A 57,150-nucleotide genomic window follows, 5' to 3' on the forward strand; every position below is an offset into this window, starting at 1 on the left:
AAGGGTGACTGTGCGCCACCCTAGCCAATGAATACCTACTCAATATAAATGCCCATGCTAACAATCCAACTCCAGCCTCAAAGACCTGAGCCCCAAGTCCCAGGTTCAAAGTCCAAATTTCAAATTTCAAATTTCAAAAACCGCAGGATCCAATTCAAGATCAAGCTAATTACAAAGCGCCCGCCCCCAAATCCCACTCCCGCCTCCCATACAGCCCCCACCCATAATACCCATTGACTCCACCACCCACCCCCTCCGCATAATCCCCAACCCACCCGGAGGCATCATGCACAAGACAATCCTGGTCCTGGTCGAAACCGTAGACACCTACCTACCCCTGCTGACAAACGCCGGCTACCACCTCATCCTCGCCCAGACCCCCGACCTGCGCACCCAGGCCATCGAGCAAAACGGCCCCCGCATCGACGCCGTCCTCACCCGCGGCCCCCTCGGCCTGACAGCCAAGGAAATCGACGCACTGCCCAACCTGCAGATCATCTGCGTCATCGGCGCCGGCTATGAGCAGGTCGACCTGCAAGCCGCCCGTGCCCGCCACATCACCGTCACCAACGGCGCCGGCGCCAACGCCGACGCCGTGGCCGATCACGCCATGGCCATGCTCCTGGCACTGCTGCGCAACATCCCGCAAGCCGACGCCAGTACCCGCGCTGGCCAATGGCAGCGCGTGATCAGCCCATCGGTCACAGGTAAACGCCTGGGCATTCTGGGCATGGGCGCCGTTGGCCAGGCCATTGCCAAGCGCGCACACCAGGGGTTCGACATGCCCGTGAGCTACTACAACCGAACACCACGACCGGCGTTGCCCTACACCGGCCATGACAGCGTCCCGGCCCTGGCCGAGGCAGTCGATATTCTCCTGGTCGCCACACCCGGCGGCGCCGACACTCGCCACCTGGTGAATGCACAGGTGCTGAAGGCGCTCGGCACCCAGGGCTACCTGGTCAACATCGCTCGGGCCAGCGTCGTCGATACCCAGGCCCTGACCCAGGCACTGCAGAGCGGTCAATTGGCCGGTGCGGCCCTGGACGTGTTCGACGAGGAACCTGATGTTCCCGACACCCTCAAGTCGCTTCCGAACACGGTATTGACGCCCCATGTCGCCGGGCAATCGCCAGAGGCGGCAGAAGCCACGGTGACGTTGGTCCTGCGTAACCTCGATGCCTTTTTCGCCGGCAAGCCAGTGCTGACACCGGTGCTTCATTAGGCCCCACACCGCCAATAGCCTGCACAAGGGCAGGCAACAAGGAGCGTATTGATGCAACTCGAAATCTTCCAGGTCGACGCCTTCAGTGCCGAACCCTTCGGCGGTAATCCGGCCGCGGTCATCCCGCTCGATCAGTGGCTGCCCGATGCCGTGCTGCAGCGCATCGCCGAGGAAAACAACCTTTCGGAAACGGCGTATTTCGTGCGCAACGGCGATGTGTTCGACCTGCGCTGGTTCACGCCCACCGTGGAAGTGGACTTGTGCGGTCACGCCACCCTGGCCTCGGCCTACGTGCTGTTCGAACACCTCAAAGAACCGGCGCAGGTGCTGCGCTTCAATACCCGCAGCGGTGAACTGCGGGTAACACGGCAAACGGACGGCCTGTTGGCCATGGATTTCCCTGCCCGCCAACCTGAGGCCCAGCCAGTGCCAGCCGGTCTGCTGCAAGCATTGGGCCTGCGCCAGGCGCAGGCGGTGTATCGCAGCGATGACTACGTGGTGGTGGTCGATGACCCTGAGTTGCTCGATACCCTCACGCCAGATTTCGTCGAGCTGGCTGGCTTTGACGTGCGCGGCATCGCCGTAACGGCGCCGGGGCGTGGGTTCGACTTCGTGACGCGCTGGTTCGGGCCACGCGTGGGGGTCAATGAAGACCCGGTGACCGGTTCGGCCCATACCTCGCTCGCACCGATCTGGGCACAACGGCTAGGCAAGCAGTCGCTTGAATGCGAGCAAGGCGGTGCGCGCAAGGGCCAGCTGCGCTGCGTGCTCCCGGGCAATGGCCGGGTGATCATCAGTGGGCGGGCGGCGTTGTTCATGCGCGGTACCGTCTACCTGTAAGACGACCCTGTCGTCACCGACGATGCGCAGGCCGACACCAAGGCTTGCCAAATCCGGGCAATGCTGCGAAAAGAACGGCATTTTCGTAGCGGCTGGAGCCTGCGCATGAACCAAGAACTGCAAATCATCGACCTGGTCGAGGGTGACGGCAAGGCGGCCGTCAAAGGTGCGCTGATCACGACCCAATACACCGGGTGGCTGGCCGATGGCACCGAGTTCGACTCCTCCTGGTCACGCGGCAAGCCGTTTCAATGCGTGATCGGTACCGGGCGAGTAATCAAGGGGTGGGACCAGGGCATCATGGGCATGCGCGTTGGCGGCAAGCGCAAACTATTGGTGCCGGCGCACCTGGGTTATGGCGCGCGTAGCGTTGGTTCTATCCCACCTGATTCGGACCTTGCGTTCGAAATCGAGCTGCTCGAAGTGCTGACGCGCGATGACTGACACGATAGCCCCGTAATGCCTGTGCCAGACGCCTGGCACCCTGGCAGCGGGGAACAAAACGGGCTATTGGCACTCTGAACCGAACCCGTCGTCAAGGAAGGCACTCACTGCAAAAGGCGCCCTGTGCCCGTCCAGGCGATGCGCGGGTGACCCGTTTGTCACACGAGCCTGCATTGATGAAGTTGATTCCACACCTGCATCGTCGCCGTCATTGGTTGCTGGGCCTGGCCCTGACCGCCGTAGGCGTACCGCTGGCGCTGGACGCCGTCGAGAGCCGCGCGCAACCGGTGGATGGCACCCAGACCCTGGTGTTTCTGCGCCATGCCGAAAAACCCGGTGAAGGCCTGGGCCAGCTGAACTGCCAGGGCCTGAACCGCGCGCTGGACCTGGCCACGGTTTTACCCGAACGTTTCGGCAAGGCCGATTACGTGTTTGCTGCCAACCCGTCCCGGCACGTGGAGGAGGGCGCTGATGACCAAAGCTACAGCTACCTGCGTCCGCTCATGACCATAAGCCCCAGTGCCATTCGCCTCGGCCTGCCGGTCAACATCGACTACAGCGCCAACGACACCGATGACCTGGCCGACGAACTGCTCAGCGACAAGTACCGTAACGCGACCATCTATACGGCATGGTCTCACGGCTACCTGCCGGACCTGATCAATACCGTCGCCCAGAAGGCTGTCGGTAAGGAGCATGTCATCACCGAAGATTGGCAGGATGGGGACTTCGACACTCTCTATGTCCTGACCCTGGACTGGCACGATGGCAAGGCCAGCCTGCGCAGCCGCAACGTGCGTCAGGGGCTCGATGACGGTGAGCATAGCTGCCCGACCTGATCCGCTGGTACTGTTGAGCCAGGATGCTGAACAGGGATGAACGATGAAGCGGCAGGTGACGGTGATCGGGGGCGGCGTGATCGGGCTGGCGACGGCCTATGCGCTGGTGCAGGAAGGCCATTGCGTTGAATTGATCGAGGCCCACGACACCTTGGGGGCGGCCACCAGCTTTGCCAACGGTGGTCAATTGTCCTACCGCTACGTCGCGCCACTGGCGGATGCGGGCGTGCCGTGGCAGGCGCTGGGGTGGTTGTTGCAGGGCGACTCCCCGCTGCGCCTGCGCTTGCGTCTAGACCCGGCGCAGTGGCGCTGGTTACTGGCCTTCACACTGGCGTGCCGACGCAGCGTCAATCAGCGCAACGCCGCCGTATTGCTTGACCTTGCCCTGCAAAGCCAGGCCGTGTTGGCCCAGTGGCGCCAAGCCCAGGCAATCGGTGATTTTGCCTGGCGCCGCAACGGCAAGCTCGTAGCGTTTCGCAGCGAAGCCCAGTTCAGGCGCAGCCGTCTGCAACTGACGGACCCTGATCGCCAGCAGGTACTCGGCGCCGCTGAGCTGCGGGCGCTGGAACCGGCGCTGCAGGCGTCGCCATTCGTGGGCGGCGTCTTCACCCCGGACGAAGAAGTGGGCGACTGCCACGCCTTCTGCCTGCGCTTGGCCGCCGCTCTGCAAGCCTGCGGCCAATGCCAGTTCCGGCTCGGTCAGCCGGTGACGCAACTGCTTCACCGTGAGCATCAGGTGGTGGCGCTGCGCCTTGGCCATGAAGAACTGCCAATCGACCAGTTGGTGCTGTGCGCAGGTTACCGCAGCGCGGCGCTGAAGGTGCCAGGGGTGAACATTCCGATCTATCCACTCAAAGGGTACAGCCTGACTGCGCCCCTGGTGCCGGGGCAGGGGGCGCTTGAGATCAGCCTGACGGACTACGAGCGCAAGATCGTCTATGCCCGGCTGGATCGACAGTTGCGCGTCGCGGCCATGGTGGACATCGTGGGACAGGACGAGGCGCTGGACAAACGCCGCTTGCAGAGCATGCGCCGCCTGGCACTGGAGACGCTGCCCCACGCCGCCGATTATGCCCACGCGGTGGAATGGGCCGGTATGCGACCGGCGACGCCCACCGGTGTACCCATCATAGGCGCAACGCCTTACCGTAACCTTTGGCTCAACCTTGGCCATGGCGCGCTGGGCTTCACGCTGGCCTGCGGCAGTGGCCAGCGGCTGGCCAGAATGATCGGTTGAGCAGTGCCTGCGCAGGATCGATTGCCGATCCCGCGCAGGTTGCGCCCTGGTGCCCTAGCGGCCGACGCGCATTGGCCAGCCTATGACCTTCTTCGCCCGAGGGGTGGCATAGGTGCGCACCTTGGACGTACTCAGGCCCAGGCGCACCAACGACTCGGCGATGGTCACCGCCGCGCTGACCCCATCGACCACCGGTACCCCGGTGCGTTGGCGGATCTGCTCGTCCAGCCCGGCCATGCCTCCGCATCCCAGGCAGATGACCTCGGCCTTGTCATCACGTACGGCCCGTTCGGCTTGTTCGACGATGGCCTCGACAGCGCGCTGCGGATCGGCTTCGAGCTCCAGCACCGCCAGGCCGCTGGCGCGTACCGATGCGCAGCGGTCGTACAGGCCGGAAAGCCTGAGGCGGTCCTCGATCAAGGGGACGGTACGGTCCAGCGTGGTGACCACCGAGTAAGCGTGACCCAGGTACATGGCGGTGCTGGCGGCGGCATCGGTGATGTCCACCACCGGCACGTTCAGCAGCTCCTGCAGGCCTTCACGGCCGTGCTCGCCATAACCGGCCTGGATCACTGCATCATAGGGGCCCTCATAGGCCAGTACCCGATCCATCACGGCAATGGCGGCCAGGTAACTCTCGAAATTGCCCTCCACCGATTCTGCGCCGAACCACGGCGTAAGGCCGATGACTTCTGTGCCCGGCGCCGCCACGGCGCGGGCCTGCTCGGCGATGGCCTCGGTGATGGCTTCGGTGGTGTTGACGTTGGCAATCAGGATTCGCATGGGCAGTCCTCCTTGTTCAGTGGCTGCTGTGGTCGACGGCGATGCATTCGCCGCTGACGTCGTGGTAATGACGGTTGCGCGGCGCGATCAACAGGTACAGGGCGGCGGCGATGCCAGCCCCGATCAGCCACGAGAAGGGCGCGACGCTGTGGAAGTTGGGTACCAGGGCCAGCACGATGGCCAACAGGGCCGCCGGCACGAACGCCGCGACCGCTCGCAGGTTGATGCCCTTGGTGTAGTGATACGCGCCGGCGGGGTCTTCGCTGTAGAGCTGCGGGACGTTGATGCAGCCTTTGCGCAGCAGCCAGTAGTCGGACATGATCACCCCGTACAGCGGGCCCAGCAATGCACCCAGGCCGGACAGGAAGTAGACGATCACCAAGGGGCTGTTGTACAGGTTCCACGGCAGGATGAGCACCGCCAGCGTGGCGCTGATCAGCCCCGCGCGACGGAAATTGAGGTGACGCGGTGCCAGGTTGCTGAGCACGAAGGCCGGTGCCACGAAGTTGGCCATGATATTGACCGCCACCGTGACGATGAGGAACGACAGGCAGCCCAGCACCAGGAAGGTGGTGTTTGGAATGGCTGCGACGATCTGCGTTGGGCTGTCGATGATCTGGCCGTTGATCTTGAACTGAGCGCCGCACAGCACGACGGTGATCACGGCAAACACCAGGATGTTCACCGGCAGGCCCCAGAAATTGCCAACGCGAATGGTCTTGCGGCACGGCGAGGAACGGGCGAAATCACAGAAATTGAGCACCAGCGTGCCATAGATGGCCAGCCACAAGGCACCGCCGGCAAAGATGTTGCGCCACATCTCGTAACCGCTCAGGGGTTCTGCCACCGACCAGGCGATGCGTGTGTCGGCCTTGAAGTACATGAACACCGCCAGCGCTGCAACCGTTACCAGAATGACAGGGCCTGCGAAAGCTTCGTAGCGACGGACCATCTCCATGCCGTAGGCGAGAATCACCAACTGCACCAGCCAGATGGCCACGAAACAGGCCCAGCCCAGGCTGGACAGGCCAAGGATGCTGTCGTGGTCGTAGGCTGCCATCTGCGGCCAGACGGCGCTGAGCAGCACGCGCAGGACCACCGAGGCCAGGTAGGTCTGGATACCGAACCAGGCGATGGCGATGACTGCGCGGATCAGCGCCGGGATCTGCGCGCCGTGGATGCCGAAGGCGATGCGGCTGATGACCGGGAAGGGGACGCCGGTCTTCTGCCCCATGTAGCCCGACAGGTTCATGAAGAAGTACACCAGGGCGGCGCCAATGGCCAGCGACAGCAATATCTGCCAGCCGCCCAGGCCCAGGGCGAACAGGCCCATGGCGAATGAATAGTTGGCGATGTTGTGCACATCGTTGGTCCACAGGGCGAAGATGCTGTAACGGCCCCAGCGGCGCCCGGCGATGCGGGTGGGGGCCAGGTCCCGGTTGTGCAGGCGGGGGCTCAGTGCCATGTCCGGCACCGTGTCGGCCGGGGTTGGTTGGGTCTGGGTGCTGGCGACGGATAGTTCAGGGGCAAGGTTGAGGCTGCTACTCATTCCGGCGGGCTCCTGATGCACGTTGACTGCGATGAGCGGGCAGCGCACGGGCTCGCCATCTCGTCGGTGCAGCGTTGGCATCTCGGGGTTCTGGGCGCGGCGGCCGACGGTCAATCGGCGTCGCGGGTTCTTGTGTATTTATGTTCGGTGAAACTTGTATACAAAACACAAGCACAGGGAAGCCAGTTCCATGCCAGCTTCAGCAGGCGATCGCCACAGTGACCACTCAGGAAGCGTGCAGATTTCAGTAACAAGCTGAAAAATCAACGTTTTAAGCTGACCATTGAGTCAATAATTGTTTGAATTCATGGGCTTAGTTGATCAGTTAGTCAGCATTAAGTGAGCGCTTCATGTAACACATCGGGGCATGGGCGGTGAAAGTGCACACAAAAATGGCACTTAAGGTGACATTAGTGTGTACAAAAAATAGGCAATTCAAGGTGGCGCACTTGGGCGGTCTTGCCATGTAAAATACGCCTCCGCTTACCGATGTGACCTGACATGACCTCTCCGATTGCCGCCCTCGAGCAGCATCTGCTTGCCGCCCTGAACCCCGCCCCTGCAGAAACCCGTCGCCTTTTCCACGGCCGAGGACGTTGCTGGCCCGGCCTTGAGCAGATCACGGTGGACTGGCTTCAAGGCGTGTTGTCGGTCGCCTTGTTCCGTGAGCCCCCCGAGGGGCAATTGGCAGAGCTCGAGGCGATGCTGTTGCGGCTGTCGCACCTTGAGCAGTGGACGGGCCAGGCGATCCTGCTGCAACACCGTTACCTGCCCGACAGCCCCGGTCAGTGGCTGGTGGGCGAGCCGTGTCAGCAACGTGAGGTGATCGAGGACGGGCTGACCTACCTGCTGGACCTGGGGGTACGTCAGAACAATGGCCTGTTCCTGGACATGCGTCATGGTCGCCAGTGGGTGCGCGCCCAGGCCAAGGGGCAGCGCGTGCTGAACCTGTTTGCCTACACCTGCGGTTTTTCGGTGGCGGCGATTGCAGGTGGGGCCGAGCAGGTGGTGAACCTGGACATGGCGAAATCGGCACTGTCCCGAGGGCGCGACAACCATCGCCTCAACCAGCATGACCCGTCCCGTGTGGCCTACCTGGGTCATGAGCTGTTCAAGTCATGGGGCAAGGTGCGCAAATACGGGCCTTACGATCTGATCATCATCGATCCGCCCACCTTCCAGCGCGGCAGCTTCGTGTTGACCCAGGACTACGCGAAGATCCTGCGCCGCTTGCCTGAGCTGTTGAATGAAGGTGGGACGGTTCTGGCCTGCGTGAACGACCCCGGCATAGGGCCTGAGTTCTTGATCGAGGGCATGGCCGAGCACGCGCCCGGCCTCGCCTTCGTGGAACGGCTGCAGAACCCGCCGGAGTTCCCGGATGTGGATCCGGCTGGGGGGTTGAAGGCGTTGGTGTTTCGGTTAGGTTGATCGGGGCAGGCCGTCATTCAGGGGACCACAGCCGCGTCCGGCTTTCATGGGTGTTGCGAAGCTCAAGCCCCGGACCGCTGTACTGCCGGCCTAGCCCCATCAGCTTCACTGACCGGTATAGATCTGGTCGAACACGCCCCCATCGTTGAAATGCGTTTTCTGCACAGTGCGCCAGTCACCAAAGGTCTTCTCGACCGAGAGGAATTCGACCTTGGGGAAACGATCGGTGTACTTGGCCAACACGGTCGCATCGCGTGGACGCAAGTAGTTCTGGGCGGCGAGTTCCTGGGCGGCCGGTGACCACAGGTACTTCAAGTATTCCTCGGCCACGGCTTGGGTGCCTTTACGGGCCACCACTTTATCGACCACGCTCACCGGCGGCTCGGCTTCGGCTGAAACGCTTGGATAGACCACCTCGAACTGATCGCGACCGAATTCGCGCGCAATCATTTCCGCTTCGTTCTCGAACGTCACCAGCACATCGCCAATCTGGTTGGTCATGAACGTGGTAGTGGCGGCGCGACCACCGGTGTCCAGCACTGGCGCCTGCTTGAACAGCTTGCCGACGAACGCACGCGCCTTGGTCTCGTCACCGCCTTGCTTGAGCACATAGCCCCACGCCGACAGGTAGGTGTAGCGGCCGTTACCCGAGGTCTTGGGGTTGGGTACGATGACCTGTACGCCGTCCTTGAGCAGATCCGGCCAGTCCTTCAATGCCTTGGGGTTGCCCTTGCGCACGATGAACACCGTGGCAGAGGTGAACGGCGCACTGTTGTTCGGCAGGCGCGTGACCCAGTTGTCAGGGATCAATTTGCCGTTGTCGACCAAGGCATTGATGTCGGTGGCCATGTTCATGGTGATCACGTCGGCCGGCAGGCCATCGATCACCGCGCGCGCCTGTTTGCTGGAGCCACCGAAGGACATCTGCACAGTGACCTTCTCGTTATGCTCGGCCTCCCAGTGCTTCTGGAAGGCCGGGTTGTAGTCCTTGTAGAAATCACGCATCACGTCGTAGGAAACGTTCAGCAGGGTCGGGGCAGCGTGGGCCAGGGTGCCGAAGGCCAGGCTGGCAGCGGCCAGCGAGACGGTGAAAAACTTTTTCACGACGCATTCCTTATAGGTATGAATGTTGGGGCAATGTGCCAGCGACTATAGCGTCTTGTTCTTCAGGTATTAAAGAATCAATGCGTCTTTGCTTATGCGTGCTGGCCGATGGGCGGTGTTGGCAGTTGTCCACGGGCTTTGCCCACTCAATGACTCCCTCACCCTCCAAGGTGCGGGAGCCCTCCGGATCTCGTCATGAGCGCCTCGCTCAACCGGATTTGGGGAACAACGCATTTCCACACCGGGCACAAAACGCCGCTCCACTTTCATGGGATTTCTTGCTGCAGGTCGGGCAGGGGTGTTGCAGTTGCTCGCCACGCATGGCATTGGCGAGCTCGGCGGTAAAGATCCCGGTTGGCACCGCGATGATCGAGTAGCCGATGATCATCACCAGCGAAGACAGCACCTGGCCCAAAGGTGTTCTGGGCACGATGTCGCCGAACCCGACCGTGGTCAGCGTGACGATGGCCCAGTAGATCCCCTTGGGAATGCTCGTGAAGCCATGCTCCGGGCCCTCGATCACGTACATGAGGGTGCCGAATACGGTGACCAGCGTCGATACGCTGACCAGGAATACGATGATCTTCTGCTTGCTGCCGCGCAGGGCATCGAGCAGGTAATTGGCCTGCTTGAGGTACGGGCTGAGCTTGAGTACACGGAAGATCCGCAACATGCGGATGACCCTCACGATCAGCAGGTACTGCGCGTCACTGTAGTACAGCGCGATGATGCCCGGCACGATCGCCAGCAGGTCGACCAGGCCGTAGAAGCTGAAGGCGTAGCGCAGGGGCCGGGGCGAGCAGTACAGCCGCGTCAGGTATTCGCACAGGAAGATGGCGGTGAAGCCCCACTCGATCGCGGCCAGCAGGCCTCCGTAGCCGCGATGCACCTCATCGATGCTGTCCAGGATGACCGTGACCAGGCTCGCCAGGATGATCAGCAACAGGGTTTTGTCGAAGCGTCTTCCGGCCACGGTGTCGCTCTGGAAGACGATCACGTAAAGCCGCTCGCGCAGGCTTGCAGGTTTGTTCATTGGCTCTGTCCATCGTGAAGTCGGCTGAGCCTATGGGGTGCCTTTCAGCTATGCAAGCGCCCCGGTGTCTGGCGTTTGCCAAGCTTCAGGTGACTGCCCAAGTGGATGAGCCAGCAGGCGGCGACGAAAGGCGCCGTGAGCGCCGGGAACGGCAGCCTGCTCAACAGCGGGTGTAACGCCAGTGCCAGGCCGATGGCCAACAACGTGACCCAGGGTTTTTCCCCCTGACGGCTGAAGGCTAGGGCTGCCAGGGCCGCGTTGAAACCATAAAGCCCCATCCATGCCGACGGCGTATCACCCACGAGCAGTGCCAGGCCTGCACCTGCGGCAGAGCCTATGACCGCCCAGAAGCAGGCATACGGGTTGGCGATCAATAGGCCGACGATGATCAGCAGCCCAGCCAGGGGTTGATCGAGCAGGAAGATCTGCCCGACCCCTCTTGCCAGGGCACTCGCCAGGTCGGCCTCGACCACCGCGGGTACGGTGACCGTCTGTACGAACAGCAACGTGCCCCAGCCCAGGAGCACGAACGGCGCCGTGTAGGCAGTCAGCAGCTTGCCGCCGCGTTTGCGCCACTGGTGGGTGATGATGCTGGACAGCCCGCCGGCAGCGAGGATCAGCGGCGGCAGAATGGCGGACCAGGGCAGCACGGCGCTGATCAGCAGGCCTATGAGTACGCTGTTGTAGCAGTACAGCCCGGCCTGGCGGTCAGCACGGTCGTAGCCGCGACGCTGCGCGGTGAGCAGGCCGGCCAAGGCGCCGAGCAGGGCGCCACCGACCAGGTTGGGCGCGGTCAGCAGGATGGCCAGCAGGCAGCACAGGCCGCACAGGGGGTTGCGCAGCAGTAGCACCTGGCTGAAACCGTTGAGTATCGCCGTCGCCCAGTCGGGGCAAGGGTTTACGAAATTTTTGGTGTACATGGGGCAGTCAGTGAGGTGGATGGGAGGGCGGTGGGCCTCTTTGGGCCTCGATTTACCGCAGGTCCGGTACATCGGTGTTCGGGGAGGGCTGCGCCCTCCATTCGCGGGTCAAGCCCGCTCCTACAAGCTCTGCGCTGTGCCATGGAGCGGCGCGCCTCCTCTGGGAGCGGGCTTGTTCCGCGACGGGGGCGCATAGCGCCCCTGGAAATCTCAGTTCAACGTCTCGATCCGCAGCGTGTTGGTCGACCCTGGCTTGCCGAAAGGCACACCGGCAGTGATCAGAAGCGTGTCGCCACGGCTGGCCATGCCTTGGGCCTGGGCAATTTCCAGCGCAGTGGAAACCACTTCGTCTACCTGGCGTAGGCGGTCATTCACTACCGAATGCACGCCCCAGGTCACGCTCAGGCGGCGAGCGGTGTTCGGGTTCGGCGTCAGGTTGAGGATCGGTGCCCGTGGCCGCTCGCGCGAAGCACGCAGGGTCGAGGCGCCTGACTCGCTGTAGTTGACCAGCACCGCCACCGGCAAGATGCCGCTGATGCGGCGGATGGCGCAGCTGATGGCGTCCGATACGGTGGCCTCTGCCTTCGGCCGGCCGACGTCGAGCTGGGCCTGGTAGTCCGGGCCGTTCTCCACCTGGCGGATGATCTTGCTCATCATCTGCACGGCTTCGAGCGGGTAATCGCCCGAGGCCGTCTCCGCCGACAACATCACAGCGTCCGCACCTTCCGCCACGGCATTGGCCACGTCGGTGACTTCGGCACGAGTCGGAGCAGGGGAGAAGCGCATGGATTCGAGCATCTGCGTGGCCACTACCACGGGCTTGCCCAGCTGGCGGCAGGTGCCGATGATGCGCTTCTGGATCTGCGGCACGCTCTCGGCAGGCACTTCCACACCCAGATCGCCCCGGGCCACCATGATCGCGTCGGCCTGCTCGGCGATCGCTTGCAGCTGCTCCACCGCCGACGGTTTCTCGATCTTGGCCATCAAGTAGGCGCGGTCGCCGATCAGCTGGCGTGCCTCGGCAATGTCCTCGGGGCGTTGCACGAACGACAGCGCCACCCAGTCCACGCCAAGCTCCAGGCCGAAGGCCAGGTCGCGGCGGTCCTTCTCGGTCAGGGGCGACAAGTCCAGAACCGCCTGAGGCACATTCACCCCCTTGCGGTCGGACAGCTCCCCACCTGCCAGCACCTCGGTGACGATGGCGTCACGGTGTTTGGCCGTCACGCGCAGCCGCAACTTGCCGTCGTCCAGCAGCAGGTCCATGCCAGGTTCCAGCGCAGCGATGATCTCCGGGTGAGGCAGGTTGACCCTGCTGCTGTTGCCTGGCGTCTTGTCCAGGTCCAGGCGCAAGGCTTGACCACGTTGCAGGTGCACCTTGCCTTCGGCAAAACGACCCACCCGCAGTTTTGGCCCTTGAAGGTCCATGAGGATGCCCAATGGGTAGTTGAGCTGCTGCTCCACCTCGCGGATCCATTGATAGCGCAGCGCATGGTCGGCGTGCTCGCCATGGCTGAAGTTCAGGCGAAAGATATTCACGCCTGCTTCCACCAGTTGCCGTACATCGTCGATGCCACCGGTAGCCGGGCCCAGGGTGGCGAGGATTTTCACTTTCTTGTCAGGCGTCATGAGGGGTCGGTCTCGAGAATCAGGATGGCGCGAAAGTCGTTGACGTTGGTGCGCGTGGGTTCGGTGACGATCAGCGCATCGAGCGCGGCGAAGTAGCCGTAGCCGTTGTTGTCGTCCAGCTCGTCGCTGGCAGAAAGGCCCAGGGCTTGGGCGCGTGCGTAGCTGCTGGGCGTCATCACAGCGCCGGCGTTTTCTTCCGAGCCGTCGATGCCGTCGGTATCGCCTGCCAGTGCGTAGACGCCCGGCAGGCCCTTGAGGCTTTCGGTGAGGCTGAGCAGAAATTCCGCGTTGCGCCCGCCGCGCCCATTACCGCGCACGGTGACCGTGGTCTCACCGCCGGACAGAATCACGCAGGGGGCCTTGAGCGGCTGGCCATGCTGGACGATTTGCCGGGCAATGCCTGCGTGCACCTTGGCCACTTCCCGTGACTCACCCTCCAGGTCGCCCAATATCAACGGACTGAAGCCTGCCTGGCGCGCCTTGACTGCCGCAGCTTCCAGCGATTGCTGAGGCTTGGCGATCAGCTGGAAATGGCTGCGGGCCAGGGCTGGGTCGCCCGCCTTGAGGGTTTCGGAGGCCGGGTCGTTGAGCCAGACGATGACGGCCTGTGGGGCGTCGATGGCGTAGCGTTTGAGGATCGCCAGTGCCTGGGCCGAGGTGCTCGGATCGGCCACGGTGGGGCCAGATGCGATGACCGTGGCCAGGTCGCCCGGCACGTCCGAGATCGCATAGGTGTAGACCGTGGCCGGCCAGCAGGCCTTGGCCAGGCGCCCACCCTTGATCGCCGAGAGGTGCTTGCGCACGCAGTTCATCTCGCCGATGGTGGCGCCGGATTTGAGCAGGGCCTTATTGATGTGCTGCTTGTCCGCCAGGGTCAGGTCGGCGGCGGGCAGCGCCAGCAAGGCAGAGCCGCCACCGGACAGCAGGAATATCACCCGATCCTGTTCGCTGAGGTTGCCGACCAGCTCCAGCACGCGCCTGGCAACCGCCAGGCCGGCTGCATCCGGCACCGGGTGGGCGGCTTCGACCACTTCGATGTGTTGGCAGTTGGCACCGTGGCCGTAGCGGGTCACGACCAGGCCGCTGACCTCGCCTTGCCAGTGCTTTTCGACCACCTCGGCCATGGCGGCGGCGGCCTTGCCTGCGCCGATGACGATCACCCGGCCACTGCGGTCGGCGGGCAGGTAGGGTTCGAGCACGTGGCTGGGGTGGGCAGCGGCAATGGCTGTGTCGAATAGCTCACGCAGCAGTTTCTGTGGATCGACCGACATGGCAGGCTCCCTTTATTGTTGTTCTGCACAATCGAGAACGCCCCTGGAACAGCCTCCGTGCAGGCCGAACCAGGGGCGGTGTTGCTCGGGGTCACCCCTGGCTGTGTTCAGCCAAGAGGCGTAACAGGCGTGCCGGTTTACCGGCAGCAGGGCTGCAAGGCAGGACCGGCGCTCGGATCAGCGGTCGTCGCGGATCGAGAAGTTGGCCATGTGCTCCAGGCCCTTGATCAGCGCCGAGTGGTCCCAGTTGCTGCCGCCCAGGGCCGCGCAGGTGTTGAACACCTGCTGCGCGTTGGACGTGTTGGGCAAGTTGATGCCCAGCTCACGGGCACCCTGCAGGGCCAGGTTGAGGTCCTTCTGGTGCAGGCTGATGCGAAAACCTGGGTCGAAGGTGCCTTTGATCATGCGCTCGGCGTGCACTTCCAGAATTTTCGACGAGGCGAAACCGCCCATCAGTGCTTCGCGCACCTTGGCCGGGTCTGCGCCGTTCTTGGCGGCAAACAGCAGCGCCTCGCTGACGGCCTGGATGTTCAGGGCGACGATGATCTGGTTGGCCACTTTCGCCGTCTGACCGTCACCATTACCGCCTACCAGGGTGATGTTCTTGCCCATGCTCTGGAACAGTGGCAGGGCGCGCTCGAAGGCGTTCGGGCAGCCGCCGACCATGATGCTCAGGGTCGCAGCCTTGGCACCCACTTCACCCCCGGATACCGGAGCGTCCAGGTAGGTAGCGCCGGTGGCGTTGATCTTCTGCGCAAAGGCTTTGGTGGCGGTCGGGGAAATCGAACTCATGTCGATCACCACCTTGTTCGGTCCCACGCCCTGGGCGACGCCGTTTTCCCCGAACAGCACACTGTCGACTTGTGGGGTGTCCGGGACCATGACGATGATGAACTCGGCTTCCTGGGCTACTTCCTTGGGGTTGGCCAGGGCCACGGCGCCGTCGGCGATCAGGTCGGCTGGAGCCGCATCGTGGTGGGTGGAGACGAACAGGCTGTGCCCTGCTTTTTGCAGGTTCTGGGCCATGGGCTTGCCCATGATGCCGGTGCCGATGAAACCGATTTTAGCCATGAGAAATTACCTCTTTTTATCGTTGTTCGCGTTCCCGGTGGGGCTCAGATCGCGTTGTGTGATTTCAGCCAGCCGAGGCCTGCTTCGGTGGTGGTCAGTGGCTTGTACTCAGCCCCCACCCAGCCCTGGTAGCCGATGCGGTCCAGGTGCTCGAACAGGAAGCGGTAGTTGATCTCGCCCGTGCCCGGTTCATGGCGGCCAGGGTTGTCGGCCAGCTGCACGTGGTTGATCAGCGTGAGGTTGGCTTCCAGCGTGCGCGCCAGGTCACCTTCCATGATCTGCATGTGGTAGATGTCGTACTGCAGGAACAGGTTGTCGCTGCCCACCTCGGCCTGGATGGCCAGCGCCTGCTCGGTGGTGTTGAGGTAGAAGCCTGGGATGTCGCGGGTATTGATCATTTCGATGACCAGACGAATACCGGCGGCCTGCAGCTTGTCGGCGGCATAGCGCAGGTTTTCCACGAAGGTCTTGCGCACGGTGGCGCAGTCCAGGCCGTCTGGACGAATCCCAGCCAGGGCGTTGACCTGGGTGTTGCCCAGTACCTTGGCGTACTCGATGGCCTTGTCGACACCTGCACGGAATTCTTCGACGCGGTCTGGGTGGCAGGTGATGCCACGCTCACCTTTGGACCAGTCACCTGCGGGAAGATTGAACAGCACCTGGGTCAGGCCATGGGCCTTGAGCTGCGCCTGGATTTCGTCAGCGCTGAAATCGTAGGGGAACAGGTATTCGACACCACTGAAACCGGCGTCGGCGGCGGCCTTGAAGCGGGCCAGGAAGTCCTGCTCGGTGAACAGCATGGACAGGTTGGCAGCGAAGCGAGGCATGGTTGTCTCCTTGCGTTGAGAGCCCCGGACCAGCCGGGGCGTCAGGCGATCAGTCCAGCAGCGAGATGGCGGTCGGCGCGTCGTTGCCGACCAGGGCGAGGTCTTCGAATTCGTTGACCGCGTTGATCTCGGTGCCCATGGAAATGTTGGTGACGCGTTCAAGAATGATCTCGACCACGACCGGCACGCGGAACTGCTCGGCCATTTGCCGTGCCTTGAGCAGGGCAGGGGCGATGTCGGCCGGCTCGAATACCCGCAGGGCCTTGCAGCCCAAGCCTTCGACCACGGCTACGTGATCGACGCCATAGCTGGCAGCGTCGGTGGCGTTGATGTTCTCGAATGCCAGTTGTACACAGTAGTCCATGTCGAAACCACGCTGAGCCTGGCGAATCAGCCCCAGATAGGCGTTGTTCACCAGCACGTGGACGTAGGGCAGGTTGAACTGCGCCCCGACGGCCAGCTCCTCGATCATGAACTGGAAGTCGTAGTCGCCAGACAAGGCCACGACCTGGCGTTTGGGGTCGGCCTTGACCACGCCCAGTGCTGCAGGAATGGTCCAGCCGAGCGGGCCGGCCTGGCCGCAGTTGATCCAGTGCCGTGGCTTGTACACGTGCAGGAACTGCGCACCGGCGATCTGCGACAGCCCGATGGTGCTGACATAGCAGGTGTCCTTGCCGAACACCTGGTTCATCTCCTGGTACACACGCTGAGGCTTGACCGGTACGTTGTCGAAATGGGTCTTGCGCTGCAGGCTGGCCTTGCGCTGCTGGCAGTCTTCAAGCCAGGCCTGCCGGCACTTGAGTTTCCCGGCGGCTTGCCATTCCCTGGCGACTTCCAGGAACACATCCAGGGCTTTGCCGGCATCGGACACGATGCCCAGGTCCGGGGTGAACACGCGGCCAATCTGTGTCGGCTCGATGTCCACATGCACGAATTTCCGGCCTTCGGTGTACACGTCCACGGAACCGGTGTGGCGGTTGGCCCAGCGGTTGCCGATGCCCAGCACCAGGTCGGACTTGAGCAGGGTGGCGTTGCCATAGCGATGAGAGGTTTGCAGGCCGACCATCCCGACCATCAGCGGGTGGTCATCGGGGATGGTGCCCCAACCCATTAGGGTCGGGATCACCGGCACACCGGTCAGTTCGGCGAATTCGACCAGTTTGTCGCTGGCGTCGGCGTTGATGATGCCGCCGCCTGCAACGAGCAAGGGCCGCTCGGCTTCGTTGAGCATGGCCAGGGCTTTTTCGGCCTGGACGCGCGTGGCCGACGGCTTGTGCACGGGCAATGGCTCGTAGGCATCAATGTCGAATTCGATTTCAGCCATCTGCACGTCGAATGGCAGGTCGATCAGTACCGGGCCGGGGCGGCCGCTGCGCATCTCGAAGAACGCTTTCTGGAACGCGTACGGCACCTGGCCAGGCTCCAGCACGGTGGTTGCCCACTTGGTGACGGGCTTGACGATGCTGGTGATGTCCACGGCCTGGAAGTCTTCCTTGTGCAGGCGGGCGCGCGGCGCCTGGCCAGTGATGCACAGGATCGGGATGGAGTCGGCGCTGGCGCTGTAAAGGCCGGTGACCATGTCCGTGCCAGCTGGGCCGGAGGTGCCAATGCAAACGCCGATGTTGCCCGGGTTGGCACGGGTATAGCCCTCTGCCATGTGCGAGGCGCCTTCGACGTGGCGAGCGAGGACGTGATCGATGCCACCCACTTTCTTCAGGGCCGAGTACAACGGGTTGATGGCAGCCCCTGGGATGCCGAACGCAGTCACGACGCCTTCACGGCGCATGACCAGTACGGCTGCATCGATTGCTCTCATTTTGCTCATGATTTGTGCCTCATCGATTTTGTAATTGTATACAACCTGTGTTGCGATTCAGTGTATTCACGGTCAGGTGATCAGGTCAATGGGTTTTGATCGGGTAAGTCGATGCGGCCGTGAAATGGGGTGATTGCGCTATCGAATACGATTGGATCTAAATATTGTATACAAAAATATTTTCGGTTGTGTTCTATTGCTGTATCGGTTTTCAACTGCCCTCAGGGCTTCTCACAATAAAAAGAGGACCTTCCCATGAATGCTTTGAACCTGAACCTGGCGCTGAGCCTGGTAAACGCCGCATTGGCTGCTGGGCGGACCATCCAGGCGGCGCCGCTGACGGTGGCGGTGCTCGATGCCGGTGGGCACTTGCTTGCCTTGCAGCGTGAAGACGGGGCGAGCCTTATCCGACCCGAGGTCGCAACGGGCAAGGCCTGGGGGGCGATAGCGCTGGGCAAGGGCTCGCGTCTGCTGGCGCTGGATGCGCAGCAACGGCCGGCTTTCTTCGCCGCGCTCAACGGATTGGGCGAACGTCCGGTCGTGCCGGCGCCAGGCGGCGTGCTGGTGCGTGATCAGGATGGGCGGGTGCTAGGTGCGGTGGGGATCAGCGGGGATACATCGGATATCGACGAGCAGTGCGCGATCAGTGCCATCGAGGCGCTGGGGCTGCGCGCCGATGCGGGCGCGGTGGCCTGACCCGCATCAACTGTCTTTGCTCAATGCCCCAACCTGCGGCGCAGGTGGGCACATTCAGGGCGAACGGCAAGGTGGTGCTGCTCAGGCCGGCTCGGGTTCGCAGCCTTTGAGCACCATGCGGATGATGGTTTCGGCCGCAGCGTCGTAGTCGCTGTCGGCCAGCTTGGCCTTGCCGGTCACCGCCGAGATCTGCCAGTCGAAATCGGCGTATGTCTGGGTCGCCGCCCAGATGCTGAACATCAGGTGATGCGCATCGACGTGGGCAATCTGGCCGCGGTCTATCCACTGCTGGATGCACTCGATGTTGTGCCGCGCCTGTTCGTTGAGCTGTTCCACCTGGCTGGGCGACAAGTGCGGTGCGCCGTGCATGATTTCGCTGGCAAATACTTTCGAAGCATGGGGCAGATCGCGGGAGATCCGGATCTTGGAGCGAATGTACGCGCTCAGTACTTCGCGAGGATCGCCATCGGCGTTGAATGGGGTGGAGGCCTGCATGATCGGCGCGATGATGCTTTCCAGCACCTCGCGGTACAGGTTGTCCTTGGATTTGAAGTAGTAGTAGACGTTGGGCTTGGGCAGGCCGGCCTTGGCGGCGATATCGCTGGTTTTGGTGGCTGCGAAGCCCTTGTCGGCGAATTCCTCGCTGGCCGCGCGCAGGATCAATTCCTTGTTGCGCTCGCGAATGGTGCTCATGGTCAGGGATCTTCCTCGTGTCAGGCCACCTCTAGGAGGCAGCCGGCATGGTAGCACCGTGCCCAATGGCGGCTCAAGGCAGCGGCTTTGGGCAGGGCCTTTGCATCCAGTCGCGCGCATAGGCGCTAGCGCAGCAGGTTGGTCTTCGCCAGGTCCAGCACCTCGTCGCCGCGCCCGCTCATCACGGCCTTGAGCATGTACAGGCTAAAGCCCTTGGCCTGCTCCAGCTTGATCGCTGGCGGCATGACCAGTTCTTGGGTGGCGGTGACCACGTCGACCAGTACGGGGCCGTCGTGGGCCAGCGCACGGCGCAGGGCCTGCTCCAGGTCTTCGGAGCGCTCGACGCGAATCCCCAGGATGCCCATGGCATTGGACATGGCGGCAAAATCGGGGTTGTGCAGGTCGGTGCCGGTATCGAGGTAGCCGGCAGCCTTCATTTCCATGGCGACGAAGCCCAGTGACGCGTTATTGAACACCACCACCTTCACGGGCAGTTTGAGCTGCGCGAGCGAGATGAAGTCCCCCATCAGCATGCTGAACCCACCATCGCCACTCATCGAGATCACCTGGCGCCCCGGGAAGGCCGCCTGTGCGCCCATGGCCTGGGGCATGGCGTTGGCCATCGAGCCGTGGTTGAACGAGCCGACCAGGCGACGCTGGCCATTCATCTTCAGGTAACGCGCCGCCCAGACCGTGGGCGAACCGACGTCGGCGGTGAAGATCGCGTCTTCGGTGGCCAGTTCGCTGAGCAGGCGTGTGACATATTGTGGATGGATCGGCCGGTCACCCTTGGAGGGTACCGCCAGATCGTCCAGCCCCTGGCGCGCCTTGTCATAGGCTTTGAGTGCATCATCCAGGAAGCGCCGATCAGTCTTGCGCGTCAGGCGTGGCAGCAGGGCGGTGAGGGTTTCGCCGACATCGGCAGCGATACCCAGCGATAACGTGGCGCGTCGCCCCAGCGCTTGCGGGTCACGGTCGACCTGCACGATCTTGGCGTCGCTCGGGAAAAACTGCCGGTAGGGAAAGTCGGTGCCCAGCATCACCAGCGTGTCGCAGCCGAGCATTGCGTGGTAACCGGAACTGAAGCCGATCAAGCCCGTCATGCCGACGTCGAAGGGGTTGTCCCATTCCACATGCTCCTTACCGCGCAGCGCATGGACCACTGGTGCGCCGAGTGCATCGGCCAGGGCCACGACCTGGTCGTGCGCACCTGCGCAGCCGCTGCCGCACAGCAGGGTCACCTTGTGGCTGTCTTGCAACAATTCGGTCAGGCGCTGCAGATCGACGTCCGTGGGCAAAATGCGTGGCTGCTGCAGGGTAGGCCAGGCCGCCGGTTTCTGCTCGACCTCCAGCAGCGAGACGTCACCGGGAATCACCACCACCGCCACACCGCGATTGAGGATGGCCGAACGCATGGCCCGGTGCAGCACCTGCGGCATTTGCGCAGGGTTGCTGACCAGTTCGATGAAATGGCTGCATTCCTTGAACAGTTCCTGCGGGTGGGTTTCCTGGAAGTAGTTCAGGCCAATCTCCGAGGAGGGGATCTGCGCGGCGATGGCCAGCACGGGCACCCGGTTGCGGTGGCAGTCGAACAGGCCATTGATCAAATGCAGGTTGCCCGGCCCGCAACTACCCGCGCACACCGTCAGCTCACCGGTTACCGCCGCCTCGGCACCGGCGGCAAAGGCCGCAACTTCCTCATGGCGCACGTGCATCCACTCGATGCTGTCCATGCTGCGCAGGGCGTCGGTCAGGCCATTGAGGCTGTCGCCGGTCAGGCCCCAGATCCGCTTGATACCGGCTTGTTCGAGTGTCGAGGCCAACTGCTGGGCCATGTTGAGCTTTGCCATGGGTACTCCTGGTGCGAATGGAAGAATGTGATCGATGGGATAGAGACAGGCGCTTGGCCACGGCTGTTCGTTTGCGTCCATGAACGAATCGTCATGCGCGCTGCCCCGTGCCTGACGCTGCCCTGAAACCCATGTGTGCGTCCTGGGTCATCTGCCGCCGGCAGGCCACGGCACGCGCGCGCCCGGCAGAACTGTTCCGCCACCGGCCGGTCTGTATGCCATCGTGATTGCCCTGGGAGCACGCCTGGCTATTCAGGCGCTTCAGGATGATGAAATCGCACGCGTCTACTAAGGATGAATGGAATGGCTGGCAGCAGTTTTTTTGCGTTGTTGGATGACATCGCGGCCCTGTTGGATGACATCTCGTTGATGACCAAGGTCGCGGCCAAGAAGTCGGCCAGCGTACTGAGCGATGACTTGGCCGTTAACGCCGAGCAAGTAACAGGCATGAAGGCCGATCGCGAACTGCCGGTGGTATGGGCCGTATTCAAAGGCTCTCTGAAGAACAAGGCCATCCTGGTGCCGTGCGCCCTGATCCTCAGTGCGGTGCTGCCGGCGGCGGTCAAATGGCTGCTCATGGCCGGCGGCCTGTACCTGTGCTACGAGGGCTTCGAGGCGATCAAGGACAAGTTTTCCCGCAGCGAGCATGGCGCGAAGGGGCAAGGGAAAAAAGCGCTTCCCAAGACCCCCGAGGAACTGGCCGCGTATGAAAAACGCAAGGTCAAAGGGGCGATCAAGACCGACTTCATCCTGAGCGCAGAAATCATCGTCATTACCCTCAACGTGGTGGCTGAGGCCCCGCTGTACCAGCAGATTCTGACCTTGGTCTTGATCGCCTTGGTGATGACGATTGGCGTGTACGGGCTGGTCGCTGGCATCGTGCGGCTGGACGACGCAGGGTTCGCCCTGGCGAAATCCAAAGCCCAGGGTATGTGGGGTCGCGCGGTCAGAAAGCTGGGTGAAGTGCTGGTGTCGGCCGCGCCTTTCCTGATGAAGGCGCTGTCCTGGATCGGCACGGTCGCGATGTTTCTGGTCGGCGGTACATTCATTACTGAAGGCATTGCGCCACTTGAGCACGTCATCGAAGGCTGGGTCGCGCACAGCGGAAGCTGGGAAGCAGTGGCCAAGCTCGTCGTGTTCGGGGTTGTCGGGGCTGTCGCTGGCGGCTTGACGGCGCTGGTGGTCGGCGGTTTCTCTTGGGTTCGCGCACGCGCTACGGGCTGAGCGACAACGCTTGGGCAAAGGGGCCGCCAGGCGGCCCCGTCATCATGCCGTGATCAGAACAGCACCTTGACCAGGAAGCTCATGGTGTTCTGGTCAGTGGTGAAGGCGCCGGAATCCTTGATGCCGTATTTGTTCTTCCAGTAGTCGTATTCCACACCCACGTACAGCTGCTTCTCGCCCAGGTGCATGGCTTTGCCCAGGTCATACTTGATCTGCGGGTTGAAGTGCAGGTTGGCGTGGTAGGTGCCACGGCGGTTTTCATCGTTGTCCACCACCCAGTCCATGAAGCCATCGATCAACACGTCGGAGGCGCCGACCGGGATGGTGTAGGCCCACACCGGGGTGATCTGCCAGACATTGTCGCCAGGGCGGCTGCCGTCGGTGGTGCGCTGGTAGAAGTTCAGCTGGAAGTAGTCGAAGCCTGGGATGTCCAGGTCGAAACCGGGGCCGATCAGGTAGGCTTCCGTGTCGCCCTCGCCAAACTCGTAGGTCATGGCCAGCAGCACGTCCTTGACCGGACCGAAGGTCAGCTTCTGATCGAAGATCTTGTTGAACGACAGCCGCGGGCTGATCTCGCCGTAGTAGGTGTTGGGGCCGTTGCCGGCGTCCTTCTGGCCTTGGTAGAAGATCTTGTCGACGAACAGGAAGTTATCGCCGTACTTCCAGCCGTCGGCGTGCTCGAAGGTCAGGGTCTGTTGGGTCGACGGGTTGACCTTGAAGTTCTTGCCCCACAGGTAGGTCAGGCTGTTGCTCTGCCACTGCAGCAGGTCGCCGGCGAAGGTGGTGCCACAGGCCAGCAGGCCGCCGGCGAGGATCAGGCTGTTGATGGTACGCATTGCGGATGTCGCTCCCTTGGTTGATCTGTTGTCAGCGCTCGGTGTTGGCGCTTTTTCTGTCTTTGTAGTCAGCTTTTTTCGATGGGCCACAGCTGTCTGGCAAGGGTTGAGCCAACTTCTTCCCGGTTGGCGAAACCATCCTGCTCGACGTCGTTCTGAACGGATGAAAAGGGTCTTTCAGGCTGGCAACACGTTGGCCAACCGCCCGAATTCATTGACTGAGCGGTCAGTAAACGCAGGCAGAATCCGTCCTGCCCTGATCGAGGGGGCGCGCAGATTACTGGCTTGCGCGCCTGGCCTCAAGTGCTCCGTCATGGAGCACGGTGGAGCAAACCTGTGCATGTGGTCAGGTTGTCAGAAGTGTACCTTGATCAAGGCACTGGCCACGCTCTGATTGCTGTCCAGGGCGCCCCGGCTGTCGATGCCGTATTTGTCTTTCCAGTAGCTGTACTCCAAGCCCACGTACAGCTGCTTGTCGCCCAGGCTCAGCGCCTTGCCCAGGTCGTATTTCACCTGCGGGTTGAAGTGCAGGTTGGCGTGATAGGTGCCCCGTCGGTTCTGGTCGTTGTCGGTCACCCAGTCCATGTAGCCGTCTATCAGAATGTCGGATTTGCCCAGTGGCACGGTGTAGGACCAGGCGGGCGTGATTTGCCATACGTTGTCGCCGGGGCGGCTGCCCTCGGTATTGCGCACGTAGAAATTGAGCACGAAGTAATTGAAGCCTGGCACATCCAGGTCGAAGCCTGGGCCGATCAGGTAGGCTTCATTGTCACCTTCGCCACGCTCGTAGGTCATGGCCAGCAGCACGTCCTTGACCGGACCGAAGGCGAGCTTGCGGTCGAGGATCTTGCCCAGCGAGAAGCGAGGGCTGAACTCGCCGTAGTAGGTGGTCACCCCTTTGCCGGGGTCGGCCTTGCCGTTGTAGAAAATCTTGTCGACAAACAGGAACGTGTCGCCGTATTTCCACTTGTTGGCGTGCTCGAAGGTAAGCGTCTGCTGAATGCCAGGGTTGATCTTGAAATCCTTGCCGTACAGGTAGGTCAGGCTCTCGCCGTGCCATTGCAGCCATTGGCCGGCCTGGCTCGGTACGCTGGCAAGCAGGCTGGTGCCCAGCAACAAGGCGGTGGGGATGTGGTTCATGTGACAGCTCCCGGATGTTGTTCTTGTGGGTTGTCAGGCGCGTGCGCGCCCCGGGCGGCCCACGCGCAGTGGGCCGACGGCACAGCAGTGATTCAGGCGTGAAGCATGGGCGGCCAGGGCGCCGCCCGTTGGCTCAGTGGGGGTGGCAGGGCGCGTTGTGCGCTGCGCGGTCCGCGCCGCCGAGGATGTTGAACAGCACGTTGAGCACCAGCGCACTGACCGTGGCCATGGCGATGCCGCTGTGGGTGATGGGCTCCATCCACTGGGGCATCTGGGCGAAGAACTCCGGCCGTACCACCGGGATCAGACCGAAACCGACGCTGACCGCAACCAGCAACTGATTGCGCCGATCGCCGATGTCCGCTTCCTGGAGGATCTTGATGCCCGTGGCAGTGACCATGCCGAACATGGCAATGGACGCGCCGCCCAGCACCGCTGGCGGGATCGAGGCGATCAGGTAGGCCGCCTTGGGCAGCAAGCTGAGCACCACCAGCAAGCCGCCGGCCACCACCGTGACGAAACGGCAGCGTACGCCGGTCATCTGCACCAGGCCGATGTTCTGGGCGAACGAGGAATGGGTGAAGGTGTTGAAAAAGCCTGCGATGAAAGAGGCGCCTGCGTCGCACAGCAGCCCCCGGCGCAGCATGCCTGGGGTGACTTCACGGTCGGTGACCTTGCCCAGGGCCAGGAACATGCCCGTGGATTCGACGAAAATGATCACCACCACCAGGCACATCGACAGGATCGGGGCCAGGCTGAAGGTGGGCATGCCAAAGTGCAGCGGCGTGACCACCTGCAGCCAGGGGGTAGCCCCCAGGCCCGAGAGGTCGACCATGCCGATCGACCCCGCCAGCAGGTAACCCAGGCCCATCCCCACCAGCACCGACACGTTGACCCAGAAGCCCCGCATGAAACGGTTGATCAGCAGAATCACTGCCAGCACCAGGCCGGCGACCAGCAGATAGATCGGTGAGCCGAAGGTGGTCGCTTGCTGGCCGCCTCCGGCCCAGTTCACCGCCACGGGGAACAGCGACAGGCCAATGGACGTGATCACCGTGCCGGTCACCAGCGGCGGGAAGAACCTCACCACCTTGGACATGAAGGGCGCGACCAGCATGCCGAAGAAGCCTGCGGCAATGGTGGCCCCGAAGATGCCCTGCAGGCCCACGCCGGGCATGCCGGCCATGGCCACCATGCTGCCGACGGCGGCAAAGCTGGCCCCCATCATCACGGGCATGCGAATACCCACAGGGCCGATGCCCAGCGACTGCACCAGGGTGGCGACGCCGGCGACCAGCAGGTCGGCGTTGATCAGAAAGGCAACTTCTTCGCGGGACAGGCCTGCAGCCTGGCCGATGATCAGCGGTACCGCGATGGCGCCGCCATACATCAGAAGCACATGTTGCAGACCAACCAGAAAGAGCTGGAACAGGGGCAGGGGCTGTCGCGGCGGCGCTACCGGGATAGACGCCTTGGATGACTCGGACATGCAGCACCTCGAGTTTTGTTTTTATTCTCGGATCCAAGCGGCGGGCGAGCCCAGGCTTCAAATGGCGGTCTTCAACCTGAAGATCGCCTTGTTTGAAGTCTGTGCCAGCGCCTGCGCTCGATGCTTGCGTACGACGTTATGCGGTGTAGCCAATTACGCTCAGTTGACCGGCGCGCCCTTGGCGATCCAGTCGCCTACCAGCTTGCGCTCCTCGGTGGTCATCTGCGTGATGTTGCCCAGCGGCATGATCTGGCTGGCAACCGCTTGCGCCTGGATGCGCGCGGCCTGGGCCTGGATCTGTTGCGGTGTGTCGAACATCACGCCACCTGGAGCGGCGCTGAACAGTGGGCTGGTCGGTTTCGAGGAGTGGCACACGGTGCAGCGTTCCTGGATCACGTGATGGATCTTCTCGAAGCTGTCACCGCCGGCCTGCGCCGTCGCCTCGGCCGGCACCGCCGGTTCGGCGGGCTTGGCCGCGTCTTCGGCGCGGCGCTCAGCGGCCGTTTTGCCGCCCACGGCCGTGGCTGGCAACGGCTGGTATTCGATCTTGGCAGCGGCCTGTTCCGGGCTGACCGGCATTGGCTTGGGACCGGTGACATAGGCCAGGCAGATCATGGCCAGGGCACCGACCGGCAGCGTCCAGGCGTACTTGTTGCTGTCGTGACGGGTGTTGAAGTAGTGACGGATCAACACCGCCGCCACTGCGATCCCCGCCAGGATCAGCCAGTTGTACTGGCTGCCGTAGGTGCTGGGGAAGTGGTTGCTGATCATGATGAACAGCACCGGCAGCGTGAAGTAGTTGTTGTGGCGTGACCGCAGTAGGCCCTTGGCCGGCAAGACCGGGTCCGGGGTCTGGTTGTTCTCGATGGCAGCCACCAGCTGACGCTGGGCCGGCATGATGATACGGAACACGTTGCCGACCATGATGGTGCCGATGATCGCGCCCGTGTGCAGGTAGGCGCCGCGGCCGCTGAACACCAGGCTGAAGCCCCAGCAGGCGGCAATGATCAGCACGAACAGCACCGCACCGAGCAGGGCAGGGCGCTTGCCCAGGGGCGAGTCGCACAGGAAATCGTAGACGAACCAGCCCACGACCAGCGACCCGATACCGATCGCCACGCCCTCGGCGCCACTGAGGGTGCTACCCGGTGCCAGCAGGTACAAGGTGGGGTTCCAGTAGAACACCACGCACAGCAGGGCAATGCCGGACATCCAGGTGAAGTAGGCTTCCCATTTGAACCAGTGCAGGTTCTCGGGCATTTTCGGCGGGGCGAGCTTGTATTTTTCCAGGTGGTAGATACCACCGCCATGGATGGCCCAGAGGTCACCTGACAACCCATCGCGCGGGTTGCTTCGATTCAGGTGGTTCTCCAGCCAGACAAAGTAGAACGATGCACCGATCCAGGCCACGCCGGTGATCATGTGAACCCAGCGAATGCTCAGGTTCAGCCACTCGTGAAGGTGTGCTTCCACAGTATGTACCTCTTGCCGGTCACAGGCGCGGGCAGTGCCCTGGCATGACCGACCTTTTCTTATTGGTGGGGGTTGAGGATCAGCATCTGTTCCTCGCTGAAGTAATGCTCATCGCAGTTGTTGCCAGAACCACTGCGATCAACCACCAGGAAGTCATCCCGCTTTTCGATCGTCAGCACCGGGTGGTGCCAGACGCCGCGATGGTAATTGACGCCCTGCCTGCCGTTGCTGCGGAAGGCGCGGACCAAGCCTGATACAGGTGCATCGCCAAGTGGCGCGACCACGATCAGAAAGGGGTTGCCGAGCAGCGGAATGAAAGCCTGGCTGCCCAGCGGATGGCGTTCGAGCATGCGCACGGTCAGCGGCATTTCCAGCGCGTCGGCGCGGAAAATACTGATGATCGCCTTGTCTTCAGGCTCGGCGGTCTCGACCGTGGCGAGCTTGTGAAAGCGCATGGTCGAGCCGTTGTTGATCATGAAGTGGTCGCTGCCATCGGTTTCGATCACGTCACCGAAAGGGGCGAAGGCTTCTTTGGTCAGGGGCTCGATCATCAGGGTGCGCATGCGGTTATCTCTTCTATTGGGCGTTGTTCTGTAAAGAATCGTCGGTCGCTTACAGCTGTTGCAGGCGGAACAGGGCGATCTGGTTGATCTGCTTGAGCGCCTCGGCGAACTCGGCCTTCGCATCGTTGTGGATGCGCTGTTCGAACGAGGCCAGGATCTGGTGCCGGTCGCTGCCCTTGACGGCCATGATGAACGGGAACTGGAACTTGGCCTTGTACGCCTCGTTGAGCGAGGTGAAGCGCGCGAATTCCTCGGCGGTGCATTGGTGAATACCGGCCCCGGCCTGTTCGTTGGTGCTCGAAGCGGTCAGTTCACCCTGGACGGCAGCCTTGCCGGCCAGGTCCGGGTGGGCGTTGATCAAGGCCAGTTGGTCGGCGTGAGGTGCGCTCAGGAGGATGTCGCTCATGCGCTGGTGCAGCGCGTGAACGTTGTCCAGTTCGTCCGATTGGCCGAGGTCGTAGGCCTTCTCGGCAACCCAGGGCGAGTGCTCGTAGATGTCGGCGAAGGCGTGAACGAACGCGTCACGGTCAAGGGTGGACGGCTTGAGGGTCTTGAAGGTGGTCATCAGACGGTCTCTTTCTGGTACGGGTGGGTGGCTTGCCAGTGGCGGGCAATGTCGACACGGCGGGCGAACCATACCTGCTCGTGGCTTTTGGCGTAGTCGACGAAACGCTTGAGCGCTGCCAGGCGTGCCGGCCGGCCGACCAGGCGGCAATGCAGGCCGATGGAGAGCATCTTCGGCGCCTCGGCGCCTTCGGCGTACAGTACGTCGAAGGCGTCCTTGAGGTACTGGTAGAACTGCTCGCCACAGTTGAAGCCCTGGACCTGGGTGAAGCGCATGTCATTGGTGTCCAGGGTGTAAGGGATGACCAGGTGCGGCTTGCCGGTGGGATTGTTCGGCTCCCAGTAGGGCAAGTCGTCGTCATAGGTGTCGCTGTCGTAGAGAAAGCCGCCTTCTTCCATGACTAGCCGACGGGTGTTGGGGCCGGTGCGGCCGGTGTACCAGCCCAGCGGGCGTTCGCCAGTGATTTCGGTCAGGATGCGGATGGCTTCGAGCATGTGCTCGCGCTCCTGGGCCTCGTCCATGTACTGGTAGTCGATCCAGCGGTAGCCGTGGCTGCAGATTTCATGACCAGCCTGGACCATGGCGCGGATGACGTCGGGGTGGCGCTGGGCGGCCATGGCCACGGCGAAGATGGTCAAGGGGATCCCGCTGTCCTTGAACAGCTTGAGCAGGCGCCATACGCCTGCGCGGCTACCGTATTCATAGAGCGACTCCATGCTCTGGTTGCGCACGCCCTGCAACGGCTGGGCCGCGACCATCTCGGAGAGGAAGGCTTCGGATTCCTTGTCACCATGCAGGATGTTGCGCTCGCCGCCTTCTTCGTAGTTGAGCACGAACGACAGCGCAATGCGGGCGTTGCCTGGCCAGTGCGGGTGAGGAGGGTTATTGCCGTAACCGATCATGTCGCGAGGGTAGTCAGCGCTCACTGCAGTCTTCCTTCTTGTACGTGTGGGCAGGGTGGCGGGCCGCGTCGCTGTGTCGCACCACCGGATGCAATGATTGTATACAACTTATGAATTCTTTTGTAAGTCCGAATTTCCGTATTTATGACCAGGTGTCGCGTCTGGATACCTTGCAAGAAACCTGCCCACTTGGTCAGCTAAGCAAGGCGGAGACGCAGTGTCCCGCTTAATTCACGCTGGTGCCATGGCCCACAAGGGCATCGGCTTGGAAAGCAAAAAAATTGTGTACAATTTACGTTGCGAATGTCTTAATTGCGTTCATCCAAGGCGCACGCTGCCCCGATTCGGGTCACTGCCGTGCGTACTTGCCCCTGGCAAACACGAGGCGACAAGCAGATGGGACGTTTGACCACTCACGTACTGGACGCAGCCCATGGCTGCCCAGGCAGCGCAATCAACGTGGAGTTGTACCGTGTCGAAGGCAGCCAGCTGACGCTGGTCACCACGGCGCTCACTAACAGCGATGGCCGCGTCGATTCGCCATTGTTGCAAGGCGATGACTACCGTTCCGGTGTTTACCAGCTGCAGTTCAGTGCTGGTGACTACTACCGCGGGCGAGGCGTGGCGCTGCCTGAACAGCCGTTCCTGGATGTGGTGGTATTGCGCTTTGGCATCGATGCGCAGCAGGAGCACTACCATGTGCCGCTGCTGATCTCGCCTTACAGTTATTCGACCTATCGTGGAAGCTAGTTGGTCGCTAGAAGAATCTTCGTAGGTCCTTGCCCGCTCTCACACTGGCGGGCTTTTTTTTGCGTTGGGTACACGTCAGATTCTCAATCTATCCAGTAGCTGCACCGCGCCTGCTGGCAAGCGCATCTCAGGCAGGTGCGGCCTTGCACTGCGATGAGCTCCAAATAGGGTGCACGGTAGTCGCGCTCACCTCGCAGATAGGTGGTCTTGAGGTACTGGTCGGCGGTTTACACCAATCAGGCATGCGCCCCAGTGCTGAGCGTTCGCGTTGCTTATGCGCCTGGATAAACGGCAGTGTGCGAAGGTTGTACAAAGCGGTATTTCTCGTACCAGGGTCATGAGTTACATTCCGCCTCTGCGGACTTAGGCGCTTAGGCGCCTTTGTCCGCAGAGGATCGGGTCAAAGAAATATGAACTTGGCAATGAAGATCGCGCACAGTACCCACAAGCTGGCGGAGATCTCCTTGTACTTACCCGTACCGGCCTTCAATGCCACGTAGCTGATGAAACCCAGCGCAATGCCATCGGCCACCGAGAACGTCAGTGGCATCATGATCACGGTGACGATCGCCGGAATGCTGTCGGTCGCCTCGTCCCAATTGATGTGCGCCATGCTGCCCATCATCAGCATCGCGACATAGATCAAGGCACCTGCGGTGGCATAGGCCGGGATCATGCCGGCCAGCGGTGCGAAGAACATGGCAGCGATGAACAGCACGCCCACTACCACCGCCGTCAGGCCGGTGCGACCCCCGGCGGCCACCCCCGCTGCGCTTTCCACATAGCTGGTGACCGGCGGCACGCCGACCACGGCGCCAAACACGCTCGACGCACTGTCGGCCTTGAGGGCCCTGGACAGGTTCTCGATACGGCCGTCGGGGGCCACCAGGTTCGCCCGCTGTGCCACGCCCATCAGCGTGCCGGCGGTGTCGAACATGTGCACGAACAGAAACGCCAGGACCACGCTGATCATGCTCACGTTGAACACGCCCGCCACGTCCATGGCCATCCAGGTCGGTGCCAGGCTGGGCGGCATCGACACCACGCCACCGAACTTCACCAGCCCCAGGCCCCAGCCCGCCAGCGTCACGCCGATGATGCTGATCAGGATCGCCCCGAATACCCGCTTGTAGCTGAGGATGGCGATCAGCAGGAAGCACACCGCCGCCAACAGCGGGCCTGGTTCATGCAGCGAACCGAGCTTGATCAGGGTGGCGGGGCTGTCGACGATGATGCCTGCTGTCTTCAGGCCGATCAGGCCGAGGAACAGGCCCACACCGGCGCCCATGGCATGGCGCAGGCTGACGGGGATGCTGTTGAGCAGCCACTCGCGCACCTTGGACAGCGTCAGGAACATGAACAGCACGCCGGAGATGAAGACCGCGCCCAGCGCCGTTTCCCAGTTGTAGCCCATGGTGCCGACCACGGTGTAGGTGAAGAACGCATTGAGGCCCATGCCGGGGGCCAGGCCCACCGGCCAGTTGGCATACAACCCCATGAGCAGACAGCCGAGGGCGGCGGCGATGCAGGTAGCCACGAAGGCGGCGCCATGATCGATGCCGGCATCGGCCATGATGTTGGGGTTGACGAAAATGATGTAGGCCATGGTGATGAAGGTGGTCACCCCGGCGATCAGCTCGGTCTTGACGGTACTGCCGTGTTGCCTGAGTTTGAAAATGCGCTCCAGCCAACCCGTGGCGGGCGGTGAGGCGATGTCCAGCGTAGGGACTTCGGTTTTGCGGCTTTCCACAGCGAGTACTCCTCAAGTCTTTCTTGTTGTTATGGAGCCCGTGGTCCTGAGCAATGCACTTGGCGGCTCCGCGAGGGCGGCAACTGTCCAGCGGCTTGCAATGTCGCTGGATATTGTTGACCGTAAGGTCAGGAAGTTGCCTGAGCGATTATGCTTTTGTGTACAAAGAAAGCAAATACTGTTTTATGTTTTGTATGCCGGGTGTGGTGAACAATCGCTATATGCGTTAAAGCGCGCCTGCAGAAACGGCTCAGCCTGTGTACAATGACGCCATACTTTCCTTCGTGCCTCGAGAGCCCATGAACGAACAGCTGCAACCCCTGAAAAAACCCGCGCGTACCGGCAAGGCCGGCCGCAGTGGTACCCAGGACGACATTGTCTATGCGCACATCTTCGAGGCCATCCTGGAGCAACGTCTGGCGCCGGGCACCAAGCTCAGCGAAGAGGCGCTGGGCGAGATTTTCGGCGTCAGCCGCACCATCATTCGTCGGGCCCTGTCACGGCTGGCTCATGAGAGCGTGGTGCTGCTGCGGCCCAACCGAGGTGCCGTGGTCGCCAGCCCAACCGTGGAGGAGGCGCGCCAGGTGTTCTTCTCGCGGCGCATGGTCGAGCGCGCCATCACCGAGCTTGCCGTGGAGCACGCCACGGCCGAGCAGTTGGCCGAGCTTAGGCAGATGGTCCGCGAAGAGCGCGACAGCTTTTCTCGAGGGGATCGCGGTGCCGGTATCCGGTTGTCCGGCGAGTTTCACCTCAAGCTCGCCGAAGCGGCCGGTAATGCGCCGTTGGTCAGCTTCCAGCGCAGCCTGGTATCGCAGACGTCGCTGATCATCGCCCAGTACGAAAGCGGCAACCGTTCCCATTGCTCGTACGACGAACACCTGCAACTGATCGATGCTATCGAAGCGCGTGACGCCGCCCAGGCCGTCAGCCTGATGATGCATCACATGGACCACATCGACAGCAAGCTGAACCTGGATGAGGAGAGTGCCTCGGACGATCTGCACGCGGTGTTCTCCCATCTGTTGAAAAAGCCCAAGGTCGCGGTCAAGAACTGACCGCTCGCCTGGGCTCGCATCAAGCGCGAACCTTATCCTTCGCGCTGATGCACGCAACGGCCGGCCGCATAGGTTTCACGAACCGTGCGGTCGTCGCCCAGGGTGGTCAACACGAACAACGTCTCCTCGATGCTTCTGGACTGCTGCAGGCGATAGTCCAGCAAAGGCGTTGCCTTGTAGTCCAGCACCACGAAGTCCGCGTCATTGCCCGGGCGCAGGCTGCCAATCCGGTCATCCAGGCGCAGCGCACGCGCACCGCCCAGGGTCGCCAGGTAGAGCGACTTGTAGGGGTGCAGGCGTGCACCTTGCAGTTGCATCACCTTGTACGCCTCATTGAGCGTGTTGAGCAGCGAGAAGCTGGTGCCGGCGCCTACGTCGGTGCCCAGGCCGACATTGACCTTGAAACGCTCCGCCTGGGGCAGGTTGAACAGCCCGCTGCCCAGGAACAGGTTGGAGGTGGGGCAGAACGCGATCGCCGAGCCCGTTTCTGCCAAGCGCTGGCATTCTTCGTCGCACAGGTGCACGCCATGGGCGAATACCGAGCGCTCGCCCAGCAGTTCGAAGTGGTCGTACACATCCAGGTAGCCTTTCTGTTCGGGGAACAGCGACTTGACCCAGTCGATTTCCTGAAGGTTCTCCGACAGGTGCGTGTGCAGGTAGACGCCTGGGTGTTCCTTGAGCAGTTGGCCGGCCCGTGCCAACTGCTCAGGCGTGCTAGTCGGTGCGAAACGCGGGGTGACGGCATAATGCAGACGACCCTTGCCATGCCAGCGCTCGATCAGCGCCTTGCTCTGAGCGTAACCGGACTCGGCGGTGTCGGTCAGGTAATCGGGGGCATTGCGGTCCATCATCACCTTGCCGGCGATCAGGCGCAGGTCCAGGCGCTCGGCTTCCTCGAACAAGGCATTGACCGATTCGGGGTGCACACTGCCGAACACCAGTGCGGTAGTGGTGCCGTTACGCAGCAGCTCCTTGAGAAAGATGTGCGCCACCTGGTCAGCGTGGTCCTTATCGGCGAATTGCTTCTCGCAAGGGAAGGTGTAGGTGTTCAACCAGTCCAGCAACTGCTCACCGTAGGAACCGATCATGCCGGTCTGCGGGAAGTGGATGTGGGTGTCGATGAAACCTGGGGTGATCAATGCGTCCTGGTAGTGCTCTACCGGTATGTCGGCGTCCAGGGTCGGCAACAGGTCACTGGCATGGCCCACGGCCTGGATGCGTCCGCCGTCAATCACCAGCAGGCCGTCTTCGAAATACTCATGGGAAGCGTCCAGGCCGACCTCGGCCGGGTCGGCGATGCTGTGCAGGATGGCGGCTCGGTAGGCTTTGCGGGTAACGGTCATATCTCACTCGTCAAATGGCTTGGCTGCGCCGTGAAGGCGGCAGCAACTGGGCAATGGGGCCGGCGTTGGCGGCAGCATCGTGCTGGCCGAAGCGGGCGTTGTAGGTGGCGATGATTTCGCCGGCGATGGACACGGCGATTTCGATGGGCAGCTTGCCCTTGACCTCGGTCAGGCCCATCGGGCACCGCATGCGGGCCACCACGGCGGCATCGAACCCGCGCTCGCGCAGGCGATGCTCGAACTTGACCCGCTTGGTCTTCGAGCCGATCAGGCCGAACCAGGTGAAATCGTTGCGCTTGAGGATGGCAGCGGTCAGCTCCAGGTCGAGCTGATGGTTATGGGTCATGACGATGCAGTAGCAGCCCGGCGGCAGGTCTGCCACTTCGTCGACCGGCTCCTCGCTCACCACGCGCGTCACGCCAGCAGGGATCTGGGCAGGAAATTCCTGCTCGCGCGAATCGATCCAGCGCACCCGGCAGGGCAGCGCGGCGAGCAAGGGTACCAGAGCCCGGCCTACATGGCCCGCGCCGAATACCGCGATCTGCGCTTGCACGGCGGCCATGGGTTCGAACAACAGCACCGTCACGCCCCCGCAGCACTGGCCGAGGCTGGCGCCCAGGCTGAAGCGTTCCAAATGGGGGGTGCCGCGTTGCTCAAGGAGCATCTGCCGGGCGATATGCAGCGCCTTGTATTCCAGATGGCCGCCGCCGATGGTGTCGTATGAACCGCACGCGCTGACCACCATCTTCGAACCGGCATTGCGCGGGGTGGAGCCGCGCTCCTCGATGATGGTCACCAGTACGCAGGCCTCACCGCGGGCTTGATGTTCGGCCAGGGCGTTGATCCATTGGTGCATATGCAAGATCCTCCTGTGGATGCCAGTTCAGGCCTTCCTGCCGACTTGCCGGCAATGGGGCCCGAACAGGCAACGCACCTTCAATTGTTCACTGCGTCCAGTTCCTGCACCGCAGGTTGCACGGCAGCCGCCTTGCGCATTTGCTCGCAGCCCCACAACACCCGTTCTGGCGTGGCAGGGGCGTCTATGTTCGGCTGCACGCGGTAGTCGGCCAGGCTGGCCACCGCATCCTTGATCGCGCACCAGGCGGCAATTCCGAGCATGAATGGCGGCTCGCCCACCGCCTTGGAATGGAACACCGTGTCCTCTGGGTTCTTGCGGTTCTCCACCAGCTTGACCCGCATGTCCAGCGGCATGTCGGCCACCGCTGGGATCTTGTAGCTGGCCGGCCCATTGGTCACGAGTTTGCCCTTGGCGTTCCACACCAGCTCCTCGGTGGTGAGCCAGCCCATGCCCTGGATGAATCCGCCCTCGACTTGCCCGATGTCGATGGCCGGGTTCAGCGAGTCGCCCACATCGTGCAGGATGTCGGCACGCAACATCTTGTACTCGCCGGTCAGGGTGTCGACGATCACTTCCACGCAGGCTGCGCCGAAGGCGTAGTAGTAGAAGGGGCGGCCCCGTGCCTGGCTGCGGTCATAGAAGATCTTTGGTGTGCGGTAGAACCCGGTGCTCGACAGCGACACCTGACCGAAATAAGCCTGCTGCACCAACTGCTCGAAACTGACGATCTGGTCGCGCACACGCACGTGGCCATTACGGAACTCGACGTCTTCCTCGGTGACCTGGTAATGCCTGGCGGCAAACTCGGTCAAACGCTTCTTGAGAATCTCGGCGGCATGCTGGGCGGCCTTGCCGTTCAAGTCGGCCCCACTGGAAGCAGCGGTGGGGGAGGTGTTGGGCACCTTGTCGGTGTTGGTGGCGGTGATCTGGATCCGGTCGATATCCACCTGGAAGACCTGGGCCACCACCTGCGCCACCTTGGTGTTCAGGCCCTGGCCCATCTCAGTGCCACCGTGGTTCAGGTGAATACTGCCATCGGTGTAGATGTGGATCAGCGCCCCTGCCTGGTTGAGGAAGGTGGCGGTGAAGGAGATGCCGAACTTGACCGGGGTCAGCGCCAGGCCTTTTTTCAGGATCGGGCTGCCGGCATTGAAGCGACCGATGGCCGCTCGCCGTTCGGCGTAATCACTGCTGGCTTCAAGCTCGGCGGTCATTTCCTCGAGCATGTTGTGCTCGACGGTCTGGTAATAATGGGTAACGTTGCGCTCGTCCTTGCCGTAATAGTTGGCCTTGCGCACAGCCAGCGGGTCGCGGCCAAGGTATCGGGCGATATGGTCCATCACCTGCTCGATGGCGACCATGCCCTGCGGCCCGCCAAAGCCTCGGTAGGCCGTGTTCGACGCGGTGTTGGTCTTGCAGCGATGCCCGTGGACGGTGGCATCGCCCAGGTAGTAGGCGTTGTCGGAATGGAACATGGCGCGGTCGACGATCGAGCCGGACAGGTCTGGGGAATAGCCACAGTTGCCGGCCAGGTCCAGGTTGATGCCGTGCAGGCGACCCTGGTCGTCGAAGCCCACGTCGTACTCGACGTAGAAGGGGTGTCGCTTGCCGGTCATGGTCATGTCCTCGACCCGAGGCAAGCGCATCTTCGTCGGTTGCCCGGTCAGGCGGGCGATGACGGCGCACAGGCAGGCCGGGCTCGCGGCCTGGGTTTCCTTGCCGCCAAAGCCGCCGCCCATGCGGCGCATGTCCAGCACCACTTTGTTCATGGGCACATCAAGCACTTCGGCCACCAGTTTCTGCACCTCGGTGGGGTTCTGAGTGGAGCAGTAGACGATCATGCCGCCGTCCTCGGTGGGCATCACCGAGGAAATCTGTGTCTCAAGGTAGAAGTGTTCCTGGCCACCGATGTGCAGGGTGCCTTGCAGGCGATGCGGCGCGCTGGCCAGGGCCGCGGCGCTGTCACCGCGCTGGTGGGTATGGCTGTCGAGCACGAAGTGCCGCTTGCGCAGCGCCTCGACCACATCGAGCACCGGTTCGAGGTCCTCGTATTCGATGATGGCTGCCATGGCGGCGCGGCGTGCGGTGTCCAGGTCACGTGCGGCCACGGCCAGGACCGGCTGGCCAAAGAACTCGACCTTGTCGATGGCCAGCAAGGGGTCGCCTGCCACCACCGGTCCAATGTCCTTGAGCCCGGGGATGTCCTCATGGGTAATCGCGATGCGTACCCCTTCGAAGGCATAGCAGGGCGTGGTGTCGATGCGCAGGATGCGCGCGTGGGCACGGTCTGCGGTGCGTGCGTAGACGTGCAACTGGTTGGGGAATTCCAGTCGGTCATCGATGTACAGCGCTTCGCCGGACACGTGCTTGTCGGCGCTGTCGTGCTTGACGCTGCGCCCGACCCCGGTGGTCAGGTCCTGGCGGAACAGGTCGGCCATTTCGGCCTGGCTTTTTGCCACATGATGATTAGACATAAGCGGTCACCCGGGTTTCGATGTGCGGCGTTTGCTGTTCGATGAAGTACTTGCGCAGCAGGTTCTGCGCGGTCAGCAGGCGGTACTGCTGGCTGGCGCGGAAGTCGCTGAGCGGGGTGAAGTCTTCGGCCAATGCCTGGCAGGCGCGCTCCACGCTGGCCTTGTTCCAGGGCTGGCCCAGTAACGCCGCCTCGCAGGCACGGGCGCGCTTGGGGATGGCGGCCATGCCGCCAAAGGCGATGCGTGCCCCGTTGACCACACCGTGCTCGATGCTCAGATTGAAGGCTGCGCACACCGCCGAAATATCATCGTCCAGGCGCTTGGAAACCTTGTAGGCGCGGAACGTCCAGTCGTGCCGGGCGAGGGGTACCAGGATCTTCTCGATGAACTCGCTGTCTTGCCGGGCGGTGATGCGGTAGTCGATGAAATAGGCTTCCAGCGGCATCGTGCGCTGGCGCTCGCCCTGGCGCAGGACCACCTGGGCATCCAGTGCGATCAACAAGGGCGGTGAGTCGCCGATGGGCGAAGCGTTGCCGATGTTGCCGCCCAGGGTGCCCTGGTTGCGGATTTGCAACGAAGCGAAGCGATGCAGCAGCGCGCCGAAGTCCGGGTACTGCGCATTCAACGCCTGGTAGCAGTCGGTCAGTGGGGTGGCAGCACCGATTTCTAGGTGGGTGGCGGTCTGCTCGATCCGCTTGAGCTCGGCCACATGCCCCACGTAGATCATCACCGGCAGGGTCTTGTGCATTTGCGTGACTTCCAGCGCCAGGTCGGTACCACCAGCCAGCAGCCTGGCTTCGGGGTGCGAGCTGTACAGCTCGGCCAGGTCGGCGACGGTCAGCGGGACCAGGCAACGTTTGTCGCCACTGTTCAGCTCGCCGGTCTGCGACGGTGCAATGGCCTTGAGGCGGGCGATGGTCTGCGCTTGCTGGGCATCGAACTGATCGTGGCAGGGCTGCCGGCAGCTCTGCCGGGCCGCGTCCAGGATGGGCCGGTAGCCCGTGCAGCGGCACAGGTTGCCCGCCAGTGCTTCCTGGGGCTGATGCACGTCGGCACCCTGACTGTTCTTTTGCAGGGCGAACAACGACATGACGAAACCTGGCGTGCAGAAACCGCATTGCGATCCATGGCAGTCCGCCATGGCTTGTTGCACGCTGTGCAGCTGGCCTTGGTGCTTGAGGCCTTCGACGCTGATCAGTTGCTTGCCGTGCAGGCTGGACACGAACGTCAGGCAGGAATTGAGGCTGCGATAGCGCAAGGCATCGTTGCCGGCGTCGTCCTGAGTCAGTTCACCGATCACCACGGTGCAGGCGCCACAGTCACCGCTGGCGCAGCCCTCTTTGGTGCCGGGTTTGCCCAACTGCTCGCGCAGGTACTGCAGCACGGTCATGTTCGGGTCCAGGGCGTGCTCGCTGCGCAGCTCCTGGTTGACGAGAAACTGGATCACGGGGATGGCCTCGCAATGGTTTTATTGTTGTTGGGCCGACTCTAAGCAACACCTGTCACGCGGGTCAATGTTTTTCTGACTCAAAGGTCAGGAAATTGCTCGGCGGCCGGCCCACCCTGGTTGATGGTGCTTACACCAAGCATAGATCGCGCCGACCCGGCAGCTGTCCGGGCGGTCAAATAAACCGCGATACACCGCTGCGCTTCCCAGGGGCAAGTAGGCTACAATCCGCCCCCTTGTGCCCCGTTCAGTGATTTGAAGGAAAACCATGACGTTCAAGGCCCCGGACAGCCTCGCCGAGCAGATCGCCGATTACCTGGCCGAGCGCATCATCCGCGGCGAACTGGCGCCTGCAGAGCGTATCCAGGAACAGAAGGTGACCCAGGCGCTCAACGTCAGTCGGGGTTCGGTGCGTGAAGCGCTGCTGATCCTCGAGCGCCGCCACCTGGTGGCGATATTGCCGCGCCGTGGCGCCCACGTCACCGAGCTGGACGAGCGCAGTGTGCGCAGCCTGTGCACGCTCATGAGCGAGTTCTACATCCTGCTGGGCAACGCGGTTGCACAACGCTGGCGCAACGAAGACGAACTGCGCCCGTTTCTGGACATTCAACAGCGTCTTCAGGTGGCTCACGCCGCGCGTGACATCGAGGCGTTCGTGGCCGAGAGCTTCGAGGTAATGCGTGCCGCCTATCCCTTCGCCGACAATCCGTTCCTCCAGGAAACCGTCGAGAACCTGCAACCCGCCATGAGCCGCGCCTACTACCTGTCCCTGGACCAGCGTCAAGCGAACATGGTCGATTACCTGGGCCTGTTCAGTCACTTGCTCGAGGCGGTGGTGCTGCGCGACTTGCCGCGCATTCGTGAAGTACTCACCGCCTATGGCCAGCGCAGTTGCGAACTGGTACTGGCGGCGCTGGCCCGGCCCTGATCGATGCGCCTCAAATGCATCCGCCTGGCGGGATTCAAGTCATTCGTCGACCCCACCACCGTCAACTTCCCGAGCAACATGGCGGCGGTCGTGGGCCCCAATGGCTGTGGCAAGTCCAACATCATCGACGCCGTGCGCTGGGTGATGGGCGAAAGTTCGGCAAAGAACCTGCGCGGCGAGTCGATGACCGACGTCATCTTCAACGGCTCCAGCGGCCGCAAGCCAGTCAGCCAGGCCAGCATCGAACTGGTGTTCGACAACAGCGAAACCACGCTCGTGGGCGAGTATGCCGCCTACGCCGAGATCTCGATTCGGCGCAAGGTGACCCGCGACAGCCAGAACAGCTACTACCTCAACGGCACCAAGTGCAGGCGCCGGGACATCACCGATATTTTCCTGGGCACCGGCCTTGGGCCACGCAGCTACTCGATCATCGAACAGGGCATGATCTCCAAGCTGATCGAAGCCAAGCCCGAGGAACTGCGTAATTTCATCGAGGAAGCGGCCGGTATCTCCAAATACAAGGAGCGTCGCCGCGAAACCGAAAACCGCATCCGCCGCACCCAGGAGAACCTGGCGCGCCTGACCGACCTTCGCGAGGAGCTGGAACGCCAGCTCGAACGCCTGCACCGCCAGGCCCAGGCGGCCGAGAAGTACCGTGAATACAAGGCGCAGGAACGCCAGCTCAAGGCACGCCTGGCGGCGCTGCGCTGGCGCGAGCTGGATGAACGGGTTCGTCAGCGCCAGTCGGTGATCGGTAACCAGGATGTGTCCTTCGAGGCACTGGTGGCCGAGCAGCGCAATGCCGATGCCAGTATCGAGCGGCTGCGTGACGGTCATCATGAGCTGTCCGAGCGCTTCAACCAGGTGCAGGCCCGGTTCTACTCGGTGGCCGGCGACATCGCCCGGGTCGAGCAGAGCATTCAGCACGGCCAACAACGCCTGCGCCAATTGCAGGACGATTTCAAGGAAGCCGAGCGCACGCGCCAGGAAACCGAATCGCACCTGGGGCATGACCGTACGCTGCTGGCAACCCTGGGCGAAGAACTGGCCATGCTTGAGCCCGAGCAGGCGCTGACCCTGGAGGCTGCCGAAGAAAGCGCTGCCGTGCTGGAAGAGGCCGAGTCAGGCATGCACGGGTGGCAGGAGCAATGGGACACCTTCAACAGTCGCTCGGCTGAACCGCGTCGCCAGGCCGAGGTGCAGCAGGCGCGCTTGCAGCAGTTGGAAAGCGGCCTGGAGCGACTGGCCGAGCGTCAGCGCAAACTCACCGACGAGCAGGCGCAGTTGGGCGAAGACCCGCAAGACGCAGCCATGCTGGAGCAGGTTGAACAGTTGGCCAGCAGCGAGTTGTCGCTCGAAGCACTGCAACAGGAGGAAGAGCAGGTTATCGAGCGCCTGGAAACGGTGCGCCAGGCGCTGCAGGAGGCTGGGCTGGCTCAGCAGCAGGCCCAGGGCGATATGCAACGCCTGGGCGGGCGCCTGGCATCGCTGGAAGCCCTGCAACAGGCAGCCCTGGACCCAGGCGCTGGTGTGGGCGAGTGGTTGCAGGGGCAGGGGTTGGCAGACTGCCCCCGCCTGGCACAAGCGCTGCGCGTGGAGCCCGGGTGGGAGCTTGCGGTGGAAACCGTGCTGGGCGCCGATTTGCAAGCGGTGCTGGTGGACGACTTTGCACCGTTGGACCTGGCAGGCTTGCAGCAGGGCGATGTAAGCCTGCTGCTCGCGGCTTGCGCCAGCCAGGCAGCGACTTCCGGCAGCCTGCTAGACAGGGTGCAGGGTCCTGTTGACCTGGCGCCATGGCTGGGCCAGGTCAGGCCCGTCGAAGACCTGGCCGAGGCCCTGGCCTTGCGTGCCGGGTTGGGCGAAGGGCAGAGCCTGGTCAGCCGCGATGGCTACTGGGTCTCTCGAAACAGCCTGCGTGTGCGCCGCGGGGGTAGCGGTGAGAGCGGCGTGCTGGCGCGCGGTCAGGAAATCGAACGACTCGAGCACAGTCAGCGCGAGCAGCACATCGCCTTGCAGCAGCTTGAACAGCAGTTGCAGACTTTGCGTGAACAGCAGCAGCACCTGGAAGCGCAGCGCGAGCAGGTACGCCGTCGCGCCCAGGAAGAAAACCGCTTGCAGGCCGAGCTCAAGGCCAGCTTGTCAGCCAACCGTGCCCGCGCCGAACAGGTCGCGCTGCGCCGCCGCCGTCTGGAAGAGGAGCTGGCGGAGCTCGACGAGCAGCGCGCCCTTGAGCATGAGCAGCTGGGCGAAGCCCGCTTGCTGTTGCAGGATGCCCTCGAACTGATGGCCCAGGACACCGACCAGCGCGAAGTGCTGCTGGCCCAGCGCGACCGGCTGCGTGAGGGCCTGGACCGTATTCGCCAGGAAGCCAGGCAGCACAAGGATCATGCCCACCAACTGGCGGTGCGCCTGGGGTCGTTGCGCGCCCAGCATGACTCCACGCGTCAGGCTCTGGAACGCCTGGAACTGCAGGCGGCCCGTCTGAGCGAGCGACAGGAGCAGTTGAGCCTGAACCTGGAGGAGGGGGAGGCGCCGTTGGAGGAACTGCGGCTCAAGCTCGAAGAGCTGCTGGAACGCCGCATGGGTGTCGACGAAGAAATGCGCCAGGCACGCTTGCAGATGGACGAGGCCGACCGCGAACTGCGCGATGCCGAAAAGCGCCGCACCCAGGCCGAGCAGCAGGCCCAGTTGCTGCGCGGTCAACTTGAACAACTGCGTCTGGAATGTCAGGGCCTGGAAGTGCGGCGTACCACGTTGCAGGAGCAGTTGCTTGCCGACGGTTACGACTTGCAGGGTGTTCTCGCCACGGTCGAGCCCGACGTTAGCGAGGCCGGCACCGAGCAGGCTTTGGAGCAACTGGAGGCCCGTATCCAGCGGCTGGGCGCGATCAACCTGGCCGCCATCGAGGAATACGAACAGCAGTCCGAGCGCAAGCGCTACCTCGATGCCCAGGATGCTGACCTGGTCGAAGCGTTGGACACACTCGAAAATGTCATTCGCAAGATCGACAAGGAAACCCGCCACCGCTTCAAAGATACCTTTGATCAGATAAATGCCGGATTGCAGGCACTTTTCCCAAAAGTTTTCGGCGGTGGCAGCGCTTATCTGGAACTGACGGGCGAAGATCTACTCGATACAGGGGTGACGATCATGGCGCGACCACCGGGCAAGAAGAACAGCACCATTCATCTGCTGTCCGGTGGCGAAAAAGCACTGACCGCCTTGGCGCTGGTGTTTGCCATCTTCAAGTTGAACCCCGCACCGTTCTGCATGCTCGATGAAGTCGACGCACCGCTGGACGATGCCAACGTCGGGCGGTATGCCCGGCTGGTGAAGGAAATGAGTGAGAGCGTGCAGTTCATCTACATCACGCACAACAAGATCGCCATGGAAATGGCCGACCAGTTGATGGGTGTCACGATGCACGAGCCAGGCTGTTCGCGCCTGGTGGCCGTGGACGTGGAGGCGGCAATGGCGATGGTCGATGCGTGAAACCTGTAGTCAAACGGCACAATCTTCATTGAAATGCCCCTGTCATGTGAGACAGACGGTGTAAAGTTGTCTTTGGTCGTGCTAGCTTTATGTCACTCGTTTTCTGCGTGGGTAAAACGCCTGTCAGAACATAGGCTTGGCGCCACGTGTTAAAGGCCTTTGAAGCCTTTGTTTTCAGCATATTTATTAGAGGCACGGGATTACATGGAAATCGGTCTGCGCGAGTGGCTGATCCTTATCGGCATCATTGTCATTGCCGGCATTCTTTTCGACGGCTGGCGCCGTATGCGCGGCGGCAAGGGCAAGTTGAAATTCCGTCTGGACCGCAGTTATGCCAATGCGGCGGACGATGAAGGCGGTGGCGCCGAAGTACTTGGCCCACCCCGCGTGCTCGACACCCACAGGGAGCCTGAGCTGGACGAAAGTGATCTGCCGTCGCTCAGTGCCTCGGATCGCGACCGTGAGCGTGAGCCCAAGCCCGCCAAGGTCAGCAAGTGGCCAAAACGCCCGACGGCTGCAGAAGCGCCACGCGTTGACGCAGGCTTCAGCGCGCCTTCCCGCGAAGCGGATATCGTGATCGACGAGGAAGACGACTTCGCCGCGGACAATGGCCGTAGCCCATCCCCAGCAACGGCCAACAACAGCGTCAAGGAGCTGCCACCGGCCGAGGAAGTGCTGGTGATCAGCGTCATTTCCCGGGACGAGGGCGGGTTCAAAGGCCCGGCGTTGCTGCAGAACATTCTGGAGAGCGGCCTGCGGTTCGGCGAGATGGACATCTTCCACCGTCACGAGAGCATGGCCGGTCACGGCGAAGTGCTGTTCTCCATGGCCAATGCCGTCAAGCCGGGCATCTTCGACCTGGATGACATCGACCATTTCAGCACGCGTGCGGTGAGCTTCTTCCTCGGCCTGCCAGGCCCACGCCATCCGAAGCAGGCCTTCGACGTGATGGTGGCGGCCGCTCGCAAGCTGGCCCATGAGCTCAACGGTGAACTCAAGGATGATCAGCGCAGCGTGTTGACGGCGCAGACCATCGAGCACTACCGCCAGCGCATCGTGGAATTCGAGCGCCGCGCCCTGACCCAGAAGCGCTGATAAATCCAGACGAAGAGCAGCCTCGGGGCGTGCTGGTCGGCTCAGGCCTCTTGCTCATCGAATCGGCTTTCGGCAAGCGAGCCCGCTTCACAGGTTNNAACCTGTGAAGCGGGCTCGCTGCCTAAGGCAGAAGGCGATGACCAGGCTTGGCCCTCCAGACGCTGCAGGCTGCTCTTTCGTTTTGCAAGAGAAGCTGAAAAATGACCGCTGAAACCCGCATCCACGAACTGCGTGCCGAACTCGACCAGCACAACTACCGCTACTATGTGCTGGACGAACCTAGCGTGCCCGACGCCGAGTACGACCGGCTGTTCAACGAACTCAAGGCGCTGGAGGCCGAGCACCCCCACTTGATCACGCCCGATTCGCCCACCCAGCGGGTAGGTGGTGCGGCCCTTGCTGCATTCAGCCAGGTTCGTCATGAGGTTCCCATGCTCAGCCTGGGCAATGCCTTCGAAGAAGCCGACCTGCGCGAGTTCGGTCGCCGCGTGACGGAGGGGCTGGACCAGCCAGACGCGGTGGATTTCAGCTGCGAGCCCAAGCTCGATGGCCTGGCGGTCAGCCTGCTCTACCGTGACGGTCATCTGGTGCAGGGTGCCACGCGAGGCGACGGCACCACCGGCGAGGACATCAGCGCCAACGTGCGCACCGTGCGCAACATTCCCTTGAAGCTGCACGGCCAAGGCTGGCCTGCGGTGCTGGAAGTGCGGGGCGAGGTGTTCATGAGCAAGGCCGGCTTCGACCGGCTCAATGCGTCCCAGGCCGACATTGGCGGCAAGACGTTCGCCAACCCGCGCAATGCTGCGGCAGGCAGCCTGCGTCAGCTGGACTCCAAGATCACTGCCAGTCGCCCGCTGGAATTCTGCTGCTACGGTGTCGGTCAGGTGTCCGCGCCTGTGGCCGACAGCCATATCGCCACGCTGGAGCAACTCAAGGCATGGGGATTGCCGATCAGTCGTGAGCTCAAGCACGCGGCCGGCATCGAGCAATGCCTGGACTATTACCGCGACATCGGTGAACGGCGTAACAGCCTGCCTTACGAGATCGACGGCGTGGTGTTCAAGGTCAACAGCCTGGCCGCACAACGTGAGCTGGGTTTCCGTGCCCGGGAGCCGCGCTGGGCCATCGCCCATAAGTTCCCGGCGATGGAGGAGCTCACCGAGGTGCTGGACGTGGAGTTCCAGGTGGGGCGCACGGGCGCGGTTACCCCGGTCGCCCGTCTGAAGCCGGTAAAGGTCGCCGGTGTCACGGTGTCCAATGCCACGTTGCACAACATGGACGAAATCGCACGCCTGGGCCTGCGCATCGGCGATACGGTCATCATCCGCCGCGCAGGTGATGTGATTCCGCAGGTGATGCAGGTGGTGCTGGAGCGTCGCCCGGAAGGGGCGCGTGAAGTGCAGGTGCCCAGCCAATGCCCTGTGTGCGGCTCCCACGTGGAGCGCACCCAGCTGGTCAAGCGCAGCAAGGGCAGGGAAGTGACCAGCGAAGGGGCCGTGTACCGCTGCGTCGGCCGCCTGGCCTGTGGGGCGCAGCTCAAGCAGGCGATCATTCACTATGTGTCGCGCCGGGCGATGGACATCGACGGGCTGGGTGAGAAAAGCGTGGAGCAGTTGGTGGACGAGGGCCTGATTGCCTCACCAGCCGACCTTTACACGCTCGCGTTCGACCAAATCGTAGGCCTCGAGGGTTTTGCCGAAGTGTCGAGCCGCAAGCTGCTCGAAGCCATCGCCGCCAGCAAGCAGCCGACCCTTGCCCGCTTCATCTATGCCCTGGGCATTCCCGATGTCGGTGAAGAAACCGCCAAGGTGCTGGCCCGCTCACTGGGCAGCCTGTCACGCGTGCAACAGGCATTGCCGCAGGTGCTCACCTACCTGCCGGACATCGGCCTGGAAGTGGCCCATGAGATTCACAACTTCTTTGAAGACGAACACAACCAGAAGGTCATCCGCCAGTTGCTGGACAGCGGCATGCAGTTGCAGGACGAAGGCGAGCTGGCAGCCGAATTCGCCGCCAGTACCACCCTGGCCGACCTGCTCGCCAAGCTCGACATCCCCTCGGTAGGGCCGACTGGCGCGCAGAAGCTGGTGGCGCGCCTGGACAGCCTGGACAAGATCATCGCCGCGGATGGCATCGACCTGCGCCAGGCGCTCAATACGCGCCAGGCAGAGGCTGTACGCGCGTTCTTCAGGGATGAAGCCAACCAGCAACTGGCCCACGCCATCGAAGCGCAGTTGCTGGCCTTCGGCATGCACTGGCGTAGCGAGAAGAAGGTGGCCGAGGGGCTGCCTCTGGCGGGCCAGACCTGGGTGCTCACCGGCTCCCTGGAACGCATGAGCCGCGACATCGCCAAGGAAAAGCTCGAAGGCCTGGGTGCGAAAGTGGCGGGGTCGGTTTCTGGCAAGACCCACTGCGTGGTGGCAGGGCCGGGTGCCGGGTCGAAGCTGGCCAAGGCCAGCGAGCTGGGCGTGAAGGTGCTCGATGAAGAGGCGTTCGTGGCGTTTCTTGCCCAGCAGGGCATCGAGGTCTGAAAACCCAGGGGCTGTGCTGACCCGTTGCGTGAGTGCCGGCACTTGTCCATCTTGGCGGCCGGGGTCGCTGACGGGTTAGGGTGTTTGACCGTGTGGCGCGCGCTAGCCAGACAAGTCATTGAGAAATGATGACTTTTTCTGCCGCAGAGGTTGTATCTGGGCTCAGGACCGGTACAATGGCGCCACTCGCTGTTCAGCGAGACATGTAGTGGTGGCCCTGTCGGTCCTCCCGCATTGATTACCCGTTAACCTGGTCAGGCCCGGAAGGGAGCAGCCATAGCGGGAACATCGAGTGCCGGGGTGTGGCTGGCGGGGCCGCCTCCATTTCAGGCCCTGAATTCTACAAGGCCAAGCGCTCAGTCACCTAAACTGTGCCGTTTTTTCGTAAGTGCCCGCACTGCGAACACTGGCTATAACGCTGCGCACACTACCGCATACGCAGCATCAGGCGCTGGGGTTACTGTGATTTTGCCAACGTGCACTTCTGCAGATGGGCCTGGCCCACGCTTTCAGGCACAACCTCCAACTTCGCACCGCCTACGAAAACGCCAACTTTGATCGATTGGCGGATGTAGTAATTCTTCCCGCCCACCGCCATCAAATCGATGACATTGTCACTGAATTCGGACTCAGTGCCGATCTTGTGCGGGCCAGGGGTAACCAGGCGGTAGAAGTAGACCCGGTTTGCAGTTTGTCCCACGATCTTGCCATCGACAGTGACGATTTTCTTCAGGGCTTTACCGACGAAGTTGTCACGGTAGATATAGAGGCCGGCCTGGTCGGCGGGCGGTGCTGCAAAAGTCTTTAGCGCGGCGTCTGCTTCGGGGCTCTCCATGGGTACGGAGGCGCAGCCCGTTAAGATAGCCAGACTGATGACAGTAGCGAACAGCTTGATGCGAGACAGCATCGAGATTTCCTTGTCGATAATGAATGTTGAATGATCAGCGCTTCGCTCCATCATTAATATCATTATGCCATGCTGCCTCGCGGTGCATCGAGACGTGAATACAAACGCCTTGAGCGTTGCACTCATGGGCATGCAGGTGAATCCGATTCTGGATGTCGTTAGCCCTATTCAGTGCCTAGGTTTACCTGCCGAAGGGGTCGCCATTTTCAAACGGCGCACTACATTCGGATGTGCTGATCGTGCTGAGGCCACTGCCATCAACCGGCGAAACCGCGGGCAGGCCAGGTGATCGGCCGCAGGGCACTCAGCCGCATGGCGTAAGCCCTTGCTCATGGCCTGCAATGTCTTGATCTGGCTGTCGAGCTCATCGGCCTTGGCCAGCAGCTGCGCCCGGTCGACCTTCAGGTCCACCAGCAGGGTGCTGATCTCGTCCAGCGAAAAACCGGCGGCCTGGCCCACCGCTATCAATGCGAGCCTTTCAGCCACGTCGGCCGAGAACTGCCGGCGTTGGCCTGGCTCGCCACGCGCCGTGAGCAGGCCGTTCTTCTGGTAGTAACGCAGCGTGGAAGACGGCACGCCCGTGCGTCTCGCCACATCGGCAATGTCCATGTACAAGCCCTTGACTTGAAGTTGACTTCAACTTGCATGCTGCCCGGCGTATTCAACAACGTCAAATGAGAGGAAGCGTCATGGTCAACAGCGAACAGTGGATTGCAGCAATGGGCATCGGCGTTGGCGCCACACTGGTCATGGACGGCTGGTCTGCGGTCTCCAGGCGCCTGGGCGCCACCACGCTCGATTACGCCTTGGTAGGTCGCTGGGCCGGGCATGCACTGCAAGGGCACTGGCGCCATCAGGCGATCCGGCAGGCCCCGCCCATCAAGCACGAGCGGGTGTGGGGCTGGGCGCTGCACTACGCCATTGGCGTGGCGTTCGCGATGCTGCTGGTCACTACGGCGGGCGTCGCGTGGCTGAGCGCGCCGACCCTGTGGCCGGCATTGGCCGTGGGCGCAGGTACGGTACTGGCGCCCATGTGCCTGATGCAGCCTGCCATGGGCATGGGTTTTTTTGCTTCACGCACGCCCAGCCCCTGGCGTGCGCTTCAAGAGCTTGGTGAACCACATGGTATTCGGTATCGGGTTGTACGTGACGGCCTTGGCGCTATAGGGATCAGGTGCCCGTCCCGGTGGGTGGGGGCTCTTCGGTGCTGCCGTAGCGTTGCAGCAAGCGCTCCATCTCCCCACTCTGCTTGATGCGCACCAATGCGCGCAGCAGCGCTTGGGCGGGGATGTCAGGGTCGTTGCGGACCAGGCAGCCCAGGTCCTGCTCGTCCAGCACCGCCAGTGGCTGCAATTGCGCATGGCGCTGGTGGTTGAACCACCGCAGTGACAGTTGGTTGCTGACGGCATACCGGTACCGTCCCGCTTGCAACTTCTGCAAGGCCAGCTCCTGGCTGCGGCTGTCTTCCCGGTAAAGCCGGTGTGCCGCCAGCAAGGGTTCAAGCGTGGTGTAGGTGTAGCCCAGAACGGTGCCGATGGGCTGGGGTGACAGCCGTTGTGGCGAAATCGGGCCGCCTTCGCCCAGGCGGCCTACCAGCACATCGCGCTGGTGAATCAGCGGCACGCTCCAGATGAAGTCCTTCGGCCGCGCCATCAACCACTGGTCGCTGACGTAGCAACGTACATCGATATCACCCTGGTTCATCGCCTCCTCGAGGCGCATTCGAGCCATCACATGATATTCGGGTCGGGCACCGGCTTGTTTGGCAGCTGCTTCCATGACATCGAACAGCAGGCCTTCGACCGGCTGGCCGTTCTCGATGCGAATCAGCGGCATGCTCCAGCTCTCGGCCACCGAAAAGCGCAGTACCGGCTGTTCAGCCAGGCTGTGAGCCGACCAGAAAAGAAACAAAGCCAGCAGGGTCCGCACCGCAGGTTCTCCATGATCCGCTGTCCATCGTCGCGCACGGCCAGTCAGGCAGTGCAATTTTGCCCCCGCTCCGCTAGCATTAGCGATCTTCCGCTCGATCAGGCTACGATGGTTTTTCGATGAGTTATCAGGTTCTTGCACGTAAATGGCGTCCGCGCTCGTTTCGCGAAATGGTCGGCCAGGCCCATGTGCTCAAGGCCTTGATCAACGCGCTGGACAACCAGCGCCTGCACCATGCCTACCTGTTCACCGGCACGCGCGGTGTAGGCAAGACTACCATCGCGCGCATCATCGCCAAATGCCTGAACTGCGAAACCGGTATCACCTCCACGCCCTGCGGGACCTGCTCGGTCTGCCGCGAAATCGATGAAGGGCGTTTCGTCGACCTGATCGAGATCGACGCCGCCAGCCGCACCAAGGTCGAGGATACCCGCGAGCTGCTGGACAATGTCCAGTACGCGCCGAGCCGTGGGCGCTTCAAGGTCTACCTGATCGACGAAGTGCACATGCTCTCGACCCACTCCTTCAACGCGTTGCTCAAGACGCTGGAAGAGCCACCGCCCTACGTCAAGTTCATCCTGGCCACCACCGACCCGCAGAAACTGCCGGCTACCATCCTTTCGCGCTGCCTTCAGTTCTCGTTGAAGAACATGAGCCCGGAGCGGGTGGTCGAGCACCTGAGCCACGTGCTCGAGGCCGAAAACGTGCCGTTCGAGGCCGATGCGCTGTGGTTGCTCGGCCGCGCGGCCGACGGCTCGATGCGCGATGCCATGAGCTTGACCGACCAGGCCATCGCCTTCGGTGAAGGCAAGGTGCTGGCCGCCGATGTGCGCGCCATGCTCGGCAGCCTGGACCATGGCCAGGTGTACGGGGTGCTGCAGGCATTGCTCGAAGGGGATGCACGCGCCCTGCTCGAAGCCGTGCGCAACCTGGCCGAGCAGGGCCCGGACTGGGCCGGGGTGCTGGCCGAAATGCTCAACGTGCTGCACCGTGTGGCCATTGCCCAGGCCTTGCCCGAGGCCGTGGACAACGGCCAGGGTGACCGGGAGCGCGTGCTCGCCCTGGCCGCTGCATTGCCGGCCGAGGACGTGCAGTTCTATTACCAGATGGGCCTGATAGGGCGGCGCGACTTGCCTTTGGCGCCCGACCCGCGTGGTGGTTTCGAGATGGTACTGCTGCGCATGCTGGCGTTCCGCCCGGCCGATGCCGATGGAGCCCCGAGGCCGGTGCTAAAGCCAGTGGGGATCAGCCAGGCCACAGCTGATTCCGTCGAACCGGTGGCGCCCCCGGCAGCGGTTGCCCAACCGGTAAGCGAGCCGGCTGCGTCGGCGCCGTCAACGCCTGCGCCTGTGATCGAGGTGCCTGCGCCGGCAACGGCAGACCATGAACCCGAAGCTGAGCGTGACCGCGAACTCGAGGCGGAGATTACGGCCATCTCGGTGCCTGAGCCAGTCGCGCCGGTAATCGATCTGCCGTGGGAAGCGCCTGCCGCACCGGCCATGCAGGAGCCCCAGCCGGCTCCAGCCCCCGTTGCTGCAAACCCTGCTCCTGCCCAACAGGCCGCTGCAACCCACGATGATGTACCTCCGTTCGATCCGGGTGCGTATGCATCGGTGGGCATGGACCGCGACGACGAGCCGCCGCTCGACGAAGACTACTACGCTGGCGAAAGCGATCCGGTGGGCTTCAGCTACCTCGACGAGCTGGCCGAACACGTCCAGGAGCAGCCCCAGGCGGCCGCCGAGCCGCTGCCTGCTGCCAAGCCGGCGACCGGGCTGGCCTTGCAATGGCTGGAATTGTTCCCGCAGTTGCCTGTCTCTGGTATGACGGGCAACATCGCGGCCAACTGCACGTTGATCGCCGCCGACGGTGATGACTGGCTCCTGCACCTGGACCCGGGCCAAGGCGCGTTGTTCAACGCCACCCAGCAAAGACGCCTGAACGAGGCGCTCAACCAGCACCTGGGGCGTACTTTGAACCTGCGCATCGAGCTGATCCGGCCCGAACAGGAAACGCCAGCTCAGGCGGCAGCCCGCAAGCGCCTGGAGCGCCAGCATGAAGCCGAGGCGTCGATCGAGCACGACCCGCTGATCCAGCAGATGATCAAGCTGTTTGGCGCCAAGGTGCGGCACGATACTATTGAGCCTGTAGAGGCCCTGGCCAGTCAGGGCCAATAACGAATAACCATGCGGCCAGCCCCGTGCCCGGCCGCATCACATGACCCAATCGAGGTATTCCCCATGATGAAAGGTGGCATGGCCGGCCTGATGAAGCAGGCCCAGCAGATGCAGGAAAAGATGCAGAAAATGCAGGAAGAGCTGGCCAACGCAGAAGTCACCGGCCAGTCCGGCGGTGGTCTGGTCAGCGTGGTGATGACCGGTCGCCACGACGTCAAGCGCGTGAGCATCGACCAGAGCCTGATGTCGACCGAAGAAGACGACAAGGAAGTGCTCGAAGACCTGATCGCTGCAGCCCTGAACGATGCCGTGCGCAAGATCGAACAGAGCAGCCAGGAAAAGATGGGCGGCATGACGGCTGGCATGCAATTGCCGCCAGGCTTCAAGATGCCGTTCTGAGCCCCTGCGCGCCCACGAACCGTCGCTGGTAACAGCGGCGGTTTTTTTATGGCCGCCGTGCCGATTTGACGCCACACCCCATGGTGGGTATAAACCGCCTCTTAATGACTTGTCAGGCGTTTCCCATGAGCTTCAGTCCTCTCATCCGCCAGCTGATCGACGGCTTGCGCATCTTGCCCGGCGTTGGCCAGAAAACGGCACAGCGCATGGCCCTGCAATTGCTGGAGCGTGACCGCAGCGGGGGGCTGCGGCTCGCCCAGGCGCTGACTCAGGCCATGGAAGGGGTAGGACATTGCCGCCAATGCCGCACCCTGACCGAACAGGACCTGTGCCCGCAGTGCGCCGACCCACGGCGTGACGACACGCAACTGTGCGTGGTCGAGGGCCCGACGGATGTCTATGCCGTCGAGCAGGCCGGGTATCGCGGCCGCTACTTCGTGCTCAAGGGGCATCTGTCGCCGCTCGACGGACTGGGCCCGGAGGCGATCGGCATTCCACAGTTGATGGCACGCATCCAGGAGCAGGGCACCTTCACCGAAGTCATTCTTGCCACCAACCCCACGGTGGAAGGTGAAGCCACGGCGCACTACATTGCGCAGTTGCTAGCTGAGAAGGGTCTGGTCGCCTCGCGTATCGCCCATGGCGTGCCCCTGGGCGGCGAGCTGGAGTTGGTAGATGGCGGCACGCTGGCCCATGCCTTTGCAGGGCGTCGCCCTATCTCGCTCTGAGGCAGTGATAGGGTACGACCTGCGGTGCAGTGACCTCGGGATTTCCGCCGCGAAGCTGATCCTGGTGTCGCCGCACCCCATCGCCGCCCAGGCGTCACCCCTCAACGCTCGCTGAGGGAAAACTCGGTCAGGCAGAAGGTCGGTACGCCCGCCGCTTGCAAACGGCGCGAGCCGTCCAGCTCGGGCAGGTCGATGATGGCTGCCGCCTCGAACACCTGCGCACCCGTACGGCGCACCAGGTTGGCGGCGGCCAGAAGCGTACCGCCGGTGGCGATCAGGTCGTCGAAGATCAGTACCGAGTCGCCCTCGCACAGACTGTCGGCGTGCACTTCAAGGAAGGCTTCACCGTACTCGGTCTGGTACCCCTCGCTGAGCACGTCAGCGGGCAGCTTGCCTTGCTTGCGGAACAGGATCAGGGGCTTGTTCAGTTGATGGGCGATGATCGAACCGATCAGAAAACCACGCGCGTCCATGGCGCCGATGTGGCTGAATTCGGCCTCCACATAACGCTCGATGAACTGATCGGCCACATAGCGCAGCCCGCGCGGCGACTGGAACAGTGGGGTGATGTCGCGGAAGATCACACCCGGCTTGGGAAAGTCCACTACCGGGCGGATCAGGGCTTTGAGGTCGAAGGCGTCGCTGTGCATTGTTGCAGGTATCCTGGGAAAACGAACGGCCCAGTATACCTGCTAAAGCCGCCCTCAGGCCTCCATTGCGCCACCGGCCAGCGCGCAAAGCTGGATCGGGTCGAGGATATGCACCTCCTTGCCTTCGGCGCGCAGCAGGCCATTCTGCTGGAAGCGGGTGAACACGCGCGACACGGTTTCCACCGCCAGCCCCAGGTAGTTGCCCATCTCGTTGCGCGACATGCTCAGGCGGAACTGGTTGGCCGAATAGCCACGGGCGCGGAAGCGCGCCGACAGGTTGACCAGGAACGTCGCGATGCGCTCATCGGCGGTTTTCTTCGAGAGCAGCAGCATCATCTGCTGATCGTCGCGAATTTCGCGGCTCATCACGCGCATCAACTGGCGACGCAGCTGCGGCAATTGCACCGACAGTTCATCCAGGCGCTCGAACGGAATTTCGCAGACCGACGTGGTTTCCTGGGCCTGGGCCGACACCGGGTAGGCCTCGGTGTCCATGCCGGAGAGGCCCACCAGTTCGCTGGGCAGGTGGAAACCGGTGATCTGCTCTTCACCGCTGTCGCTCAGGCTGAACGTCTTCAGAGCGCCGGAGCGTACGGCATAGACCGAGCCAAAATTATCCCCCTGGCGGAACAGGAACTCGCCTTTCTTGAGAGGGCGACCTCGCTTGACGATTTCGTCCAGTGCGTCCATGTCTTCCAGGTTGAGTGAAAGGGGCAGGCACAGGGGGGCCAGGCTGCAATCCTTGCAATGGGCCTGGCTGTGTGGGCGCAGTTTGACTGGCTCGGACATTTGACTCGATCCTTGTGGGAAAGCACACATAAGTCGTAAGGGTAACCCACGACATAGGGTGTAGGCCAGTGGCCGCGACCAGTAGGCTGGCTTGCCATGCCCGGCTGCGCATCACCCGATGGCCTGTGTGCCAGCAGCCGCATGGCCAGGACGCATGGAGTGCGGCCAAATGCCTCGCTCAGATCACACGGGAGAACCGTTGGCGATTGTGCAGGGCCAGGTAGGCATCGAAGACCATGCACACCGAACGGGCCAGCAGTCGCCCGGCCGGTAGAATCCGAATGCCCTTGTCGTCCAGGCGAATCAGGCCATCGCGCTGCAAGGTCAAGAGCTCCGGCCACAGGTCATTGAAATAGCCACGAAAATCGATGGCGAATGCCTGTTCGATCGACTCGAAGTCCAGCTCGAAATGGCAGATCAGCTGTTGGATGACCGCCCGGCGCAGACGGTCGTCGGGGGTGCACAGCAGGCCGCGCTGGGTGGCGAGCTGGGCGTTGGAGAGGCTGTCCTGGTAGGTGGTGAGGTCGCTGCTGTTCTGGCAGTACAAATCGCCGATTTGGCTGATCGCCGACACGCCCAGGCCGATCAGGTCGCAGTGCCCATGAGTGGTGTAGCCCTGGAAGTTACGCTGGAGCGTGCCTTCCTCCTGGGCAATGGCCAGTTCGTCATCGGGCAAGGCAAAGTGGTCCATGCCGATGTAGCGGTAGCCGGCAGCGGTCAATTGCTCGATGGTGGCGTGCAACATGTCCAGTTTGGCCGCTGCACTGGGCAGCTCCCCGGCTTCGATGCGCCGTTGCGGCATGAACCGTTCGGGCAGGTGGGCGTAGTTGAAGACTGACAGGCGATCGGGCTGCAGGCGGATCACTTCTTCAACGGTGCGTGCGAACCCTTCGGGCGTCTGGCGCGGCAGCCCGTAGATCAGGTCCAGGTTCACCGAGCGAAACTGCAGGGTGCGAGCCGCCTCGATCAAGGTGCGCGTCTGCTCCAGGCTCTGCAGACGGTTGACGGCACGCTGCACGGCCGGGTCCAGGTCCTGCACGCCGAGGCTGACGCGGTTGAAGCCCAGCTCACGCAGCAGGCCCATGGTCGACCAGTCCGCCTCGCGCGGGTCGATTTCGATGCCGTAATCGCCCGAATCGTCATCGAGCAGGCTGAAGTGCTGGCGCAGCGTGGCCATCAGCTGACGCAGCTCTACATGGCTCAGGAAGGTCGGGGTGCCGCCGCCGAAGTGCAGCTGCTCCACACGTTGCCTGCTGTCCATGTGGCAGGCCACCAGCTGGATTTCCTGTTCCAGGCGTTGCAGGTAGGGGGCAGCGCGTGCCCGGTCCTTGGTGATGACCTTGTTGCATGCGCAGTAGTAGCAGATGTTGGCGCAGAACGGCACATGCACGTACAGCGACAGCGGGCGCACGGCCCGCCGGCTTTCGCGCAGGGCGTGCAGCAGGTCGAACGAGCCCACTTCGCTGTGCAGTTGCACGGCGGTTGGGTAGGAGGTGTAGCGTGGCCCGGCCAGATCGTAGCGGCGGATCAGGTCGGTGTCCCAACGTAGGTCGTCGAGCATGAGGGCGGTCCCCGGAAAGAGCAGCAATGTTCCGGAGTCTAGGGATGTCTGTAGGAATCTGTGTTGATTTGTATCAAGCGCTAAACGGCCTGAGGGCGCTAGGTCTAGCTCAAGCGATGCGCGGTGGGTACGGCCGGTTACTGGCCATAAGCCATACGCTGCGCCGCCTGGCTCGCCTCAGTGGCCCATCAGCCAGTGTTGATGAGGGCCGGGCAGTGTCCATACGCCGAACAGCACCACGAGCATGCCGCCGGCCACCCGCACGCTGCGTTGTCTCAACAACCTGTTTACCCGCTCGGCCGCCAACCCGGTGGCCAGCAGCACGGGCCAGGTCCCGAGCCCGAATGCCGCCATCAGGGCTGCACTGTGCAATGCATTGCCTTGGCTGGCGGCCCACAGCAAGGTGCTGTACACCAATCCGCACGGCAGCCAGCCCCACAAGGCGCCCAGCAGCAGTGCGCGAGGCAGGCTCGAGACCGGAAGCAGGCGTGACGCCACCGGCTGGATGTGCCGCCACAGCCCGCGACCCATGGCTTCGATGCGGGTCAGTCCGCTCCACCAACCGGCCAGGTACAGGCCCATGGCGATCAGCAGCAAGGCGGCCATGATGCGCAAAACAAGCACGGCAGGGCTGTTGGCCACCGCCCAGCCCGCCATGCCGAGCATCAGGCCCGCGGCCGTGTAGCTGAGCACACGCCCGACGTTGTAAGCCACCAGCAGCCGCAATCGACGGCCGCGCTGCGCCGGGGGTATGGCCAGAGTCAGGGCGCCCATCAGGCCGCCGCACATGCCCATGCAGTGACCGCCTCCGAGCAGGCCGAGCACCAGCGCCGAGCCCA

The 57,150-nt window shown here is 62.7% G+C and carries 48 protein-coding genes, 1 other RNA gene and 1 pseudogene (1 of these 50 running past the window's edge); 19 read left to right on the top strand and 31 right to left on the bottom strand.

Annotated elements, in window-relative coordinates; all coding sequences use genetic code 11:
* The first annotated feature begins 286 nt into the window (after positions 1-286).
* The 5 genes from B2S33_RS17000 (at position 287) to B2S33_RS17020 (ending at position 4,585) form a co-directional block, all read left to right on the top strand.
* A complete protein-coding gene (locus tag B2S33_RS17000; protein ID WP_288650711.1) occupies positions 287-1,225 on the top strand; it encodes a 2-hydroxyacid dehydrogenase in 939 nt (312 codons plus the stop codon).
* A gap of 51 nt (positions 1,226-1,276) precedes the next feature.
* Complete coding sequence (locus tag B2S33_RS17005; RefSeq protein WP_028687976.1) at positions 1,277-2,065, top strand: PhzF family phenazine biosynthesis protein; 789 nt, start codon at positions 1,277-1,279, stop codon at positions 2,063-2,065.
* Positions 2,066-2,170: 105 nt separating this feature from the next.
* Positions 2,171-2,509 (top strand): FKBP-type peptidyl-prolyl cis-trans isomerase, encoded by a 339-nt coding sequence (locus B2S33_RS17010; RefSeq protein ID WP_027915980.1) that lies wholly within the window; start codon positions 2,171-2,173, stop codon positions 2,507-2,509.
* Positions 2,510-2,685: 176 nt separating this feature from the next.
* Positions 2,686-3,348, top strand: coding sequence for a hypothetical protein (locus B2S33_RS17015; protein WP_027915981.1), 663 nt, complete (start codon positions 2,686-2,688; stop codon positions 3,346-3,348).
* Positions 3,349-3,391: 43 nt separating this feature from the next.
* On the top strand, positions 3,392-4,585 hold the full coding sequence (locus B2S33_RS17020; protein ID WP_028687975.1) for a D-amino acid dehydrogenase: 1,194 nt from the start codon (positions 3,392-3,394) through the stop codon (positions 4,583-4,585).
* Positions 4,586-4,639: 54 nt separating this feature from the next.
* Here the strand turns inward: B2S33_RS17020 and B2S33_RS17025 are convergent, their stop codons facing one another.
* Together B2S33_RS17025 and B2S33_RS17030 are read right to left on the bottom strand one after the other, a co-directional pair.
* Positions 4,640-5,368 carry an aspartate/glutamate racemase family protein gene (locus tag B2S33_RS17025; protein WP_027915983.1) on the bottom strand — a complete coding sequence of 243 codons (729 nt, stop codon included), beginning with the start codon at positions 5,366-5,368 and terminating at the stop codon, positions 4,640-4,642.
* A 16-nt stretch (positions 5,369-5,384) separates the two neighbouring features.
* Positions 5,385-6,917 carry an NCS1 family nucleobase:cation symporter-1 gene (locus B2S33_RS17030; RefSeq protein ID WP_027915984.1) on the bottom strand — a complete coding sequence of 511 codons (1,533 nt, stop codon included), beginning with the start codon at positions 6,915-6,917 and terminating at the stop codon, positions 5,385-5,387.
* A gap of 501 nt (positions 6,918-7,418) precedes the next feature.
* On the opposite strand from B2S33_RS17030, the gene B2S33_RS17035 reads away from it, so the two are divergent.
* The gene (locus B2S33_RS17035) at positions 7,419-8,345 is read left to right on the top strand and encodes a class I SAM-dependent methyltransferase (protein ID WP_027915985.1); all 927 of its coding nucleotides are present in this window, start codon (positions 7,419-7,421) and stop codon (positions 8,343-8,345) included.
* 105 nt (positions 8,346-8,450) lie between these two features.
* Here B2S33_RS17035 and B2S33_RS17040 read toward each other — a convergent pair whose 3' ends face one another.
* From B2S33_RS17040 to gcl, 8 genes are all read right to left on the bottom strand, one after another.
* The gene (locus B2S33_RS17040; RefSeq protein WP_049695637.1) at positions 8,451-9,449 is read right to left on the bottom strand and encodes a sulfate ABC transporter substrate-binding protein; all 999 of its coding nucleotides are present in this window, start codon (positions 9,447-9,449) and stop codon (positions 8,451-8,453) included.
* A 208-nt stretch (positions 9,450-9,657) separates the two neighbouring features.
* Positions 9,658-10,482: an ion transporter gene (locus B2S33_RS17045; RefSeq protein ID WP_027915987.1), complete on the bottom strand. Its 825-nt coding sequence runs from the start codon at positions 10,480-10,482 to the stop codon at positions 9,658-9,660.
* A 44-nt stretch (positions 10,483-10,526) separates the two neighbouring features.
* Positions 10,527-11,402 carry an urea transporter gene (locus tag B2S33_RS17050; RefSeq protein WP_028687972.1) on the bottom strand — a complete coding sequence of 292 codons (876 nt, stop codon included), beginning with the start codon at positions 11,400-11,402 and terminating at the stop codon, positions 10,527-10,529.
* Positions 11,403-11,612: 210 nt separating this feature from the next.
* On the bottom strand, positions 11,613-13,028 hold the full coding sequence (pyk, locus tag B2S33_RS17055) for a pyruvate kinase (RefSeq protein WP_145280111.1): 1,416 nt from the start codon (positions 13,026-13,028) through the stop codon (positions 11,613-11,615).
* Positions 13,025-14,299 (bottom strand): glycerate kinase type-2 family protein, encoded by a 1,275-nt coding sequence (locus B2S33_RS17060; protein WP_288650714.1) that lies wholly within the window; start codon positions 14,297-14,299, stop codon positions 13,025-13,027. Before B2S33_RS17060 ends, pyk begins: the two co-directional genes overlap by 4 nt.
* 177 nt (positions 14,300-14,476) lie before the next feature.
* Positions 14,477-15,370, bottom strand: coding sequence for a 2-hydroxy-3-oxopropionate reductase (locus B2S33_RS17065; protein ID WP_027915990.1), 894 nt, complete (start codon positions 15,368-15,370; stop codon positions 14,477-14,479).
* A 44-nt stretch (positions 15,371-15,414) separates the two neighbouring features.
* A complete protein-coding gene (gene hyi, locus B2S33_RS17070) occupies positions 15,415-16,197 on the bottom strand; it encodes a hydroxypyruvate isomerase (RefSeq protein ID WP_288650716.1) in 783 nt (260 codons plus the stop codon).
* 49 nt (positions 16,198-16,246) lie between these two features.
* Positions 16,247-18,022 carry a glyoxylate carboligase gene (gene gcl / locus B2S33_RS17075; protein WP_027915992.1) on the bottom strand — a complete coding sequence of 592 codons (1,776 nt, stop codon included), beginning with the start codon at positions 18,020-18,022 and terminating at the stop codon, positions 16,247-16,249.
* 246 nt (positions 18,023-18,268) lie between these two features.
* Here gcl and B2S33_RS17080 point away from each other — a divergent pair, with 246 nt between their 5' ends.
* Complete coding sequence (locus B2S33_RS17080) at positions 18,269-18,709, top strand: GlcG/HbpS family heme-binding protein (RefSeq protein ID WP_023535891.1); 441 nt, start codon at positions 18,269-18,271, stop codon at positions 18,707-18,709.
* 81 nt (positions 18,710-18,790) lie between these two features.
* On the opposite strand, the gene B2S33_RS17085 is transcribed toward B2S33_RS17080, so the two are convergent.
* Together B2S33_RS17085 and poxB are read right to left on the bottom strand one after the other, a co-directional pair.
* A complete protein-coding gene (locus B2S33_RS17085; protein WP_027915993.1) occupies positions 18,791-19,402 on the bottom strand; it encodes a TetR/AcrR family transcriptional regulator in 612 nt (203 codons plus the stop codon).
* A 125-nt stretch (positions 19,403-19,527) separates the two neighbouring features.
* Positions 19,528-21,252 (bottom strand): ubiquinone-dependent pyruvate dehydrogenase, encoded by a 1,725-nt coding sequence (gene poxB, locus B2S33_RS17090; RefSeq protein ID WP_033695150.1) that lies wholly within the window; start codon positions 21,250-21,252, stop codon positions 19,528-19,530.
* A gap of 303 nt (positions 21,253-21,555) precedes the next feature.
* Here poxB and B2S33_RS17095 point away from each other — a divergent pair, with 303 nt between their 5' ends.
* Positions 21,556-22,476, top strand: coding sequence for a DUF808 domain-containing protein (locus tag B2S33_RS17095; protein WP_110607427.1), 921 nt, complete (start codon positions 21,556-21,558; stop codon positions 22,474-22,476).
* 53 nt (positions 22,477-22,529) lie between these two features.
* Here the strand turns inward: B2S33_RS17095 and B2S33_RS17100 are convergent, their stop codons facing one another.
* The 7 genes from B2S33_RS17100 to puuE all read right to left on the bottom strand — a co-directional run bounded on the left by B2S33_RS17100 (position 22,530) and on the right by puuE (position 29,468).
* Positions 22,530-23,312, bottom strand: a complete 783-nt coding sequence (locus B2S33_RS17100; protein ID WP_110607428.1) for an outer membrane protein OmpK — start codon at positions 23,310-23,312, stop codon at positions 22,530-22,532.
* A gap of 354 nt (positions 23,313-23,666) precedes the next feature.
* Complete coding sequence (locus B2S33_RS17105; RefSeq protein ID WP_049695642.1) at positions 23,667-24,452, bottom strand: outer membrane protein OmpK; 786 nt, start codon at positions 24,450-24,452, stop codon at positions 23,667-23,669.
* A gap of 133 nt (positions 24,453-24,585) precedes the next feature.
* Positions 24,586-25,941: a nucleobase:cation symporter-2 family protein gene (locus B2S33_RS17110; RefSeq protein WP_023535929.1), complete on the bottom strand. Its 1,356-nt coding sequence runs from the start codon at positions 25,939-25,941 to the stop codon at positions 24,586-24,588.
* A 159-nt stretch (positions 25,942-26,100) separates the two neighbouring features.
* Positions 26,101-27,414 carry a urate hydroxylase PuuD gene (locus B2S33_RS17115; protein ID WP_027915998.1) on the bottom strand — a complete coding sequence of 438 codons (1,314 nt, stop codon included), beginning with the start codon at positions 27,412-27,414 and terminating at the stop codon, positions 26,101-26,103.
* 59 nt (positions 27,415-27,473) lie between these two features.
* The gene (locus B2S33_RS17120) at positions 27,474-27,977 is read right to left on the bottom strand and encodes an ureidoglycolate lyase (RefSeq protein WP_023535901.1); all 504 of its coding nucleotides are present in this window, start codon (positions 27,975-27,977) and stop codon (positions 27,474-27,476) included.
* A 49-nt stretch (positions 27,978-28,026) separates the two neighbouring features.
* Positions 28,027-28,542, bottom strand: a complete 516-nt coding sequence (uraD, locus tag B2S33_RS17125) for a 2-oxo-4-hydroxy-4-carboxy-5-ureidoimidazoline decarboxylase (protein ID WP_128610324.1) — start codon at positions 28,540-28,542, stop codon at positions 28,027-28,029.
* Positions 28,542-29,468, bottom strand: coding sequence for an allantoinase PuuE (puuE, locus tag B2S33_RS17130; RefSeq protein ID WP_027916000.1), 927 nt, complete (start codon positions 29,466-29,468; stop codon positions 28,542-28,544). The genes uraD and puuE overlap by 1 nt, the downstream gene beginning before the upstream one ends.
* Positions 29,469-29,840: 372 nt before the next feature.
* Between puuE and uraH the strand changes: the two genes are divergently transcribed.
* Positions 29,841-30,194: a hydroxyisourate hydrolase gene (uraH, locus tag B2S33_RS17135; protein WP_027916001.1), complete on the top strand. Its 354-nt coding sequence runs from the start codon at positions 29,841-29,843 to the stop codon at positions 30,192-30,194.
* Positions 30,195-30,594: 400 nt separating this feature from the next.
* On the opposite strand, the gene B2S33_RS17140 is transcribed toward uraH, so the two are convergent.
* Positions 30,595-31,944 (bottom strand): NCS2 family permease, encoded by a 1,350-nt coding sequence (locus B2S33_RS17140; RefSeq protein ID WP_049695645.1) that lies wholly within the window; start codon positions 31,942-31,944, stop codon positions 30,595-30,597.
* A 299-nt stretch (positions 31,945-32,243) separates the two neighbouring features.
* Here B2S33_RS17140 and B2S33_RS17145 point away from each other — a divergent pair, with 299 nt between their 5' ends.
* Positions 32,244-32,999 (top strand): GntR family transcriptional regulator, encoded by a 756-nt coding sequence (locus B2S33_RS17145; RefSeq protein ID WP_027916003.1) that lies wholly within the window; start codon positions 32,244-32,246, stop codon positions 32,997-32,999.
* A 32-nt stretch (positions 33,000-33,031) separates the two neighbouring features.
* Here B2S33_RS17145 and guaD read toward each other — a convergent pair whose 3' ends face one another.
* The 4 genes from guaD to xdhA form a co-directional block, all read right to left on the bottom strand.
* Complete coding sequence (gene guaD, locus B2S33_RS17150; protein ID WP_027916004.1) at positions 33,032-34,342, bottom strand: guanine deaminase; 1,311 nt, start codon at positions 34,340-34,342, stop codon at positions 33,032-33,034.
* 10 nt (positions 34,343-34,352) lie between these two features.
* The gene (gene xdhC, locus B2S33_RS17155) at positions 34,353-35,198 is read right to left on the bottom strand and encodes a xanthine dehydrogenase accessory protein XdhC (RefSeq protein ID WP_027916005.1); all 846 of its coding nucleotides are present in this window, start codon (positions 35,196-35,198) and stop codon (positions 34,353-34,355) included.
* 80 nt (positions 35,199-35,278) lie between these two features.
* Complete coding sequence (gene xdhB, locus B2S33_RS17160) at positions 35,279-37,675, bottom strand: xanthine dehydrogenase molybdopterin binding subunit (protein WP_028687966.1); 2,397 nt, start codon at positions 37,673-37,675, stop codon at positions 35,279-35,281.
* Positions 37,668-39,122, bottom strand: a complete 1,455-nt coding sequence (gene xdhA, locus B2S33_RS17165; protein WP_288650719.1) for a xanthine dehydrogenase small subunit — start codon at positions 39,120-39,122, stop codon at positions 37,668-37,670. The genes xdhB and xdhA overlap by 8 nt, the downstream gene beginning before the upstream one ends.
* Positions 39,123-39,390: 268 nt before the next feature.
* Between xdhA and B2S33_RS17170 the strand changes: the two genes are divergently transcribed.
* From B2S33_RS17170 to ffs, 5 genes are all read left to right on the top strand, one after another.
* Positions 39,391-40,050, top strand: coding sequence for a GntR family transcriptional regulator (locus B2S33_RS17170; RefSeq protein WP_023535885.1), 660 nt, complete (start codon positions 39,391-39,393; stop codon positions 40,048-40,050).
* A gap of 3 nt (positions 40,051-40,053) precedes the next feature.
* On the top strand, positions 40,054-43,545 hold the full coding sequence (smc, locus tag B2S33_RS17175) for a chromosome segregation protein SMC (RefSeq protein ID WP_110607432.1): 3,492 nt from the start codon (positions 40,054-40,056) through the stop codon (positions 43,543-43,545).
* 204 nt (positions 43,546-43,749) lie between these two features.
* Complete coding sequence (gene zipA, locus B2S33_RS17180) at positions 43,750-44,640, top strand: cell division protein ZipA (RefSeq protein ID WP_027916009.1); 891 nt, start codon at positions 43,750-43,752, stop codon at positions 44,638-44,640.
* A 200-nt stretch (positions 44,641-44,840) separates the two neighbouring features.
* Positions 44,841-47,171 (top strand): NAD-dependent DNA ligase LigA, encoded by a 2,331-nt coding sequence (gene ligA, locus B2S33_RS17185; protein WP_288650721.1) that lies wholly within the window; start codon positions 44,841-44,843, stop codon positions 47,169-47,171.
* A gap of 218 nt (positions 47,172-47,389) precedes the next feature.
* Positions 47,390-47,486, top strand: an RNA gene (ffs, locus tag B2S33_RS17190) — signal recognition particle sRNA small type.
* 142 nt (positions 47,487-47,628) lie between these two features.
* Here the strand turns inward: ffs and B2S33_RS17195 are convergent.
* Together B2S33_RS17195 and B2S33_RS17200 are read right to left on the bottom strand one after the other, a co-directional pair.
* Complete coding sequence (locus tag B2S33_RS17195) at positions 47,629-48,078, bottom strand: DUF2846 domain-containing protein (protein ID WP_028687964.1); 450 nt, start codon at positions 48,076-48,078, stop codon at positions 47,629-47,631.
* A 168-nt stretch (positions 48,079-48,246) separates the two neighbouring features.
* A complete protein-coding gene (locus B2S33_RS17200) occupies positions 48,247-48,687 on the bottom strand; it encodes a helix-turn-helix domain-containing protein (protein ID WP_288650723.1) in 441 nt (146 codons plus the stop codon).
* 80 nt (positions 48,688-48,767) lie between these two features.
* Here B2S33_RS17200 and B2S33_RS17205 point away from each other — a divergent pair.
* A pseudogene (locus tag B2S33_RS17205) lies at positions 48,768-49,245 on the top strand (DUF2938 domain-containing protein).
* Positions 49,246-49,248: 3 nt separating this feature from the next.
* On the opposite strand, the gene B2S33_RS17210 reads toward B2S33_RS17205, so the two are convergent.
* Positions 49,249-50,007, bottom strand: coding sequence for a substrate-binding periplasmic protein (locus B2S33_RS17210; protein ID WP_028687962.1), 759 nt, complete (start codon positions 50,005-50,007; stop codon positions 49,249-49,251).
* Positions 50,008-50,126: 119 nt separating this feature from the next.
* On the opposite strand from B2S33_RS17210, the gene dnaX reads away from it, so the two are divergent.
* From dnaX to recR, 3 genes are all read left to right on the top strand, one after another.
* Positions 50,127-52,184 (top strand): DNA polymerase III subunit gamma/tau, encoded by a 2,058-nt coding sequence (dnaX, locus tag B2S33_RS17215; protein ID WP_027916014.1) that lies wholly within the window; start codon positions 50,127-50,129, stop codon positions 52,182-52,184.
* 63 nt (positions 52,185-52,247) lie between these two features.
* A complete protein-coding gene (locus tag B2S33_RS17220) occupies positions 52,248-52,583 on the top strand; it encodes a YbaB/EbfC family nucleoid-associated protein (protein WP_023535908.1) in 336 nt (111 codons plus the stop codon).
* 125 nt (positions 52,584-52,708) lie between these two features.
* Positions 52,709-53,311 carry a recombination mediator RecR gene (recR, locus tag B2S33_RS17225; RefSeq protein WP_023535938.1) on the top strand — a complete coding sequence of 201 codons (603 nt, stop codon included), beginning with the start codon at positions 52,709-52,711 and terminating at the stop codon, positions 53,309-53,311.
* 101 nt (positions 53,312-53,412) lie between these two features.
* Here the strand turns inward: recR and B2S33_RS17230 are convergent, their stop codons facing one another.
* The 4 genes from B2S33_RS17230 to B2S33_RS17245 form a co-directional block, all read right to left on the bottom strand.
* On the bottom strand, positions 53,413-53,961 hold the full coding sequence (locus B2S33_RS17230; RefSeq protein WP_023535921.1) for an adenine phosphoribosyltransferase: 549 nt from the start codon (positions 53,959-53,961) through the stop codon (positions 53,413-53,415).
* A gap of 54 nt (positions 53,962-54,015) precedes the next feature.
* Complete coding sequence (gene fnrA / locus B2S33_RS17235) at positions 54,016-54,750, bottom strand: Crp/Fnr family transcriptional regulator FnrA (protein WP_027916015.1); 735 nt, start codon at positions 54,748-54,750, stop codon at positions 54,016-54,018.
* Positions 54,751-54,928: 178 nt separating this feature from the next.
* Complete coding sequence (gene hemN, locus B2S33_RS17240) at positions 54,929-56,311, bottom strand: oxygen-independent coproporphyrinogen III oxidase (protein WP_027916016.1); 1,383 nt, start codon at positions 56,309-56,311, stop codon at positions 54,929-54,931.
* 177 nt (positions 56,312-56,488) lie between these two features.
* Positions 56,489-57,150, bottom strand: partial view of a sulfite exporter TauE/SafE family protein gene (locus B2S33_RS17245; RefSeq protein ID WP_027916017.1) — the 3' portion only. It continues 22 nt past the right edge of the window; 662 of the gene's 684 nt are visible here — the last part of the coding sequence; its start codon lies beyond the right edge, outside the window; the stop codon is at positions 56,489-56,491.

Source organism: Pseudomonas sp. UBA5568, from assembly GCF_002425525.1.
GTDB lineage: Bacteria > Pseudomonadota > Gammaproteobacteria > Pseudomonadales > Pseudomonadaceae > Aquipseudomonas > Aquipseudomonas fulva.

Excerpts from the sequence above, each read along its gene's own strand:
- B2S33_RS17120 (WP_023535901.1), bottom strand. The coding sequence starts at position 27,977 with ATGCGCACCCTGATGATCGAGCCCCTGACCAAAGAAGCCTTCGCCCCT.
- xdhB (WP_028687966.1), bottom strand. The coding sequence starts at position 37,675 with ATGTCTAATCATCATGTGGCAAAAAGCCAGGCCGAAATGGCCGACCTG.
- uraD (WP_128610324.1), bottom strand. The coding sequence starts at position 28,542 with ATGACCACCTTCAAGACCCTCAAGCCGTCCACCCTTGACCGTGACGCG.
- pyk (WP_145280111.1), bottom strand. The coding sequence starts at position 13,028 with ATGACGCCTGACAAGAAAGTGAAAATCCTCGCCACCCTGGGCCCGGCT.
- B2S33_RS17095 (WP_110607427.1), top strand. The coding sequence starts at position 21,556 with ATGGCTGGCAGCAGTTTTTTTGCGTTGTTGGATGACATCGCGGCCCTG.
- B2S33_RS17065 (WP_027915990.1), bottom strand. The coding sequence starts at position 15,370 with ATGGCTAAAATCGGTTTCATCGGCACCGGCATCATGGGCAAGCCCATG.
- B2S33_RS17015 (WP_027915981.1), top strand. The coding sequence starts at position 2,686 with ATGAAGTTGATTCCACACCTGCATCGTCGCCGTCATTGGTTGCTGGGC.
- B2S33_RS17050 (WP_028687972.1), bottom strand. The coding sequence starts at position 11,402 with ATGTACACCAAAAATTTCGTAAACCCTTGCCCCGACTGGGCGACGGCG.
- zipA (WP_027916009.1), top strand. The coding sequence starts at position 43,750 with ATGGAAATCGGTCTGCGCGAGTGGCTGATCCTTATCGGCATCATTGTC.
- B2S33_RS17005 (WP_028687976.1), top strand. The coding sequence starts at position 1,277 with ATGCAACTCGAAATCTTCCAGGTCGACGCCTTCAGTGCCGAACCCTTC.
- guaD (WP_027916004.1), bottom strand. The coding sequence starts at position 34,342 with ATGACCGTTACCCGCAAAGCCTACCGAGCCGCCATCCTGCACAGCATC.
- hyi (WP_288650716.1), bottom strand. The coding sequence starts at position 16,197 with ATGCCTCGCTTCGCTGCCAACCTGTCCATGCTGTTCACCGAGCAGGAC.
- xdhC (WP_027916005.1), bottom strand. The coding sequence starts at position 35,198 with ATGCACCAATGGATCAACGCCCTGGCCGAACATCAAGCCCGCGGTGAG.
- B2S33_RS17060 (WP_288650714.1), bottom strand. The coding sequence starts at position 14,299 with ATGTCGGTCGATCCACAGAAACTGCTGCGTGAGCTATTCGACACAGCC.
- B2S33_RS17085 (WP_027915993.1), bottom strand. The coding sequence starts at position 19,402 with ATGAGCACCATTCGCGAGCGCAACAAGGAATTGATCCTGCGCGCGGCC.
- B2S33_RS17170 (WP_023535885.1), top strand. The coding sequence starts at position 39,391 with ATGACGTTCAAGGCCCCGGACAGCCTCGCCGAGCAGATCGCCGATTAC.
- B2S33_RS17000 (WP_288650711.1), top strand. The coding sequence starts at position 287 with ATGCACAAGACAATCCTGGTCCTGGTCGAAACCGTAGACACCTACCTA.
- uraH (WP_027916001.1), top strand. The coding sequence starts at position 29,841 with ATGGGACGTTTGACCACTCACGTACTGGACGCAGCCCATGGCTGCCCA.
- ligA (WP_288650721.1), top strand. The coding sequence starts at position 44,841 with ATGACCGCTGAAACCCGCATCCACGAACTGCGTGCCGAACTCGACCAG.
- B2S33_RS17200 (WP_288650723.1), bottom strand. The coding sequence starts at position 48,687 with ATGGACATTGCCGATGTGGCGAGACGCACGGGCGTGCCGTCTTCCACG.
- B2S33_RS17030 (WP_027915984.1), bottom strand. The coding sequence starts at position 6,917 with ATGAGTAGCAGCCTCAACCTTGCCCCTGAACTATCCGTCGCCAGCACC.
- B2S33_RS17105 (WP_049695642.1), bottom strand. The coding sequence starts at position 24,452 with ATGAACCACATCCCCACCGCCTTGTTGCTGGGCACCAGCCTGCTTGCC.
- B2S33_RS17025 (WP_027915983.1), bottom strand. The coding sequence starts at position 5,368 with ATGCGAATCCTGATTGCCAACGTCAACACCACCGAAGCCATCACCGAG.
- smc (WP_110607432.1), top strand. The coding sequence starts at position 40,054 with ATGCGCCTCAAATGCATCCGCCTGGCGGGATTCAAGTCATTCGTCGAC.
- B2S33_RS17110 (WP_023535929.1), bottom strand. The coding sequence starts at position 25,941 with ATGTCCGAGTCATCCAAGGCGTCTATCCCGGTAGCGCCGCCGCGACAG.
- recR (WP_023535938.1), top strand. The coding sequence starts at position 52,709 with ATGAGCTTCAGTCCTCTCATCCGCCAGCTGATCGACGGCTTGCGCATC.
- B2S33_RS17020 (WP_028687975.1), top strand. The coding sequence starts at position 3,392 with ATGAAGCGGCAGGTGACGGTGATCGGGGGCGGCGTGATCGGGCTGGCG.
- B2S33_RS17195 (WP_028687964.1), bottom strand. The coding sequence starts at position 48,078 with ATGCTGTCTCGCATCAAGCTGTTCGCTACTGTCATCAGTCTGGCTATC.
- B2S33_RS17100 (WP_110607428.1), bottom strand. The coding sequence starts at position 23,312 with ATGCGTACCATCAACAGCCTGATCCTCGCCGGCGGCCTGCTGGCCTGT.
- B2S33_RS17035 (WP_027915985.1), top strand. The coding sequence starts at position 7,419 with ATGACCTCTCCGATTGCCGCCCTCGAGCAGCATCTGCTTGCCGCCCTG.
- B2S33_RS17010 (WP_027915980.1), top strand. The coding sequence starts at position 2,171 with ATGAACCAAGAACTGCAAATCATCGACCTGGTCGAGGGTGACGGCAAG.
- poxB (WP_033695150.1), bottom strand. The coding sequence starts at position 21,252 with ATGGCAAAGCTCAACATGGCCCAGCAGTTGGCCTCGACACTCGAACAA.
- dnaX (WP_027916014.1), top strand. The coding sequence starts at position 50,127 with ATGAGTTATCAGGTTCTTGCACGTAAATGGCGTCCGCGCTCGTTTCGC.
- fnrA (WP_027916015.1), bottom strand. The coding sequence starts at position 54,750 with ATGTCCGAGCCAGTCAAACTGCGCCCACACAGCCAGGCCCATTGCAAG.
- gcl (WP_027915992.1), bottom strand. The coding sequence starts at position 18,022 with ATGAGCAAAATGAGAGCAATCGATGCAGCCGTACTGGTCATGCGCCGT.
- B2S33_RS17145 (WP_027916003.1), top strand. The coding sequence starts at position 32,244 with ATGAACGAACAGCTGCAACCCCTGAAAAAACCCGCGCGTACCGGCAAG.
- B2S33_RS17220 (WP_023535908.1), top strand. The coding sequence starts at position 52,248 with ATGATGAAAGGTGGCATGGCCGGCCTGATGAAGCAGGCCCAGCAGATG.
- B2S33_RS17080 (WP_023535891.1), top strand. The coding sequence starts at position 18,269 with ATGAATGCTTTGAACCTGAACCTGGCGCTGAGCCTGGTAAACGCCGCA.
- hemN (WP_027916016.1), bottom strand. The coding sequence starts at position 56,311 with ATGCTCGACGACCTACGTTGGGACACCGACCTGATCCGCCGCTACGAT.
- B2S33_RS17230 (WP_023535921.1), bottom strand. The coding sequence starts at position 53,961 with ATGCACAGCGACGCCTTCGACCTCAAAGCCCTGATCCGCCCGGTAGTG.
- B2S33_RS17045 (WP_027915987.1), bottom strand. The coding sequence starts at position 10,482 with ATGAACAAACCTGCAAGCCTGCGCGAGCGGCTTTACGTGATCGTCTTC.